Origin of the sequence: Alteromonas aestuariivivens (assembly GCF_003367475.1) — a bacterium.
Lineage (GTDB): Bacteria > Pseudomonadota > Gammaproteobacteria > Enterobacterales > Alteromonadaceae > Alteromonas > Alteromonas aestuariivivens.
On record NZ_QRHA01000006.1, the window covers coordinates 230686 to 287012 of the forward strand.

General features: G+C 51.1%; 58 protein-coding genes (2 of these 58 only partly in view). 38 read left to right on the forward strand and 20 right to left on the reverse strand.

Annotated features, from left to right (window positions below):
* Positions 1-3542, forward strand: partial view of a PDC sensor domain-containing protein gene (locus DXV75_RS09915; protein WP_115593248.1) — the 3' portion only. Its footprint begins 379 nt before the window's first position; only the last 3542 of its 3921 coding nucleotides appear in the window; its start codon lies beyond the left edge, outside the window; its stop codon occupies positions 3540-3542.
* 32 nt (positions 3543-3574) lie between these two features.
* Here DXV75_RS09915 and DXV75_RS09920 read toward each other — a convergent pair whose 3' ends face one another.
* The 3 genes from DXV75_RS09920 to DXV75_RS09930 form a co-directional block, all read right to left on the reverse strand.
* The gene (locus DXV75_RS09920; RefSeq protein ID WP_245953169.1) at positions 3575-3979 is read right to left on the reverse strand and encodes a DUF3392 domain-containing protein; all 405 of its coding nucleotides are present in this window, start codon (positions 3977-3979) and stop codon (positions 3575-3577) included.
* A gap of 89 nt (positions 3980-4068) precedes the next feature.
* Positions 4069-4962: a sugar phosphate isomerase/epimerase family protein gene (locus tag DXV75_RS09925; RefSeq protein WP_115593250.1), complete on the reverse strand. Its 894-nt coding sequence runs from the start codon at positions 4960-4962 to the stop codon at positions 4069-4071.
* A gap of 59 nt (positions 4963-5021) precedes the next feature.
* The gene (locus DXV75_RS09930) at positions 5022-6035 is read right to left on the reverse strand and encodes a LacI family DNA-binding transcriptional regulator (protein ID WP_115593251.1); all 1014 of its coding nucleotides are present in this window, start codon (positions 6033-6035) and stop codon (positions 5022-5024) included.
* A 287-nt stretch (positions 6036-6322) separates the two neighbouring features.
* On the opposite strand from DXV75_RS09930, the gene DXV75_RS09935 reads away from it, so the two are divergent.
* Genes DXV75_RS09935 through DXV75_RS09965 form a run of 7 tightly spaced genes read left to right on the forward strand, consistent with a single transcriptional unit; the run spans position 6323 to position 13841 of the window.
* Positions 6323-7495 carry a Gfo/Idh/MocA family protein gene (locus DXV75_RS09935; RefSeq protein ID WP_115593252.1) on the forward strand — a complete coding sequence of 391 codons (1173 nt, stop codon included), beginning with the start codon at positions 6323-6325 and terminating at the stop codon, positions 7493-7495.
* A gap of 18 nt (positions 7496-7513) precedes the next feature.
* On the forward strand, positions 7514-8569 hold the full coding sequence (locus DXV75_RS09940) for a sugar phosphate isomerase/epimerase family protein (protein ID WP_115593253.1): 1056 nt from the start codon (positions 7514-7516) through the stop codon (positions 8567-8569).
* A 52-nt stretch (positions 8570-8621) separates the two neighbouring features.
* Entirely contained in the window at positions 8622-9842 is a 1221-nt protein-coding gene (locus tag DXV75_RS09945; RefSeq protein WP_115593254.1) for a nucleoside permease, read from the forward strand.
* Positions 9835-10716: a hydroxypyruvate isomerase family protein gene (locus DXV75_RS09950; RefSeq protein ID WP_115593255.1), complete on the forward strand. Its 882-nt coding sequence runs from the start codon at positions 9835-9837 to the stop codon at positions 10714-10716. The genes DXV75_RS09945 and DXV75_RS09950 overlap by 8 nt, the downstream gene beginning before the upstream one ends.
* Before the next feature lie 44 nt (positions 10717-10760).
* A complete protein-coding gene (locus DXV75_RS09955; RefSeq protein WP_115593256.1) occupies positions 10761-12446 on the forward strand; it encodes a GMC oxidoreductase in 1686 nt (561 codons plus the stop codon).
* Positions 12447-12448: 2 nt separating this feature from the next.
* Complete coding sequence (locus tag DXV75_RS09960; RefSeq protein ID WP_115593257.1) at positions 12449-13063, forward strand: gluconate 2-dehydrogenase subunit 3 family protein; 615 nt, start codon at positions 12449-12451, stop codon at positions 13061-13063.
* Between the two features lie 28 nt (positions 13064-13091).
* A complete protein-coding gene (locus DXV75_RS09965) occupies positions 13092-13841 on the forward strand; it encodes a 3-keto-disaccharide hydrolase (protein ID WP_115593258.1) in 750 nt (249 codons plus the stop codon).
* A gap of 41 nt (positions 13842-13882) precedes the next feature.
* On the opposite strand, the gene DXV75_RS09970 is transcribed toward DXV75_RS09965, so the two are convergent.
* A complete protein-coding gene (locus DXV75_RS09970) occupies positions 13883-14107 on the reverse strand; it encodes a helix-turn-helix transcriptional regulator (protein WP_115593259.1) in 225 nt (74 codons plus the stop codon).
* A gap of 1 nt (position 14108) precedes the next feature.
* The gene (locus DXV75_RS09975) at positions 14109-14579 is read right to left on the reverse strand and encodes a hypothetical protein (RefSeq protein ID WP_147291822.1); all 471 of its coding nucleotides are present in this window, start codon (positions 14577-14579) and stop codon (positions 14109-14111) included.
* A 236-nt stretch (positions 14580-14815) separates the two neighbouring features.
* Here DXV75_RS09975 and DXV75_RS09980 point away from each other — a divergent pair, with 236 nt between their 5' ends.
* From DXV75_RS09980 to rplI, 4 genes are all read left to right on the forward strand, one after another.
* Positions 14816-15706: a DMT family transporter gene (locus DXV75_RS09980; protein WP_115593342.1), complete on the forward strand. Its 891-nt coding sequence runs from the start codon at positions 14816-14818 to the stop codon at positions 15704-15706.
* A 201-nt stretch (positions 15707-15907) separates the two neighbouring features.
* Positions 15908-16306 carry a 30S ribosomal protein S6 gene (gene rpsF / locus DXV75_RS09985; RefSeq protein ID WP_115593261.1) on the forward strand — a complete coding sequence of 133 codons (399 nt, stop codon included), beginning with the start codon at positions 15908-15910 and terminating at the stop codon, positions 16304-16306.
* An 11-nt stretch (positions 16307-16317) separates the two neighbouring features.
* Positions 16318-16545 carry a 30S ribosomal protein S18 gene (gene rpsR / locus DXV75_RS09990; RefSeq protein ID WP_115593262.1) on the forward strand — a complete coding sequence of 76 codons (228 nt, stop codon included), beginning with the start codon at positions 16318-16320 and terminating at the stop codon, positions 16543-16545.
* 27 nt (positions 16546-16572) lie between these two features.
* On the forward strand, positions 16573-17025 hold the full coding sequence (rplI, locus tag DXV75_RS09995) for a 50S ribosomal protein L9 (RefSeq protein WP_115593263.1): 453 nt from the start codon (positions 16573-16575) through the stop codon (positions 17023-17025).
* Between the two features lie 10 nt (positions 17026-17035).
* On the opposite strand, the gene DXV75_RS10000 is transcribed toward rplI, so the two are convergent.
* Entirely contained in the window at positions 17036-17488 is a 453-nt protein-coding gene (locus DXV75_RS10000; protein WP_181898399.1) for a gamma-glutamylcyclotransferase family protein, read from the reverse strand.
* Complete coding sequence (locus tag DXV75_RS10005; RefSeq protein WP_115593265.1) at positions 17481-18128, reverse strand: MOSC domain-containing protein; 648 nt, start codon at positions 18126-18128, stop codon at positions 17481-17483. Before DXV75_RS10005 ends, DXV75_RS10000 begins: the two co-directional genes overlap by 8 nt.
* 175 nt (positions 18129-18303) lie before the next feature.
* Here DXV75_RS10005 and DXV75_RS10010 point away from each other — a divergent pair, with 175 nt between their 5' ends.
* From DXV75_RS10010 to DXV75_RS10020, 3 genes are read left to right on the forward strand one after another with little or no spacing between them, the layout of a single operon-like run.
* Positions 18304-18876, forward strand: a complete 573-nt coding sequence (locus tag DXV75_RS10010) for an RNA polymerase sigma factor (RefSeq protein WP_115593266.1) — start codon at positions 18304-18306, stop codon at positions 18874-18876.
* Entirely contained in the window at positions 18863-19375 is a 513-nt protein-coding gene (locus DXV75_RS10015; RefSeq protein ID WP_115593267.1) for a hypothetical protein, read from the forward strand. The genes DXV75_RS10010 and DXV75_RS10015 overlap by 14 nt, the downstream gene beginning before the upstream one ends.
* A gap of 16 nt (positions 19376-19391) precedes the next feature.
* Positions 19392-20381 (forward strand): DUF4097 family beta strand repeat-containing protein, encoded by a 990-nt coding sequence (locus tag DXV75_RS10020; protein WP_245953170.1) that lies wholly within the window; start codon positions 19392-19394, stop codon positions 20379-20381.
* A 107-nt stretch (positions 20382-20488) separates the two neighbouring features.
* Here DXV75_RS10020 and DXV75_RS10025 read toward each other — a convergent pair whose 3' ends face one another.
* Positions 20489-22333 carry a tetratricopeptide repeat-containing diguanylate cyclase gene (locus tag DXV75_RS10025; RefSeq protein WP_115593268.1) on the reverse strand — a complete coding sequence of 615 codons (1845 nt, stop codon included), beginning with the start codon at positions 22331-22333 and terminating at the stop codon, positions 20489-20491.
* Between the two features lie 250 nt (positions 22334-22583).
* Between DXV75_RS10025 and dnaB the strand changes: the two genes are divergently transcribed.
* Entirely contained in the window at positions 22584-23975 is a 1392-nt protein-coding gene (dnaB, locus tag DXV75_RS10030) for a replicative DNA helicase (protein WP_115593269.1), read from the forward strand.
* A 90-nt stretch (positions 23976-24065) separates the two neighbouring features.
* On the opposite strand, the gene DXV75_RS10035 is transcribed toward dnaB, so the two are convergent.
* The 5 genes from DXV75_RS10035 to rsd form a co-directional block, all read right to left on the reverse strand.
* A complete protein-coding gene (locus tag DXV75_RS10035) occupies positions 24066-25256 on the reverse strand; it encodes an OmpA family protein (RefSeq protein WP_115593270.1) in 1191 nt (396 codons plus the stop codon).
* A gap of 97 nt (positions 25257-25353) precedes the next feature.
* A complete protein-coding gene (locus tag DXV75_RS10040; protein WP_115593271.1) occupies positions 25354-25791 on the reverse strand; it encodes a secondary thiamine-phosphate synthase enzyme YjbQ in 438 nt (145 codons plus the stop codon).
* Positions 25781-26245 carry a chemotaxis protein CheX gene (locus DXV75_RS10045; RefSeq protein ID WP_115593272.1) on the reverse strand — a complete coding sequence of 155 codons (465 nt, stop codon included), beginning with the start codon at positions 26243-26245 and terminating at the stop codon, positions 25781-25783. Before DXV75_RS10045 ends, DXV75_RS10040 begins: the two co-directional genes overlap by 11 nt.
* Positions 26235-26708, reverse strand: a complete 474-nt coding sequence (locus DXV75_RS10050) for a transcriptional repressor (RefSeq protein WP_115593273.1) — start codon at positions 26706-26708, stop codon at positions 26235-26237. The genes DXV75_RS10045 and DXV75_RS10050 overlap by 11 nt, the downstream gene beginning before the upstream one ends.
* 88 nt (positions 26709-26796) lie before the next feature.
* Complete coding sequence (gene rsd, locus DXV75_RS10055; RefSeq protein WP_115593344.1) at positions 26797-27276, reverse strand: sigma D regulator; 480 nt, start codon at positions 27274-27276, stop codon at positions 26797-26799.
* 352 nt (positions 27277-27628) lie between these two features.
* Between rsd and nudC the strand changes: the two genes are divergently transcribed.
* The 3 genes from nudC to DXV75_RS10070 all read left to right on the forward strand — a co-directional run bounded on the left by nudC (position 27629) and on the right by DXV75_RS10070 (position 30468).
* Positions 27629-28447, forward strand: a complete 819-nt coding sequence (gene nudC, locus DXV75_RS10060; RefSeq protein ID WP_115593274.1) for an NAD(+) diphosphatase — start codon at positions 27629-27631, stop codon at positions 28445-28447.
* A 266-nt stretch (positions 28448-28713) separates the two neighbouring features.
* Positions 28714-29805, forward strand: coding sequence for a uroporphyrinogen decarboxylase (gene hemE, locus DXV75_RS10065; protein WP_115593275.1), 1092 nt, complete (start codon positions 28714-28716; stop codon positions 29803-29805).
* A gap of 21 nt (positions 29806-29826) precedes the next feature.
* Complete coding sequence (locus DXV75_RS10070; RefSeq protein ID WP_115593276.1) at positions 29827-30468, forward strand: hypothetical protein; 642 nt, start codon at positions 29827-29829, stop codon at positions 30466-30468.
* 11 nt (positions 30469-30479) lie between these two features.
* Here DXV75_RS10070 and queG read toward each other — a convergent pair whose 3' ends face one another.
* Positions 30480-31625 (reverse strand): tRNA epoxyqueuosine(34) reductase QueG, encoded by a 1146-nt coding sequence (queG, locus tag DXV75_RS10075; RefSeq protein WP_115593277.1) that lies wholly within the window; start codon positions 31623-31625, stop codon positions 30480-30482.
* Between the two features lie 6 nt (positions 31626-31631).
* Between queG and DXV75_RS10080 the strand changes: the two genes are divergently transcribed.
* From DXV75_RS10080 to DXV75_RS10145, 14 genes are all read left to right on the forward strand, one after another.
* Entirely contained in the window at positions 31632-33131 is a 1500-nt protein-coding gene (locus tag DXV75_RS10080) for an NAD(P)H-hydrate dehydratase (RefSeq protein ID WP_115593278.1), read from the forward strand.
* A 40-nt stretch (positions 33132-33171) separates the two neighbouring features.
* Positions 33172-33654 (forward strand): tRNA (adenosine(37)-N6)-threonylcarbamoyltransferase complex ATPase subunit type 1 TsaE, encoded by a 483-nt coding sequence (gene tsaE, locus DXV75_RS10085; protein ID WP_115593279.1) that lies wholly within the window; start codon positions 33172-33174, stop codon positions 33652-33654.
* A 45-nt stretch (positions 33655-33699) separates the two neighbouring features.
* Positions 33700-35019, forward strand: a complete 1320-nt coding sequence (locus DXV75_RS10090) for an N-acetylmuramoyl-L-alanine amidase (RefSeq protein ID WP_115593280.1) — start codon at positions 33700-33702, stop codon at positions 35017-35019.
* Between the two features lie 30 nt (positions 35020-35049).
* Positions 35050-36822 (forward strand): DNA mismatch repair endonuclease MutL, encoded by a 1773-nt coding sequence (gene mutL, locus DXV75_RS10095; RefSeq protein WP_115593281.1) that lies wholly within the window; start codon positions 35050-35052, stop codon positions 36820-36822.
* Between the two features lie 41 nt (positions 36823-36863).
* Entirely contained in the window at positions 36864-37757 is an 894-nt protein-coding gene (gene miaA, locus DXV75_RS10100; RefSeq protein WP_115593345.1) for a tRNA (adenosine(37)-N6)-dimethylallyltransferase MiaA, read from the forward strand.
* 107 nt (positions 37758-37864) lie between these two features.
* Complete coding sequence (hfq, locus tag DXV75_RS10105; protein ID WP_115593282.1) at positions 37865-38119, forward strand: RNA chaperone Hfq; 255 nt, start codon at positions 37865-37867, stop codon at positions 38117-38119.
* Between the two features lie 17 nt (positions 38120-38136).
* Complete coding sequence (gene hflX, locus DXV75_RS10110; protein ID WP_115593283.1) at positions 38137-39426, forward strand: ribosome rescue GTPase HflX; 1290 nt, start codon at positions 38137-38139, stop codon at positions 39424-39426.
* Positions 39427-39509: 83 nt separating this feature from the next.
* A complete protein-coding gene (hflK, locus tag DXV75_RS10115; protein ID WP_115593284.1) occupies positions 39510-40649 on the forward strand; it encodes an FtsH protease activity modulator HflK in 1140 nt (379 codons plus the stop codon).
* A gap of 3 nt (positions 40650-40652) precedes the next feature.
* Positions 40653-41543, forward strand: coding sequence for a protease modulator HflC (gene hflC, locus DXV75_RS10120; RefSeq protein WP_115593285.1), 891 nt, complete (start codon positions 40653-40655; stop codon positions 41541-41543).
* Positions 41544-42014: 471 nt separating this feature from the next.
* Complete coding sequence (locus DXV75_RS10125; protein ID WP_115593286.1) at positions 42015-43616, forward strand: AbgT family transporter; 1602 nt, start codon at positions 42015-42017, stop codon at positions 43614-43616.
* Between the two features lie 181 nt (positions 43617-43797).
* Complete coding sequence (gene hemH, locus DXV75_RS10130) at positions 43798-44877, forward strand: ferrochelatase (RefSeq protein ID WP_115593287.1); 1080 nt, start codon at positions 43798-43800, stop codon at positions 44875-44877.
* Positions 44874-45305, forward strand: coding sequence for a DUF4112 domain-containing protein (locus tag DXV75_RS10135; RefSeq protein WP_115593288.1), 432 nt, complete (start codon positions 44874-44876; stop codon positions 45303-45305). The genes hemH and DXV75_RS10135 overlap by 4 nt, the downstream gene beginning before the upstream one ends.
* A gap of 123 nt (positions 45306-45428) precedes the next feature.
* The gene (locus DXV75_RS10140) at positions 45429-47072 is read left to right on the forward strand and encodes an acetolactate synthase large subunit (RefSeq protein ID WP_115593289.1); all 1644 of its coding nucleotides are present in this window, start codon (positions 45429-45431) and stop codon (positions 47070-47072) included.
* 9 nt (positions 47073-47081) lie between these two features.
* Entirely contained in the window at positions 47082-48518 is a 1437-nt protein-coding gene (locus DXV75_RS10145; protein WP_115593290.1) for an aldehyde dehydrogenase family protein, read from the forward strand.
* On the opposite strand, the gene DXV75_RS10150 is transcribed toward DXV75_RS10145, so the two are convergent.
* The 3 genes from DXV75_RS10150 to DXV75_RS10160 form a co-directional block, all read right to left on the reverse strand.
* On the reverse strand, positions 48515-48877 hold the full coding sequence (locus DXV75_RS10150) for a DUF2237 family protein (protein ID WP_115593291.1): 363 nt from the start codon (positions 48875-48877) through the stop codon (positions 48515-48517). The genes DXV75_RS10145 and DXV75_RS10150 overlap by 4 nt on opposite strands.
* A gap of 135 nt (positions 48878-49012) precedes the next feature.
* Complete coding sequence (locus DXV75_RS10155) at positions 49013-49906, reverse strand: carbon-nitrogen hydrolase (protein ID WP_115593292.1); 894 nt, start codon at positions 49904-49906, stop codon at positions 49013-49015.
* Positions 49896-50966, reverse strand: coding sequence for an agmatine deiminase family protein (locus DXV75_RS10160; RefSeq protein ID WP_115593293.1), 1071 nt, complete (start codon positions 50964-50966; stop codon positions 49896-49898). Before DXV75_RS10160 ends, DXV75_RS10155 begins: the two co-directional genes overlap by 11 nt.
* 244 nt (positions 50967-51210) lie before the next feature.
* On the opposite strand from DXV75_RS10160, the gene folE reads away from it, so the two are divergent.
* A complete protein-coding gene (folE, locus tag DXV75_RS10165) occupies positions 51211-51897 on the forward strand; it encodes a GTP cyclohydrolase I FolE (protein ID WP_115593294.1) in 687 nt (228 codons plus the stop codon).
* A 27-nt stretch (positions 51898-51924) separates the two neighbouring features.
* Here the strand turns inward: folE and DXV75_RS10170 are convergent, their stop codons facing one another.
* The 3 genes from DXV75_RS10170 to DXV75_RS10180 all read right to left on the reverse strand — a co-directional run bounded on the left by DXV75_RS10170 (position 51925) and on the right by DXV75_RS10180 (position 53798).
* The gene (locus DXV75_RS10170) at positions 51925-52134 is read right to left on the reverse strand and encodes a hypothetical protein (RefSeq protein ID WP_115593346.1); all 210 of its coding nucleotides are present in this window, start codon (positions 52132-52134) and stop codon (positions 51925-51927) included.
* 297 nt (positions 52135-52431) lie between these two features.
* Positions 52432-52824: an SMU1112c/YaeR family gloxylase I-like metalloprotein gene (gene gloA2 / locus DXV75_RS10175; protein WP_115593295.1), complete on the reverse strand. Its 393-nt coding sequence runs from the start codon at positions 52822-52824 to the stop codon at positions 52432-52434.
* Between the two features lie 20 nt (positions 52825-52844).
* The gene (locus DXV75_RS10180) at positions 52845-53798 is read right to left on the reverse strand and encodes an aldo/keto reductase (protein WP_115593296.1); all 954 of its coding nucleotides are present in this window, start codon (positions 53796-53798) and stop codon (positions 52845-52847) included.
* A gap of 73 nt (positions 53799-53871) precedes the next feature.
* Between DXV75_RS10180 and DXV75_RS10185 the strand changes: the two genes are divergently transcribed.
* From DXV75_RS10185 to DXV75_RS10200, 4 genes are all read left to right on the forward strand, one after another.
* The gene (locus DXV75_RS10185; protein ID WP_115593297.1) at positions 53872-54399 is read left to right on the forward strand and encodes a lipocalin family protein; all 528 of its coding nucleotides are present in this window, start codon (positions 53872-53874) and stop codon (positions 54397-54399) included.
* Between the two features lie 46 nt (positions 54400-54445).
* Positions 54446-55009, forward strand: a complete 564-nt coding sequence (locus DXV75_RS10190; protein ID WP_220272520.1) for a PhnA domain-containing protein — start codon at positions 54446-54448, stop codon at positions 55007-55009.
* Positions 55010-55098: 89 nt separating this feature from the next.
* A complete protein-coding gene (pyrC, locus tag DXV75_RS10195; RefSeq protein ID WP_115593299.1) occupies positions 55099-56142 on the forward strand; it encodes a dihydroorotase in 1044 nt (347 codons plus the stop codon).
* Between the two features lie 26 nt (positions 56143-56168).
* Positions 56169-56327: the start of a substrate-binding periplasmic protein gene (locus DXV75_RS10200; RefSeq protein ID WP_115593300.1), read on the forward strand. 1395 nt of this gene lie beyond the right edge of the window; 159 of the gene's 1554 nt are visible here — the first part of the coding sequence; its start codon is at positions 56169-56171; the stop codon falls past the right edge of the window.

A 56327-nucleotide genomic window follows, 5' to 3' on the forward strand; every position in this document is an offset into this window, starting at 1 on the left:
CAAATACCGGCTGGGAGACAAAAGTCTCTGCTGCTTCCGGCACAGGTTGTCAGGCAGAGGGAGGAACCGGTGCGAGTGAAGTTGTGGCTTTGCCATTTGTTGATCTGCTTGGCGGTACAGTTAAGCAGCACCCAATGGTACTGGTGGTTAACCGGCAAAATGACGTTCTGGCCCGCATAACCAGTACACACGCCGACGCCAATCTTACCGCTATATCCTTTGAAAGCCTGGAGCGGCTGTTTCTCTCGCCAGACACCAGTAGGGGGGCTGAGAAACCGCAAGGTGGCGCAACCGGGTTGGAAAATTATGCGCCCGGTATCAGTGGCTTCCAGGACGTGGTTATTGCGGGTGAACGCTATCGCGTGTATTTCAGGCCCTATTCCAATCCCAAACTTGTCGATGTGAAGAGCACAAGCGACGACTGGCTGTATCTGGTTGGGGTCAGAAGCCAAAAAGATATTGTGGCTGAGAAACTCAAGGTGCCACAGAGTTATCTGGCTTACCTGATCATCCTGTTTATGATGTGTCTGGTGGTATTTCCATTGCTGAAAGTACGGTTTATTGCTCCAGGGCAGGCGCTGACGAAAACCGACATCAATTGCTCAGTGTTTGGTTTGTTACTGTTCTTCAACATGCTGGTTATGCTGGTAACCAATCTGTATTTTTATCTCAATCAACAGGGCGCAATTCGTCAGCAGGCCCAAAATATCAGCAACCAGATAAACGCCGAGTTCGAAACGGAAATCGGCCAGCTGTTTGCAGGCATGTCTGAATTGATGAAGGAGTATCATGGGCAATTGTCCGATACCGACTGCGGCGAGGATTTCAGCACCTGCGTGTTTGACCAGCCCCCTTCGCTTGAAGGCGGGCCTTACTGGCTGGAAAACCTGTTCTTCGTCAAGCGGACGCAGGTGGATACTGATCCAAAAGGCCAGTTGGACAAAGTGTTGTGGGCCAGCAGATTCTTCTTGCGGGTTGAAAAGAAAAATCAGATGACGCAGATGATGCCAGTGAATGTCGCAAAGCGTAATTATTTCAGGCAGGCGTATTACTGCAATCTGTGGGAGTTGCCGGAGCGAATCTACCGGAATGCCTCTGAGGAGTTTGAATTTGATAATCCGGGCTGCCCTGGCGTGTTTTTTGAGCGTATTTACAATTACCGTGATAATCGGCTTACCACCCAGATATCGTTTAATAGCCAGTCCTTCATAGGGCCAGAGGAAAATACTGGTCCACCGTACTCTGGGGTGTTCAGCTTCGGTACCAAATTTCATTCCCTGTTCGAACCTGTATTGCCGCCAGGTTTTCGCTTTCTGATCTTCGACAATGCCTCCGGCAGTGTGCTTTATCACAGCGACAGTAGCCGGGTGTTGAGCGAGAACCTGTTCCATGAAACCGACAACAATCCTGAAATTCTGCTACGGATAGGCAGAAAGAATGAAAATATTCCGATTTTTCCTACCTACTATCAGGGCAAAAAGCATCTGTTTGCAATGCAACCAGTACTGGATGGAAGTATTCCGTGGTCACTGGTGGTTGCCTACGATCTGTCTTTTCATCAGTCATATACGCTGGTGTTTAATGCGGAAGTGATGACTTACTTTTGGCTTGCGGTGCTGATCTTGTGGTTGTGTTTGTCGCTGATTCAGATGTCAAAGGGAAAAATCAAAGACGTATTTATAATGTCGTTCTGGGCGCGCCAGGAGTGCTCAGAGAAAATGACCTATTTTTATGCTGTGGGGTTTATCGTGATCGGTCTGGCAAGCAGCGTGTTTACCCTAACGCTGGTGGAGTGGGTCAGTGCCCGGCAAGGAGACATGCTGGCAGCCATCAATCTGGAAAAATATAACGATGACTTGCTGAGTGGCTACCAGAAAATAGCGACCTACCGTGAGCGTGTGCTGGCCAATGAGAAGTACAATGACTTCAACAGGCCGGCAGATTCTGAGCTGGTCAGTGAGTATTTCCCGATGGTGTATTTTGGTAACCCAGATCATCAGGAAAAGCGGTGTGCCGGGAAAAGCGCGGCCTTTCTGTGTGAGTTTGAAAGGCAACAGCGGCAAAGCGGTCTGGATTTCCTGGGGCTTCTACGCGCCAGCTTTTTTGATGAATTCGGGGATTACGGTTTTTATTCCTCTCGAAAAATGCCGGGTATGGAAAGCGGGGAGCTGTTCAAATCGCAAAATTCGTTTATTACCCAATGGGAGCAGCAGAGGCACCTGCAGGCGTATGCAGCAAGCTTTCTGTTTTCCGCTCTGGTGATATTGTGTTTATTTCCAATGGTACGCAGCTGGCTGATTAAACGCGCATTGGGCATGCATATCACAGATTATTTTCGCACGGATACGCAGCAGGACCATTCTCTTATCAACGCCAACCATATATTGCTGATTCGCCCGACGGAGGAGTTCATTCACACTCAGGTGATCAAGCAGGCAACACAGCAGGGCTACGAGGTAATTGGAGACGGAGTGCTGGATTTGAGTAAGGAGTTTCTTGACGAGTCCACCGATGCAGTTACCCGCGTACGCGAGCGTCTGGAAGAGCATGTGCTGACGGCTTCCGGGCCAGGGCATGCCTTTATAACGCCCCATCGGCTTATACTCAGCGGTGTTGAATTGTTTGTGTTCAACCGCAGTGTCAGGCTGGTTATTCTCAGGGCGATGCAGGATTTGATGAATATCGGGAAGCTTCAGATTGTGCTGGTGTGCCAGGTTTCGCCCCTGTACCGCCTGACCCGGCAGCACGCCTATCCCAGTACCCACGATGAAACGGAATTTGCAGACACCGACGAGCAGTTTGCCTGGTGTGAGTTGCTTAATCGGTTTGAAAAGCAGTATGTCTGGAACCCACGGCATAAACCCGCATTGCTGCGTCCCCATGATCCTTTCTACGCATTTCTGCATGAATCAAAAGGCTGGCCGGAAATGCCGGAGATGGCTGCACAGTTCTGGCATTTTCACTTTAGCTTCAAACAACCGCTAAACGACCAGATTCGTATAGAGGCAGAGGTGAGTAAAGCATTGCGCATTTACCCAAAAGTGTGTGAAAAGCATGTTGAAGGGCTGCGCCGGCATTGGAATGCGCAACAGGTTGTGGAGTATTTCGCGGGTGCTGCGGCCCCGCTATACCGCATGCGATGGGAACTCTGTACCAAACAGGAACGGCTTCTGCTGTTTCAGATGGCCAACGGGCTTTGCCCCAACCCAGCTAACACAGTGCCTTTGGTTCATTTGGTGCGTCGGGGCTACATATACCGTTGTGGCGGGTGGTTTATCGTCAACGAAAGTTTCCGGCAGTTCGTACAGTCAGCCGAAGAGCCGGAGGTGTTTAACCGCTGGATAGCCGAATCCCGGGAAAGCGTGTGGCGTTATTTCCGTTTGCCCCTGATGGCATTTGTACTCGCGGCTTTGGCACTGGTGCTCTATTCCATGACCGAGGCCATCGAAACCGTGATTGCGGTTTTGACCGGAATACTCGGATTAATACCGCTGGCTGTTTCCAGCATGAACCTGATAAAGGGGCACGGGAACAGTTCCTGAGCCCGGTTTGATCGTGGTTAAACCGGGCCGGGTTAAATATAGCGGCGCCGTTCCGCCAGGATCCCGATTAGTACAAAGGCACCAATAAATCCCACACCCTGCAAATACCACGGCAGGTATTTAATGATGTGCAATAAAAACGGAGCGCCGTATAAGGTCAGGGCACCATAGCCGAATGCACACAACAGAATGAACAGGCTGGTGCGAATGATAAAATGGTACGACGAGAGCAACTGCTTCACGTGCTTGTTAATGATGTCTCCGTATACCACCAGAATGGTGGCCATCAACATCAGACTCATTTCGGTGTAATACCCTGATAACCATTGGCTTATCTGGCCAAGTACTTCAACCATCGGGAATGTCCTTGTGTCCTGTTGCCGTGCTGCATGTGGCTGGCGACTGAAAAAAGCGTCATTGTAGCGATAACCCGTCATGTCGCCAGCTTTTGTCGGTAATTTAGGTGTTGAAGATTATACCCGGGGAAGGTGCCGGGTGTGCCCCGGCGGGTAACTTTCCAGCAGGGTTATCCAAGCAGTTGAGACACTCCAAGGAAGCCTTGCTGAATGGTTTGCAGTTTATTGTCTGTGCGGTCGCGTTCAACGTAAAAGTGCTCAACCCCGGCCTTTTCGGCCTGGGCGAAGATGGCTTCGAAATTGATGTTACCGGTTCCTACGTCGGCAAATTCCCCGTTGGCGTCCATGTCTTTTACATGCCAGAGCTTGAATCGGCCCGGGTGCAGGTTGAAATAGGTCATCGGGTCCTGGCCTGCCTTTACTGTCCAGTAAAGGTCGAGTTCCATACAAACCAGGCCGGGCTCGGTTTCGTCCAGAAGGACATCAAAGGGGAGTTGGTCCTGGCGACGTTCAAATTCAAAGTCGTGGTTGTGGTAGGCAAGCTGTATACCCGCTTTCTTGCAGGCCTCACCAATTTCATTCAGTTGTTGCGCAAGTTTTTTGTAGTCATCGATATGGGTTCCCCGTTGCTCCTTGGACAGGTAGGGGATCACAATATACTGATGGCCCACTTCCTGCGCGGCGTCAAGAATCGCGCTGGTGTCGCTGATCATTTTGTCGAGCGCGAAATGAGCAGAAGGAGAACGCAGGCCTTCCCCATTCAGGATGGCGCGTATTTCGCTGGCGGAGTGGTCAAAATAACCGGCAAATTCCACTTCAGAATATCCAACAGCAGACACCATTTTAAGGGTTGCCGGAACGCTCGCCGCCATCCAGTCTCTTAGGGTGTAGAGTTGCAGGCCCACCTGGGGAGAGGAGGTTGCACTGGCAAAGGAGGCAAAGTTGGGCAGCATGCCTGCGCTCAGCACAGTTGCGCCGAGCTTAAGAAACTGACGCCTTTCAAAGGGGCTTGCTACCGGCGTGAGATTGCATTCGGCAACATAGGGTTGTTGGGTACCAGGCATGGTTATTCTCCGTGTTGTCGGTTGTAGTTTTGAAGGGCCAAATGACTATTCGCACCCCGTCAGCCCTGGAAACCGGGGGCAGGCCCGGTACTCTCTCTGACAATCAGTTCATACGGCATGATCACCGTGGGCGCTTTGGTTAGCTTTTGTTCAATTAAATCGATAAGTAAAGTCACCGCAGTGCGCCCAAACTCCTCGGCTGGCTGCGCAATTGTGGTCAGCGGAGGATCGCAAAACCGGGCAAAGGCAATGTCGTCGAAGCCTGCAACAGACATATCGTGCGGAATTTTCATACCGGCTTGTTTGAAGGCCTGTATCGCACCGATGGCGGTTTCATCGTTCTCGCAAAACACCGCAGTGGGGCGATGCTGTTGATTCAAAATTTGTTGTGCCGCCGTATGCCCGGATTGCAGGGTGAAGTCTCCGGCAAACAACAGGCGCTCGTCGAAGTCTATGCCCGCCTGGGCAAGCGCATCCTGATACCCGGCAAGGCGCTGGCGGGTCAGCGGACTGTCTTTCGGGCCTTTGATCAGGGCTATCCGCCGGTGACCCAGTGACAACAGGTGCTCGGTCATGGCTTTGGCCGCCCGACGGTTGTCCAGGGTCACGACTGGGCATGCAATCTGCTCAAGGGTTTCGCAGGCATTCACCATTGGGTAAAGGCCGTGGCCGTTAACCACAGACGAATCGAAAGGGTTGAACGCTCTAAGCTGGATCAATCCGTCTGCCTGTGAGGTTTGCACCATTTTTGCGTAGTCAGTTTCGATAGTGGCGTTGCCAAGCGTATTGGCCAGTAATATTGCGTAACCGTGTTCAGCAGCGGTTTGCTGCATTCCGCTGATCACCCTGGCGAAAAATACGTTCGCCACAGTCGGAACCAAAACCACCAAATTGTGAGTTTTACCTGAGCGAAACTTGACCGCCATCAGATTCGGCTTGTACCCCACCTCCGCTACCGCAGACATAACTTTCTGGCGGGTTTTGGGAGATACCCGCTCAGGTTGCTGCAATGTTCTGGACACGGTTGCCACCGAAACTCCAGCCAGTAGGGCAACTTCGCGAATAGTAGGCATGCTGTTGTTTTTTCTCCAGATAATCGTGTTTTTTAAGAAATGTAACCGGTATCAAAATATAAGCAATAATTATCGATAAAATAAGAAAGATCCAGTTTTTATAACAAAAAACATACAGCATATGGGAAGGCTCCTGGCATAACACAGCCTCTTGATGCGTATTGAGCGATATTTGAGCAATTTGAAAGTTGACAGCTTGAAATGTAATCCGTTACATTTTAACTTTAATTACATCTCAGTAACAACCCGTGAGATTGACGGGCCAAAGAGAGTACAAGGAAGCGGCCATGAGTAAGCAAGCAAAAATCCGGATTGGTATGATTGGCGGGGGCGCGGGGGCGTTTATTGGTGCGGTGCATCGTCATGCATATGGCCTGGACGGTGACTTTGAGCTGGTATGCGGTGCCTTTAGCCGGGATGCCGCTAACAATCTTCAGACCGGCGAGTCACTGGGGCTGGATAATGAAAGAATTTATGCTTCCTGGCAGCAAATGCTGGAGCAGGAAGCGAAACTTCCTAAAAGCGTGCAAATGCAGGCTGTGGTTATCGTGACGCCGAACCATCTGCACGTACCTGTGTCGGTTGCCGCAATCGAGGCGGGCTTTCATGTGTTTTGCGAGAAACCGGCAGCGGTTTCGCTGGCAGAAGCACAGGCTCTGGCGGATGTTCTGGAAAAATCGGACCGACTTTACGGCCTTGCACACACCTATCTTGGCTACCCTCTGGTCTGGCAGGCTCGTCACATGGTGCAGGAAGGCCTGTTGGGCAGCATTCGAAAAGTTTACGTCGAATATCCTCAGGGCTGGCTGTCTCAGGAAGAAGAACTTCACAATAAGCAGGCGTCTTGGCGTACCGATCCGAATCTTGCGGGGGGCAGTGGTTGCATGGGCGATATTGGTACCCATGCATTCGGGCTCGCTGAGTTTGTATTGACTGATCGGATAACCGAATTGTGTGCCGAGCTGAAAACGCATGTAGACGGCCGACGCCTTGATGATGACGGAGCTGCGCTGATACGCACCGGTAAAGGCGCGAGCGGTGTGTTGCTTGCCAGCCAGGTGTGCGCCGGTGAGGAAAACGCTCTCAAAATTCGGGTCTATGGTGAAAAAGGCGGGCTGGAATGGCGACAGATGGAGCCCAACTCGCTCATTCACAGTCCAGCCGGTGAGCCTTTTAGAGTACTCAGGGCCGGGCTCGGCCAGCCCGGTTTGTGCCAAGACGCATTGGCTCGTTGCCGCACACCGGGTGGGCACCCTGAGGGATATCTTGAAGCCATGGCGAATCTTTACACCGACTTTGCCCGGGCTGTTCGAAGCAAACAGAGTGGCAAAGCCGAAGGTGTCCCGGGCATCGGCTCAGGCTTAAGGGGAATGGCCTTTATCGATGCCATGCTTGCAAGCAGCAACAGCAATGAGAAGTGGCACAAGGTTGCCGACACCCGCTGTGTTTCTAAAGCGTAAACGGAAGGAGAATACGCGATGAATTCAATGAAAGGTCCGGCAATTTTTCTCGCCCAGTTTGCGGGTCATCAGACCCCATTTGACAGCCTGGCAGGGATGGCAAAATGGGCCGGGGATCTTGGCTACAAAGGGATCCAGGTGCCCACCAACGATGCCGGCATCTTTGATTTGGAACTGGCTGCCAGTAGCCAGGACTACTGTGACGAAGTGGCGGGCCTATGCAGGCAGGGCGGGGTAGAAATTACTGAACTTTCCACTCACCTCCAGGGGCAGCTTGTGGCTGTGCACCCTGCCTACGACGAACTTTTCGACAACTTTGCCCCCGCCGCCTTGCACGGCAATCCAAAAGCCCGCACAGAGTGGGCAGTGAATCAAATGACGCTGGCGGCTAAGGCAAGCCAGCGCCTCGGCCTCAAGGCCCATGCCACATTTTCTGGCGCACTGCTCTGGCATCTGGTTTACCCCTGGCCACAGCGACCTGCTGGTCTGGTGGAGCAGGGCTTCAAGGAACTGGCAAATCGCTGGTTGCCAATTCTCGATGCGTTTGATGAGGCCGGCGTAGATGTTTGCTATGAAATCCATCCGGGCGAAGATCTTCATGATGGTGCAACCTTTGAGCGCTTTCTCGCTGCAGTTAACCAGCACCCCAGAGCTAACATTTTGTTCGACCCTAGCCACTTTGTACTCCAGCAACTGGACTACCTGGACTTTATCGATCGTTATCATGACCGCATCAAAATGTTCCACGTTAAAGATGCCGAATTCAATCCAACTGGCCGTGCCGGAGTCTACGGCGGGTATGAAGACTGGGTGGACCGCCCGGGCCGTTTCCGCTCGCTGGGAGACGGGCAGGTCGATTTCAAAAGCATTTTCAGCAAATTAACTCAGTACGGTTTTGACGGGTGGGCGGTGCTGGAATGGGAATGCTGTCTGAAAGACTCAGCACAGGGCGCAGCGGAAGGGGCTCCTTTCATTGCTTCGCATATGATAAATCGGGCACAGCATGCCTTCGATGACTTTGCCGGAGCCGTAAGCAGTGAAGCGCGCAACCGCAGAATATTGGGTTTGGAATAAGAATAAATCGTCGTGCAATGGCCTGCAAAACGGTGGATAAAGGAGAAAGTCAATGAGTAGCGTCACCCTGCGCTTGAGCGTAATGATGTTTTTGCAGTTTTTTATCTGGGGGGGCTGGTTTGTTACCTTGGGTACTTTTCTGGGCAACAGCCTGGGTGCCACCGGCAGTGAAATTGGCATGGCCTTTTCCACTCAGTCCTGGGGGGCCATAATTGCGCCATTTGTTGTTGGCCTTATAGCTGACCGCTATTTCAACGCAGAGCGGGTTCTGGGTGTGTTGCATCTGATAGGTGCATTACTTATGTATCAGATGTATCAGGCGCAAAATTTTGGCAACTTCTACCCTTATGTTCTGGGTTACATGACAGCCTACATGCCAACGCTTGCACTGGTAAATTCAGTGTCTTTCGGGCAAATGCAGGATCCTTCCAAAGAGTTTGGCAAAGTGCGTGTATGGGGTACCGTTGGCTGGATAGTTGCTGGCCTGGTTATTAGCTATGGATTCTCATGGGATTCCACTGAGGCTATCGCAGGAGGCATGTTGCGCAATACCTTCCTGCTTTGTTCTTTAGTTTCGTTGCTTATGGGGCTGTTCAGCTTTACCTTGCCAGCCACACCTCCAAAGGTGGCTGGTGAAAGCACAGGGCTGCGTGAAATCCTCGGAATTGATGCGCTTTCCATGCTCCGGGAGCGTAACTTTTTGATATTTTTTCTGTCCTCAATACTGATTTGCATCCCACTGGCTTTCTATTATCAGAATGCCAATCCCTTCCTGACTGACATTGGCGTTGAAAACGCAACCGGAAAAATGACCATAGGTCAGATGTCGGAAGTTCTGTTTATGTTGGCGTTACCGGTGTTCCTCAACCGCTTCGGGATCAAAATCACCTTGTTGCTTGGTATGTTTGCCTGGGCGCTGCGCTATGTTCTGTTTGCCTATGGCAATGCAGACAGTGGTGTATTGCTGCTGCTCACAGGCATTGCTCTGCATGGTATTTGCTATGACTTTTTCTTTGTATCCGGGCAGATATACACCAACGCAAAAGCCACAGAGCATTCCCGTAGTGCGGCGCAGGGCTTAATTACGCTGGCAACTTATGGTGTGGGCATGCTCATCGGTTTTGCCGTTGCAGGACAAATTACTGACATGTACACCCAGCAGGATGAACGCATCTGGGCCAGCATCTGGTTATTCCCAGCGGGCTTTGCATTTGTGGTGCTGGTTCTTTTTGGGTTTATTTTTAAAACAGAGAAGGTATCAGCCAATGCATGAGTCTCGAAGAAGGTTACTGAAAGGGATGGCTTTGAGCGGAGTGGGGCTCGCCTCGGCGCTGCCAGTGCGGGCCCTGGCGAATCAATCTTCAGCGTTACCTTTGAAAGGCAACGTAAACCATTCGGTCAGCCGCTGGACCTATAAACACCTAAGCATTGAGGAATTGTGCATAGTGGTACGTCAGTTGGGGTTTTCTGCTATTGACCTTGTGGGCCCCGAAGACTGGCCGGTACTCAAGCAGCATGGAGTGGATTCTTCGATGTGTAACGGAGCTGAGCTCAACCTTAAGGATGGTTGGGCTGACAGCCGCTTCCATGAAGCCCTGATTCCCCGGTATCTGGAGCACATCGATAAAGTTGCTGAGGCTGGCTATAAAAACCTGATTTGTTTCAGCGGTAACACACGTGACTTAACGCCTGAACAGGGCCTCGAAAATGCGGTCATAGGCTTAAGCCAGATTCTGCCTAAAGCTGAACAAAAAGGTGTGGTAATTCAAATGGAATTGCTTAACAGCAAAATCAATCACCCGGATTACATGGCAGATAACACTCCTTGGGGAGTGGAATTGTGTAAACGGCTGGAGTCACCGAACTTCAAGCTTTTATACGATATATACCACATGCAAATTGATGAAGGTGACGTGATACGGACCATTCAGCAAAATCACGCCTACATCGGGCATTACCATACTGCTGGGGTACCGGGGCGGCATGAAATTGATGACAACCAGGAATTGAATTATCCCGCTATTGTACGAGCCATTCAGAAAACCGGGTTTGATGGCTACCTGGCGCAGGAATTTGTGCCCACCCCCAAAGACCGGGCGGGCAAGATTGAATCGCTGCGCAGTGCGATTCAGATTTGTGATGTGTAACCTCGTTGACAGCCCCGGGCACTTTTTGAGTATAAGGACAAGGCATGGCTAATAATGACTATGATGCAATCGTAATCGGTTCCGGGATCAGTGGCGGCTGGGCCGCCAAAGAACTTGCGGAAAAAGGGCTTAAAGTGCTGATGCTGGAGCGTGGGCGCAACATCGAACATGTCAAAGATTATGTCAACGCGCACAAGGAAGCCTGGGACTACCCACACCGAGATGTGCCCACCCAGCAGATGCATTTGGATTACCCGGTATTGTCAAGGGGGTACCAGCTTAATGAGTCTACGTTTGGAATGTGGGCAAACGAACAGGAATCTCCCTATGTCGAAAAGCAGCCATTCACCTGGATCCGCGGATATCATGTAGGCGGGCGCTCACTGTTGTGGGGGCGGCATAGCTATCGCTGGAACGAAGAGGATTTTCTCGCCAACGCCAAAGAAGGTGTAGCGGTAGACTGGCCCATTCGCTACGAAGATCTTGCACCCTGGTATGACTATGTTGAGCGTTTTGCCGGCATCAGCGGAAACCGGGATGGCCTGGATGTATTGCCCGACGGCCAGTTTCTGCCTGCCATGGAACTCAATTGTGTGGAAAAAGATGTGGCGGCCAGGGTCAAAAAGGCATTTAAGGGTACCCGTCATATTCTCAATGCCCGTATGGCCAACATTACCAAAGCGATGCCGGAACAAAACCGGGTGAACTGTCAGTACCGGCGAAAATGCTGGTTGGGTTGTCCGTTCGGGGCCTATTTCAGTACTCAGTCCTCTACGCTGCCAGCCGCCATGAAAACGGGCAACCTTACAGTCCGCCCATTTTCAATTGTGACTCGTCTGCTGTACGACAAGGACAAAAAGCGTGCGACAGGTGTGGAAATCATCGACGCGGAAAACAACCAGACTTACGAATACAAAAGTAAAATTGTGTTTGTGAATGCCTCGGCGTTTAACTCCAGCTGGATCCTGATGAATTCTGCCACCGATGTGTGGGAAGGTGGATTAGGCAGTGCCAGCGGTGAACTTGGGCACAATGTGATGGACCATCACTTCCAGGTTGGGGCTTCAGCCAGCGTTGAAGGCTTTGAGGATCGTTATTATTTTGGTCGTCGTCCTACCGGGTTTTACATCCCTCGCTTCAGAAACTGGGGTGATGATAAACGGAATTACCTGAGAGGGTTCGGGTATCAGGGCGGAGCCTCACGAAGCGGTTGGCGAAAGAACATCGCTGAATTTGGCATAGGCGCTGAACTCAAGCAAGCCATGAGTGAACCCGGCGGATGGCAAATCGGCATGACCGGATTCGGTGAAATTCTGCCGGTGCACAAAAACCGCATTTATCTCAATCATGACGTTAAGGACAAATGGGGATTACCAGTACTTGAAATGGATGTGGCATTGACCGAAAACGAACTGAAGATGCGCAAGGACATGCAACAGGACGCCATGGAAATGCTTGAAGCGGCGGGGTTGAAGGAAATACGTGGTTTTGATGCCGATTATAAGCCTGGTACGGGGATTCACGAGATGGGTACTGCCAGGATGGGACGGGACCCAAAAACATCGGTGCTTAACAGCCATAACCAGGTCTGGGATGCGCCCAATGTGTTTGTGACCGATGGAGCCTGCATGACCTCTGCGTCCTGTGTAAATCCTTCACTGACCTACATGGCGCTGACTGCCCGGGCTGCGTCCTATGCGGTTGAAGCGTTGAAACGGGGAGATATTTAATTATGGAGCGCCGTGAATTACTTAAATTAATTGCTGCCGCTACAGGAACGGCTTTCGTCGGGGGCGCTGCGTTTGCCTATGAGCAGAGAGCGGCGGTGAACCTGCATGATACCGGCTTTTCTGAGCTGGATGTGGCCTTTTTAAATGAGGTGGGCGATGTCATTTTGCCAAAAACCGACACGCCAGGAGCTAAAGAGGCGAATGTGGGCGCAATGATGGTGGTGTTTGCCGCAGACTGTTACACCGCATCAGAGCGACAGGCGTTCAGGGATGGCCTGACACAGCTGAACAGCTACAGCAAGGAGAAGCTAAACAAAGATTTCCTGCTTTTAACGGCAGAGCAGAAGCTGCAACTGTTAACCGGACTGGACACGGAAGCGCGCCGTTATAATGCCGAGCATGGCGTTTATCGCAATGAAACTGCACGCCCTGACAGTCAGAATAGGGCCTCCCCTGTGCCGGTGCCACATTACTTTACCCTGTTTAAACAGCTTACTTTGTATAGCTTTTTTACTTCACAGATTGGAGCAACAAAAGTGCTTCGTTACTCAGCGATACCGGGGCGCTACGATGGCGACATGCCATACCAAAAAGGCGATAGAGCTTGGGCTACCTGAGAACCTGCTAACAAGGAGATAGAATTCTATGCGCGTATTACGACATTTGTCCGTGTGGGCGGCAACCCTGATGGTCAGTTCAGTTCTGGCTCAGGATGCCGAGCCAAAATGGAAGCAGGCTGAAAAAACCGAGGTGTGGGAGCCAGTTCCTTCTGTAGTAAACGCACCAGCCCAGCTACCGCCATCGGATGCCTTAGTATTACTTGGTAACGAGGGGTTGTCTGCGTGGCAAAAAACTGACGGCGACGCAGCGGAATGGCGTTTTGAAAATGGCGTGATGACAGTGGAGCCGGGTACCGGAGATATCCTTTCCAAAGCCAGTTTCTGTGACATTCAGTTGCATCTGGAGTGGCGCACGCCTGAGCCGGACGTGAAAATGAAAGGGCAGCAACGCAATAACAGCGGTGTGTTTCTGCAACAGCGTTATGAGGTGCAAATTCTCGACTCATACCAAAACCCGACTTATTCCAACGGACAGGCGGCCAGCGTTTATAAACAGCACATACCTTTGGTGAATGCGACCCGTCCACCTGGTGAGTGGCAAACTTACGATATTATCTATCAAGCGCCCCGCTTTAATGGCGAAGCATTGACTGAGGCGGGGTACATAAGCGTGCTGCACAACGGGGTGTTGGTGCAAAACCATGTGGAAATTCAGGGCACAACCGAGTGGATTGGCGCACCTTCCTATTCCACCCACGGATGCGCGCCGTTGAAGTTGCAGGATCACGGTAATGAAGTCAGTTTCCGCAATATCTGGGTGCGTCAACTCGACTAGCATGACCGGGCTCGTTGGGCCGGCGCCTGCGGCTTCGCGGGTTACCGATCTATCTCGCACTGGTACTGGAATAGGGCGTCGAGTGGCTGGTTGAACACCTGGGCTATTTTAAATGCCACTTCCAAAGATGGTGAGTACTTACCTTTTTCAATTGCCATGATGGTTTGGCGGGTGACGCCCACCCGCTCAGCCAGTTCCTGTTGGGTCATTTCATGGGCAAAAAAACGCATTTCCCGCACCCGGTTGGTGATCCGGTATTCTGACATCTTATTCACCCCACCGATGCATCAGGATTTGGGCACCAAAACGGGTCAGTTCTGAAAGCACAAAGCTGAACATCAGCATGTGCATGGTCAGCATGGGAATGGCCAGTGAGCTGCGAGCCTCATCAAAACCGGGAAATACCTCCAGCACGACCATCCGGCCAATCACAATGATCACGCCGGTAGACAGCACATAGTAGCCATACTGGTTGGCCTTTTGCTCGATATGCCGATCCCGTTCATCACCGTTCATTTGTGCTCCGCTGGGATTGGCCACTGCCAGCATGCCGTGAAACACGGACTCAACCACCACCGACATAATCAGGATCTTTCCCAACAACCACAGTGCAGCAGTGCGTGTCTGGCCAGTATCCGATCCGGACAGGGCCATAAGCTCGACAAAATAATAACCGAATATCCCTATGGTGCAGATAAAGGATATCCAGGCACTTTTTTCTTTAAACGTCAGTTCCATGTTGGTTTCTCCAAAACCGATTGTGGAATTAATGTACAATTATAATTACTTTATGTCAAAAATTATTAACTTTTAGTTATGTTTTTATTACTTTGCGTGGCTGTGATTGGGCTTTCTGTTGACCGGCTCTTAAGGTTTTTTCGGCGTACTTGCCTGAAGGCCATTATCTGCTACCCTGTGCGCCGTTTTGCCTGTAACGATACGCAGGCCGGGTAAATAAACAGGAAAGCTTGATGATCGGAGAAATTGCTGCGCTTTCAACAGCGCTGTGTTGGGCGGTTGCGGCCCGCATGTTTCGTGTACTGGGGCAATCATTTTCACCTTTGGCCCTGAATTTCTGGAAAGGGCTGGTGGCCATCGTGTTGCTGCTTGTCATTACCCAGTTTTTCGTACCTGCGGTGAACCTTCCTGCCAGTGCCTATGCTTGGTTACTCTTCAGTGGCGTAATCGGAATTGGCCTGGGTGATACCTTCTTTTTTCAGGCTCTCAACAAAATTGGCGACAGCCAGGCGATCCTGATCGCCGAAACCCTTGCACCTATCTTCACCGCACTACTGGCGATGGCTTGGATTGGCGAATGGCTTACCTGGCAGCAATGGGTGGGGATAGCTGTGGTTATTTTCTCGGTAGATGTGATTATCAAGGTGCAAAAGCGCACCGACATGCATTTGTTTGCGTTGTCGGGTTACGTATTTGCCGGCCTTGCTGCGCTGTGCCAGGCGGTGGGCGCGGTGGTCAGCCGGGATATGCTGACCAGCTATGAACTGGATGCCTTCAACGCCAGCCAGATCCGACTCATTGGCGGTATGGTTATGGTAACCCTCTTAATGGTGGTGTTGCGTCAGCGCTGGATCCCCAAAACCGAAAACAAGGCCAGAACCTGGCAGCTGTTTGCGGGTGCAACCGTTTTGGGCACGGCGGCGGCACTTTATCTGCAGATGGTGGCCTTTACCTATACCAAGGCCGCTATTGTACAAACCCTGTTTGCCACCAGTGTGGTGTTGTCACTTGGCGTAGCCTGGGTGCTGGGTGAACGGGTGAGTCGTAAAACCGCGGTTTGGTCAGTCACCGCACTATTGGGGGTGGCCATTCTGGTGGGGGCCGATCATCTGGGGATGGCACATTAGTCCATGGTATCTGCTTTCGCCAAGGTTGGGCTTGACCACCAATCCGTGCTACTGCAACCCGATTGAATCCGCTGGCGATTAATCATTGCGCAGATTTGCGAAGATCTATATAATGCGCGCCCTTACAGCCAATCAAACCTAGTTCCTTGTCTCCATACAGTCTGGCTGTACTGTCGAGGCTACAACCGTAAGGAGCGTTTAATGCGTCATTACGAAATCGTATTTATGGTTCACCCTGACCAGAGTGAACAAGTACCTGGTATGATCGAGCGTTATACCACTATCCTGAAGCAAGACGGTGGCCAAATTCACCGTTTGGAAGACTGGGGCCGTCGTCAACTGGCTTACCCAATCGAAAAGCTTCACAAAGCACACTACGTTCTGATCAACGCAGAAGCCACTGCTGAAGCCGTTGACGAGCTGGAAAATGCTTTCCGCTTTAACGATGTTATCCTGCGTAACCTGGTAATGCGTACCAAAGGTGCGGTCACTGAAGCTTCTCCTATGATGAAAGAAGAGCGTCGTGAGCGTCGTGAAGATTCTGCCCCTCGTGGTGAGCGTGCAGAGCGTAAAACCGAAACCACCGAAGATAACGCGTAAGGAGAACACCCATGGCTCGTTTTTTCAGACGTCGTAAGTTCTGCCGTTTTTCTGCAGAAGGTGTGACCGAGATTGATTACAAAGACATCGCTACTTTGAAAAACTACATCACTGAGAGCGGTAAAATTGTTCCTAGTCGTATCACTGGTACCAGTGCTAAATATCAGCGTCAGCTGTCTACTGCGATCAAGCGTGCCCGTTTCCTGGCACTGCTGCCGTACACTGATTCACACAAGTAATTTGGCGATATACAAGGGGTAGCTTAGATGGAAATCATTCTACTAGACAAAATCGCCAATCTTGGCGGATTGGGTGACCAGGTTAATGTAAAAGCTGGTTTTGCTCGTAACTTCCTGTTCCCACAAGGTAAAGCAGTTCCTGCAACCAAAGAGAACGTGGAAAAATTTGAACAGCGTCGCGCTGAACTGGAAGCAAAAATTGCTGACCAGCTGGCGGCTGCTCAGGCCAGTGCTGAGAAAATCAGTGCACTGGGCGAAGTGACCATTGCTGCTCCAGCGGGTGACGAAGGCAAGCTGTTCGGTTCTGTAGGTACTCGTGACATCGCTGATGCAATCACTGCAGCAGGCGTTGAAGTATCTAAAGCAGAAGTTAAACTGCCTACCGGCACTCTGCGTGAAACTGGCGAGTACGATGTTGACTTGCAGTTGCACTCTGACGTGATGGCTGTAGCTAAAGTGGTTATTATCGCTGAAGCTTAATTGAGTTAACTCAATTCTGAAAAAGCCGCCTGGGGTTACCCCTCGCGGCTTTTTTTGTATCTTTAACCGGGCGACAGAAAGCCTTTATGGCAGCGTGCAGAGCCTTTGGGTTACGATGGCTCATTTCGTCACCCAGTGGTTTCCTGCCTTTGCCATCGCGACGGGTGTACACCCAGGCGGTCTGAAATCGCCGCTTGCCAGTTTGAACCCGAACTCTTTCACGCCGATACTTTGGTACTTCTTCCCACAAATCCGCGCGCCTGAGTTGCGCCTGGTTCAGTCGCAACAGGCCCCCCTCTACCCACATTTTATTCGCTGGGCAAATGAAGCGATAACCGTCCTGGCCTAAACGAATCTGCCAGCCGTGAAGTGTGGCCCCAATGTGGGGCAGACAACCCAAGAACATCTGACGCTGCAGCTTAGCGTTCAGCAAGGTGCCATAGGCGAATAACCATTCACGCATCTTTGCTGCGGCGTTGCTTTTCAAGCTTATGCAGGCATTTATGACGCCATTCATCATCCAGGGTGGGCAACTGCGAGTAATAGTCGAGCTGACCGCAGGGGCTGTCATCATAGACAGCGCGCATAAGGTCCCCGATGCAGATGGATTCTTCAGGCCTGGACAGAATTGCTACCGGGTCGTCAACCCGAATCACACCAGGCTCAAGCACGCGGTAATACCAGCCAGTGATTCCCCGTGCCCCGACGAAGCGATCAAGATTCTTAATGTCAAAGCGAAGGGAAATTTTGTTGCACGGTGCTCGTGGAGCACTTACCTGAAGGATCACATCGCCGAACTGGTATACATCGCCTACCTGCACGTTACTGTCGTCCATGGTATCAACGGTGAGATTCTCTCCGATTGTTCCCGGACCAAAAAGGCCTTCGGGAAAATGGCTCTGAAGTAAACCGTATGCGGCCAAACTGAACTGGTGCAACACTTTTTCAGGGCCACCATGCAGTTTCCTGTTTGCCTGTTCATCTTCAAGGGTGCGCTCTTGCAGAACGGTGATTGATTCAACGGGTTGCTTGATAATGCTGCTTTTGGCCCCTCTGGGTCCAAAGGCCGTTGGCCTGCCGGCAAATAACGCGGTTACGTGCATCCCTGGTTCCTGTTTACTGTTGATGATCCATCATGCCACCGCTGCTCTTTGGTTGCCATGCCTACTCAAAGCCGCCACTAAAAAATGCAGAAAAAGATTTCGTTTCTGTTTAAACCTTTCTCAAGTAGGCTACGACTAACCTTCCAGACAATCAGAAACAAGTTGCAGAATCTCCATGGAAAAATCGCAAGGCACAGTGGTGAATGCGCAGGATGCCTTTTGCCATGCTCGCGAAATGGCCGTGATCCAGGCTGCCAGCCAGGGTGATAAGTACGCTTATCATCAGCTTTATGAACAGCACGTTGGGCGGGTATATGCGCTTTGCTACCGGCTTACCGGTGAACGTGCAATGGCAGAAGACGCCACCCAGGAAGTGTTTATACAGTTATGGCGCAAGCTGTCCAATTACAACGGGCAAAGCAAGTTTTCTACCTGGCTGCACAGTGTCACCGCGAATGTGACCGTTAGCTATATTCGTAAGCAACGGGGTTGGCTGAAGCGTATGTTTCAGGTTGATGAAAGCCTGGCTGAACAGCCAGCGGAGTTATCAGCAGATACGGTAGACCTGGAAAGTTACATTGTCCGACTGCCGGAAAGGGCGCGTATGGTATTCGTGTTACACGCCATAGAAGGTTACCGGCATGAGGATATTGCCGTAATGCTGGGCATGGCAACGGGTTCCAGTAAGGCGCAGTTTCACCGGGCCAAGCAGTTATTGAAAGAGTGGATGGGTTATGAAGACAACTAAGCAAAACGTGTCATTTGAACAGCATTTGCAACAACAAATACACAAGCTGCCAAATGAGCGAATGCCAGAGCGGGACCTCTGGAGAGGTGTTGAGCTTGGTCTGGAGGCCAGTGAGTCAGGCTCGAAGCCGGTTGGCACAGTTCGCTCAAGCTGGTTTGCGATAGCTGCCAGTATAGCCTTTCTGGTCAGTGTTAGCTGGCTTGGCGTAAATCAACTGGCAACGGAAAAGGGGCTGGATGGCAATGCGCTGGTTCAGTCGCTCAGCAGCCAGCATGAAGCCCAAAAGCAGGCCCTGTTGGTGCAATACGATGGGCAGGCAGCGCTGACAGAAAACTGGCAACAGCAACTGAGTGAACTTGATGCCGCCGCCGAAGCGATCAAATCCGCCTTGGCACAGGACCCGAATAACACCGCACTATTGCGTATGTTACAGAATGTCTACCAACAACAAATTACGCTGATTGAGCGCGTTCATGCGCCTAAATGGCAACAAATCTAAGCAGGAAGGTTACATTATGAATTATTCAATGCAAATCAGGAAACGGGCTTCATATACACCTGCGTGGCTGCTGGGGTTGGGGCTCCTGGCAGTAACCTCGACTGTGCTTGCGCAGCAGGCGGTCAACGAGACCCGGGAAACCGGTGAAGCGCCGCATGTGGATATTGAGCATATGAATGGCAAGGCTGTCATCAAGGGGTGGGAGCAGCAGCAGGTTCGTGTGGTCGGTGAATTGGGCAAGCGTACCGAGGAGTTCATTTTTACCAGTGAGGGCAACCGGGTGTCTATCAGGGTCGAAGTGGCCCGCAAGCGCAATGACTGGGGCTTCGGTGGAGACAGTGATGGTGATGACCTTACGATTTACGTCCCGCAAAAAAGCCGCCTGAGTTATAACTCAATTAACGCCAGTGTTGCGATCAGTGATGTGTTGAATGACACCCAGATTGAAGTGGTCAATGGTGATGTGGATGCCAGGGGGCTCGCAGGAAGGATAAGTCTCGAATCGGTAAATGGTGATATAGATATCGACGGCATTTCAGGTGATTTAAGCATTGAAACCGTCAATGGTCACATCCGCGGTAGCCATCGAGCAGAGGGAGAAGGGCGCTTTGAGAGTGTTAATGGTGATATTGAAATATCCAGCGACAGTCCTGAAATGCAGGTAGAGACAGTGAATGGCGATATTGAACTGGCATTGCAGAACGTCAATGAGTTGGACCTGAATACCGTAAACGGGCGGGTTGAGGCAGCAATGTCGCTGATGGACAGCGGTGATGTCCGCGCATCTTCGGTAGGAGGTAGTATTGAGCTGAGCTTCCAAGAGTCCGTTTCCGCACGGTTTGATATTGAAGCTCATGCAGGGGGCCGAATCATCAACAATATCAGTAATGAACAGATGATGAAGGCCAAATATGGCCCGCGCCGGTGGCTTGAATTCAGCCATAATGGTGGGAATGCCAGGGTGGAAATTTCCACTGTAAGTGGGCGTGTTACGGTGAATAACTAGCTTCGCCGGTTTGCTTCTAACCTGGATAAGAAAGGCCTCGAGGGGCCTTTCAGAGTGTTGATAAAGCCCCGCTTTTTACGCGAAACACTCTTGGTCATTGGCCCCTGTCAGGCAGGTTCGGCTGCACAGTGGTCATAACGACCGCCGACAGAACGGTTTCTGCCCCGGCTTTTGGCCCGGTACAGTAATGTGTCGCACTGTGCAATTAAATGGGTCAGGTCCGCTTGGGATTTAACTTCTATGATTCCGGCGGAAAATCGCAGTGGAACTTCACTGCTATTGATACTTAAGGGGCGCTTTTCCAGCAGAAACTGGAGCTTGGCCAGTTTCTTTTCTGCATCGGCCAAGGCCACATCGCTCAGGTATAAAATAAACTCTTCACCACCATAACGGCCAAAAACGTCCTCCTCACGAATTTGATACTTAAACAGTTTGGCCAGATGGATCAGCGCCGCGTCTCCGACATCATGGCCGTAGCTATCATTAATGCTTTTAAAATGATCAACGTCGATAAGGGCCAGACAGAACGGATCGTTGCGTCTGTGCATTGAGTTCAGTTTCTGTTCAATTAACTCGGTAGCGTGCCAGCGATTGGGAACTCCTGTTAGCTGGTCCATACGGGAGAAACTTTCCATCCTGCGCTTTTGTTGCCACAGGCGGCCAACCAGCAACAACCCAACCAGGCTGAAAGTGGAAGTGACGATTGCAAGAAGGGTCATATTGTTGGATTGGGTGCGGTCAAGCTGGGATTTTACCCGCAGTAGTGACAATTGCTTTTCATCCAGTCTGTCCGTAATAGTAGAGAATTCCTTCCAGGCCAATTCCTGGTCTTGCATTCGTTCCCTGTTGTCCAGCAGGCGCTTGTAGAGGGCGATAATTTCATCCTTGTTGTTCCTCAATTCGGCCAGCTGCAGCTCCACGGTCATGACCATCTTATCGCTGGGTAAATCGTGTTCCAGGGGGCCGCGGGCTTCCAACATTTTGTGGTAATAGTCCTGCGCCTTTTGCGGATCTCCTTTAAGCGCATACACGGAAGCCAATACATAGTAGAAGTAAAAATATTCGCCATGGATTTTGTGGTTTACCTGCTGGGCATAATCCAGGCCTTCGAGCGCATAGGACTTGGCCAAATCCAGCTGACCTTGATCCAGATGGATGCGTGCGGCAAAGGTATAGCTGTTGGTCAGAACGTAAGTGTAATTGTGTTCACGAGCTTCATTCATTACCTGGGCCACCAACACCAGTGCGTTATCGGAGTTTTTGAGTCTGAATTCTGCTCGCGCTTTACACAGTTTCGATTCCAGACGGGTAAAGCGATCGTTCGGCAGGTAGTCTCCGTATTTCTGGCAGTACAGATAGGACTTTACGTAGTCCCCTGCGTGATACAGCGCATTTGCCATATCCCGGTAAATAACCACCAGAGGGTAGTCGTAAGTGGTTTCGGTTTTTTCAAAATGTGGTGCGTGTGAGACAACACTTTGCATATTGATAATGGCCGAATAGTAGCGCCCGGCACCAATTTGTACGTCTACCAATGCAGAAGTGGCCCAGCGCTCGATTCTTTGCCAGTGCTTTTGCTGCGCGAACAGCTTGATTTCCTCCAGCTCGGAGATGATCTGCTGCGCTTCCATATCACTGAATCTGAGAGTAAATACCTGATGCTCGTAATAAATCTGAGGGTACGTCTGTTTGAGTTGGCTCAGTTCATCAGCACTGAATGTATAGAGGGGGTCATACTGGCTGGTGTTAATGTATACCGTGTTATAGAAGTATCTCCCCAGCAGGGTTTTTACGTCAAAGGCACTGGATTGCTGCAGAGCAGCATAGCGTTCGGCATAGGGCTGGCTGAGAATTCGTGAGCGTTCTGCCATATAGGTGTCCACCATACTGGCATGGGAACAGGTGGTGAACAGCAGGGCTAGCATCGCAACGACAATAATACGGCTTGGCATATAACAACTTTAACATCTGTTGCATCCCTGCAAATGTGCAACATGATTTGGGCTCACAACCTCGGGCCCGTATGGGCACAATATACCTCGAAACTTTTGGATGGCAAAACGAATTGTCTGTCGCTCATGAACCTCATGGAGATGAAATGTAACTTCGTTACCGGCAGCCAGCCGGGTTGCCTGTGGGATTGGTATTAATCTTCAAATAGCGCATAATAAGCATTCTATAGGTACGGCGGTCTAACCCATTGTGAAAGTTGTTTCTCAAGCCTCTGGCGACAAAAATGTAGAAAAGCTCAAAATTCCACCGCACAGCATCGAAGCTGAGCAGTCAGTATTGGGCAGTATGCTGATCGATCCGGAAAGCTGGGACAAGGTTGCTGAACTGGTGACCGACGACGACTTTTATAACCGTTCCCATCAAATCATATTCCGTGCCGTGCTCAGACTGCTGAGTCAAAATCTTCCGGTAGACATCATTACTGTTTCCGAAGAACTGGAAAAGCATAATGAGCTAGATGACGCTGGTGGATTTGCCTATTTGGGTGAACTTGCAAAGAACACTCCCAGTTCAGCAAACGTTACTGCGTATGCAAAAATCATCGCAGAGCGGGCAATTACCCGTGAACTGATTGGTGTTGCCCATGAGATTGCAGAGGCCGGATACAACCCGGAGGGCCGGGAAAGTGCCGATATCCTCGATCTGGCTGAGAGTAAAGTTTTTGAAATTGCCGAAAAACGCACTGGCGAAAACGAGGGGCCAAGGAATGTTGAAGCGGTGCTGGGTAAAACCATTGATCGCCTTGAAGCACTGATCAAAACCAACAAGGAAGTCACCGGTGTTACCACAGGCTTTACTGATCTTGATAAGAAAACCAGTGGATTACAACCGTCAGACCTGATTATTGTTGCGGCCCGGCCGTCAATGGGTAAAACCACTTTTGCCATGAACCTGTGCGAAAACGCCATGATGGCGGAAGAAAAGCCAGTGCTGGTGTTCAGCCTGGAGATGCCTTCTGAACAGATTATGATGCGTATGCTGGCTTCATTAAGTCGGGTCGATCAAACTAAAATCCGTACCGCCCAACTGGACGATGAAGACTGGGCCAGGATATCCAATACAATGGCAATGCTGAAAGACAAAGATAACCTCTTTGTTGATGATTCATCCGGGCTGACGCCAATGGATGTTCGAAGCCGCGCACGTAAACTGGCTCGTGAGCGTGGAGGCATCAGCCTGATCATGGTCGATTACCTTCAGCTGATGCGAGTACCGTCTCTTAGTGATAACCGGACATTGGAGATAGCGGAAATTTCCCGTTCACTTAAAGCGCTGGCTAAGGAGCTCGAAGTGCCGGTGGTCGCTCTGTCACAGCTTAACCGTAGTCTGGAACAGCGTGCAGACAAACGCCCGGTTAACTCCGACCTTCGGGAGTCGGGCTCCATTGAGCAGGACGCCGACCTCATCATGTTTATTTATCGTGATGAGGTTTATCACGAGAACAGTGAAGACAAAGGTATTGCCGAGATCATTATAGGTAAACAGCGGAACGGTCCAATTGGAACCTGCCGTTTGACTTTCCAGGGGCAATTCTCCCGCTTTGATAATTACGCAGGCCCTGCAATCGCCGACGAATACTAGGGTGTGTTGTGACCTGTTTGGTGTAGGTTCTACAAATAAAAAAGCGCCTGACTTTTCAGCAAGGCGCTTTTTTGTTTTGCATCAAAATGCTTATTTCTCTTCTGGTACTTTAAGCTTCTCGGTTACTGTTACTTCGATGCGACGGTTAACCCGGTGAGCTTCCGAAGTACTGGACGTATCCAGTAATTGCGTTTCACCGTAGCCAACGGTTTCAATCCGCGATGCTTCAAGACCATACATATTCACCAGCACATCCTTAAAGGCCGCAGCCCGTTTCTTCGACAGCCACATGTTGTACTCTTCCGTGCCCGGAGAGGAAGTATGGCCTTCGATTACGGCTGTGGTGTCCGGGTAGGACTTCATGAAGCCGGCAAATTCAGCAATTTCAGGGTCGTCAGGGTGTTTGACTACAGAGCTTTCGTTGTCGAACAGCACCCGAACGGTAATCGACACTTCTTCTTCGTCAAAGACCGTACAGCCACGTTCATCGACAACATGACCCATTGGTGTGTCAGGGCACATATCCTGCACGTCTACCACGCCGTCACCGTCAGCGTCGGGCAACGCACAGCCGCGTGAATCAACAGGAGTACCGTACGGGGTATTCGGGCACTGATCCACGCCATTCATGACGCCATCGCCATCAAGGTCGTTGTTACAGCCGACGGCATCTACACTCACACCGGCCGGTGTCATTGGGCATTGATCCTTATAGTCGCCTACGCCATCGCCATCACTGTCGCTAGACCGATCAACATTACCAAACGTGTAGGCAATACCGACTTTGAAACTGTAGTCGTTGTAACTGTCGTCGAAGTCCTGATAGGCGGCGACTTCAGTAATGAATTTAAGACGGTCACCGGCGGGCCAGTGTTTACCAATACCGAGACTGGCCTGGGTATAACTGTCGTCCATATCCAGTTGGCGTATACCGGCAAACAGATACAGTACATCGTTAGGGAGAAAATACACCAGGTCCGCGCCGTACATTACGCCGGCATCATCGTCGCTGGTTGAGTTGGCAGGATTATAATCAATGTCTAATCCGGCCACTTCTGCTCTGATTGCCCAGGATGGTGAAAACCGGTATCCGTACTCGACGCCGAAACCTGTTCCGTTATCGTAGTCACCCTCGTCGGAGACCTTTTCGCCGTCGGTGTTGTAAAGCATGCCAAAACCACCAAACCAGCTTGTATACGCGGGTCCTTCAGTGGTTTGCGCAAATGATTGGGCTGACATTATCGCTAAGCTGAGTGCCGCGAGTTTAAATTTTTTATTCATAGTCACATCCTGTATTACGTTGAGTGAACAACCAACTACTTGAAAGTTAAGGTTAAGCACACACCGTGCCAGTCCTCTGGCGTGCTGGACTACTACTCTAACCTGTTTTTCCTTGGATTGTAGCAATAATTGAGCGATTTCCCGCATGATTGCGATGTTCGCCCAGTACGATACCCTGCCAGGTGCCCAGCTGTAGCCGCCCTTGTGCAATGGGCAAACACAACTGACAACCCAGTATGCTGGCTTTTATATGCGCCGGCATATCATCGCTGCCTTCGTAAGTATGGGTGAAGTATGGCGAATTTTCCTTAACAACATGATTAAAATACGCTTCTAAGTCAACCCGAACCGAAGGATCCGCGTTTTCGTTCATCGTCAGGCTGGCACTTGTGTGCTGTAAATGCAGATGCAACAGCCCAACTTCCATCTCACGAATTATAGGCAAAGCTGAGAGAATTTTGTCAGTAATTAGATGAAAGCCGCGTGAAAAGGGCGGCAAGGTTATTCTCTCTGACTGCCAGTAATTATTGGTCAAAGCAAATTTCCAGGTGCGCTTGCCCCGCATCGCAGATAAAAGGGAGTATGATTTTCGGACCATCGACCTGGTGGCTGATGGTATGTTGCTTCCCGGAGACAACAACTGGTGTTGCCATTCCAAATTCATAGCCTTTTTCAGCGAGATCCCGTTTTGCATTGCCGCAGATCATGTTGGTAATTTCTCCAACCATATCCGCGACTTCTGCGTCCAGGGAGGTGGGACGCTCACCAACCATGCGCTCCATAATGGTAAGTGCAAGAGATTCGTCGAAGGTAATAGAGAGCGAACCCCGTACTTCTGGCCCAACCATTCCAATCAACCCGGATACATCGCCCTTGGCTACATCCGACTGCTTCTTCTTTGGTTTTCCCGGAGTCAGTGTTGTTTGCGCCATGGTTTCCAGTACATTGAGTAAGCCGGAAATAAACGGATTCACAAAATCAGCCTTCATGTGACCCTTCCTTTATTGGTTCTGCTTCTGCGAGCTGACAATCGGCACACAGACCATGAGCTTCGATGGTTTGCTTGGATACCCGAAACCCTTTCTCTTTGGCTTGTCTGTCCAAGGTTTCTTTCAGACCTTCAGACTGTATTTCAGCCACATCACCACAACTGTCGCAAATCAGAAACTGAACCGGATGATGGCATCCAAAGTGATAACAGGCTACAAACGCGTTGGTTGATTCAAGACGATGAATCAATCCAAAATCGAGCAAAAAATCCAGTGCCCGATAAACCGTCGCAGGTTTCGCACTGGTTTCTGTCTCCTTGAGCTGATCAAGCAGTTCATAAGCCCCCATTGGGCCGTGTTTACTCAATAACAGCTGATAAACTTTTTCTCTCAGCGGGGTAAAACGTACTCCCCGTTGTTCGCAGTAGGCTCTTGCTTTACTGATTAATGTCGTATTATTCATATTTGTACTACCAATACGTTTTTTTGGTTTTTTGGACGTATTGTTCAATACTTCTCGGGTAATTGATGCTGCCGCCTGACAACACCGCCTAGTCCACCGAAATTACCGGTGACGACGTCTCTTGTTGTGAATGATACATATGATTAATCAGTTCGTCTTCCAGTTCGAACCTTTCTTCGAGCGTTTCTCCCAATGCCGCCAGATCCTTGTCGAACGAACTGGCCTGTTCTGCACTGTTCGCCTCAGCGTATTTGTCATTAAACGCCAGAGCTTTGTCGGTTGTGTTAGCCAGCAGAGGGTAAACAGACTTTTTCAGTCTTTCACCTTCTTCGTCGTTACTTACCAGAATTTCGTATACTTCAAAATGCCCAGCGGACAAATAATCCATTAACAGTGAACAAAATTCGTCGATGGTACCGGCATCCGGCAGCGCATTGGAAGCTTGGGAGCCCAGGCCAGCTAACTGACAAAACTGAATCAGCAGATCCTGTCTTTCCTGCAACCAGTTGTCTATGGTTGAAGATTTGCCGCCCCATCTGCCTTTGACTTTTTCCAGCTGGTTTAACATGCTATTTGCCTCCTGCCCTGTAAGCAGAGTATTGCGGTTGTAATTGTCGTCACAGTGCATCTTTCATGAAAAAAATGTACCTTGCAATTTGCGTATTCAGTGAACGCGCGACGGTTGACCCGATAACTGGCTTTTATATCATGCAGTTCGAAGTGGTGAATGCCGGGCACCAAGCAACGAGTATTACAAAACCGTTTACCTTGAACCGTCAGTATAACACTGCGTGAAAGCTGAACAAATCAACTCTTTGGGTGAGATGGCTAGGAATTCAGGCTTCAGGCACCGGGCATGCTTTTGGTTTTTAGAGTTGCCTTCTTTTTAACATATGAAGACGGGCACAGGTAGATTATTAATGAACATAGTGCATGAAAGTGAATTGGCAGCCGGTGCAGGCGTCTGGTTAATATTTTCGCAGGGACAACTGCTGCTCGAATCCGGTACCACCAACCTGCCGAAAAAGCACTGGCATGAATTGCCATTTCTGCATCACTATCGCTCGGATGTGCGGTTACTGAAACCGTTGGTTCAGCAGTCTTCACTGCCGCCCTGTTACGTTGTTGATATGGGGCTGGAGACACCCCGGGCTCAAGGCTGGGAGGAAGTTTCACTTCGCACTGCCATTTCAACAGCCGATTCGGAGCAATTCGAAACCATTGCCAGAGCCTGGCAATACGTTCATTTCCTGCGAACTCATCGGTTTTGCGGCAAGTGCGGCGCTGCTACAACACAGGTGGACTGGGAAATGGCAGTCCAGTGCCACCAGTGTCAGCATCGTTGTTACCCCAGAATTTCGCCCTGCATTATTGTAGCGATTGTTCGCGGTAACACCATTTTGCTGGCCAAAGGGGTTCGGCATCAAAGTACAAATATGTATTCCACCCTGGCGGGTTTTGTCGAAAGTGGTGAAAGTCTGGAGCAGGCGGTGCATCGTGAGGTATTTGAAGAGGTGGGCATTCGCGTCGAAAATCTGCGTTATTTTTCCAGTCAGCCGTGGCCGTTTCCCCATTCATTGATGATGGGGTTCATCGCCGACTATAAGAGTGGTGAATTGCGTCTGGAAGAAAATGAAATTCTTGATGCCGATTGGTTTGAGTTCGGGGACTTGCCCAATACCCCTCCTAAAGTGTCCATAGCGGGGCAACTCATAGATGCGGTGATCAACAGGCAATAAAAAACCCTGCAAAAGCAGGGTTCGGAATGGTTAGCGTACGGTCCCATTTGGCGGGCTTCTTATTCGTTTCGTATCTATTATTAACAAAGCCCGGTAAATTGTGCAAGTATAAATATCATACCATAGTATTAAATTTAAGACGGAATATCGCTCAGGGTCAGCACCAATGTATTGTCGCTGTAGGGAGAGTATTGTTCATCAACACGTCAGCGCTTTCCTGCTATACTCGCGGCCAATTTCTGGAATTGTGATTTTAAGAGGAATTTATGTCCGAAAAGCCTGACAGCGCTCAACGACCGGCGCTGAAGAATGACCGCTATCTGAGAGCCTTGTTAAAGCAGCCAGTGGATGTTACCCCTGTGTGGATGATGCGTCAGGCCGGGCGTTATTTGCCGGAGTACAAAGCAACCCGCGCCGAGGCGGGTGACTTTATGTCGCTGTGTAAGAATGCAGAACTGGCATGTGAGGTGACATTACAACCGTTGCGTCGTTTTCCGCTAGACGCCGCCATTCTGTTTTCTGACATTTTGACCATACCAGACGCCATGGGGCTCGGGCTCTATTTTGAGACCGGAGAAGGCCCCCGCTTTGAGCGTCCGATTCAGTCTGCTGCAGACGTTGCCAAAATTGGGCTTCCCGATCCGGAAGGGGAGTTGCAGTATGTGATGAATGCAGTTCGCACCATTCGCCGCGAATTAAAAGGTGAAGTTCCGCTAATCGGATTTTCTGGTAGCCCCTGGACCCTGGCAACCTACATGGTGGAAGGTGGTTCGAGCAAGGCATTCACCAAAATCAAGAAAATGGCATTTTCTGAACCGCAGATATTGCACGCTCTGCTGGCTAAGCTGGCTGATTCGGTTACCGAGTATCTTAATGCGCAGATTGACGCCGGTGCCCAGTCGGTAATGGTGTTCGATACCTGGGGTGGTGTGTTGTCACCCAGAGACTATCGCGAGTTTTCGCTTCAATACATGGCGCGAATTGTTGATGGGCTAAAACGTGAAAGCGAAGGGCGTAAAGTGCCAGTCACGCTGTTTACCAAAAATGGTGGCATGTGGCTGGAATCTATCGCCGCCACCGGTTGCGATGCGGTTGGGCTGGACTGGACCATAGACATTGCTGACGCGAGAGCAAGAATAGGTGACAAAGTTGCATTACAGGGTAATATGGATCCGTCCATGCTGTATGCTCCTCCGGCCAGAATTGAAAAGGAAGTGGCCGATATTCTCGCCGGCTTCGGTTCCGGGAGCGGACATGTGTTTAATCTGGGGCATGGTATACATCTGGATGTTCCCCCGGAGCACGCTGGCGTCTTTGTAGACGCAGTTCATCGACTCAGCCAGCCTTATCATCAATAAAACAACAAGAGAGTACTTGTGATGAAAACGTGGACCCTGCTTCCGCTGGTGGTCTTCATTGCCATCGCGGGGTACCAGTATGGCTACTACCACGCCAAACTGGAACTCAGTGAAGCAGACAAGAAAAGGATTTCCATCGTCGTCGATGATTCCTCCCTTTCGGGCATGACTTCCCAAAGGAAGGAGTTTGGTGTTCAGGCAGCCGAATTACCCGCACAACTGAGTGCCTTGGAAGTTGATGGCAGGGTTGAGGCGTCTGCATCATCGGCAAGCCCCACTGAAGCTGGGATAGTATCAGAACGGGCTTTGCAAATTGCCGGCGAACGATCGGCGGAACCCGTATCCGACAGTGAGAACTCCGATGGCACGGAAACCGGCACGAATGACAATGAGCAGGATTTGGCGGCAGCCACTCAGCTTTTAGATTTCCTGCAGCTGCACCCCGAAGCGGAGCACTGGAATTTACACTCTGTGAAGTGTGAGGCCGGTGAATGTCAGCTTATCGGGGAGTTTCAGGGGCCTCCTGAGACGTTTATGTCAGTGCTCAGGGAAATGCAGTTACAATCGTGGTGGAGATATGCGGGAGCTTCTAGCAACACCACGGCTTCGGGTGCAACTACTCATTTCGTGCTGAGTCTGACTCAGTCGCGAGTTCACTCCTGAGTAGCTACCGTTTATGCATCGCGGGGCAGCCCTTTTTGAACTGCTCGCACCAGCCTTTGGGTCTGTCGGTTTGGCACAGGTGACCGATTTTCATATTTCTTCATTTGTTGCGCTATCGCCCAGTCGATGTGTGTTTGCACCAACTCAGGGGCCTCACTTCGGCGCTCTTTGAGCAGGAAAATAATTTCTTCGCTGTATTCGGCGTTGCCCATTGCCACAGTCAGGTTGCGCTGCCATTTTACAAAGCCAATTCGGCGGATGGGGGAGCCTTGCGTGTTGTGCAGAAAATCCTCTTCAGTCCAACGGAACAGGTCTGTAAGTGATTGACCATGAAGGGCCTTTCGAGGATGAAAATCCGGTTCTTCCGACAAATTGGCGTAGCGGTTCCAGGGGCATATCAACTGGCAATCGTCACACCCATAGATGCGGTTTCCCATCGCGGACCGCAATTCTTCTGGTATCACACCGTCGTATTCAATGGTCAGGTAGGAAATGCACCTCCTTGCATCGACTTTGTATGGCGCAACAATTGCCTGGGTCGGGCAGATAGTCAGGCAGGCAGTGCAACTTCCGCACCCTTCCTCAACCGGGTTGTCGACCGGTAAAGGCAAATTGACAAACAGTTCGCCGAGAAAAAACCAGGATCCGGCTTGCCGGTTTATCGTCAGGGTATGCTTGCCTGTCCAGCCGAGCCCGGCCTTTTGTGCAATAGCGTGTTCCAGGACCGGAGCAGAATCTACAAACGGGCGGTATTGGGTTTGCTGCAGGGATTGGGTGATTTTCTCTCCCAGTTGCTTGAGCCTGTTGCGAAGCACCTTGTGATAATCCCTTCCCAGGGCGTATCGGGAAATGTAAGCCGTTTGCGCGCTGCTCAGATGCTTCGCGAAAGAGGCATCCGGCGGTAGGTAGTCCATTCGCACGCTGATCACTCTGACGGTGCCAGGTACCAATTCTGCCGGGCGGGCCCGCTTGCTGCCATGCGAAGCCATGTAATGCATTTGGCCGTGATAGCCTTCAGCTAGCCAGTTATTGAGGTGGTGCTCATGTTGGCTCAGGTCAATGTCGCTGATACCAACCTGCTGAAAACCTAGCGCCTGCCCCCAAGCCTTGATATCTTTTACCAGCCGGTTTAAATCAATGGAATCAATCGTGGACATGCGCTTATGCTGAAAACTCAAATCACCACAAGCTTACCATACAAACTCTACCGCGCCGATCAGGTTCGAGAAAATGAAGCCCCTGCGGCCAGCCAGCACGATTGTGGCATGTTCACCCTGATGCAACGCGCAGGCCAGGCGGTGTTTCATCAGTGCCAGTTACTGTTGCCTAATTCCGATGTTTATCTGATCCTCGTGGGTCAGGGGAATAACGCCGGTGACGGTTACATTACGGCATTGCAGGCAAAATCTGCCGGCAAGCAGGTGTTTGTTTGCGCAGTGCAGCCGGAACGTGACTTGCTGGGCGATGCCGGGCGTGCCCAGCAACTTTGGATCAATGCAGGAGGCAAAGTTGAAGCTTTCAGCACAGAAATATTGAATCGGGCTGATTTGGTGGTCGATGCCCTGCTTGGAACCGGCATCAACAGTTATATACGCAACGAATTTGCGTCTGTAATAGACGCTGTGAACGCCAGTAACGTTCCTGTTGTCAGTGTGGATGTTCCCTCTGGCCTCGATGCCAATACCGGCCAGTCAATGGGGCGGTGTATTGAAGCGGATGTCACGGTGACGTTTGTCGGCATTAAACCCGGTCTCACCACCGGAGCGGGCAAGCAGTCCTGCGGCACACTGGTGTTTGATGACTTGGGAATTGGAAAAGCATTCATGAACCTGGCCCGACCCTGCGGCACATTGCTGGACATCAGTCAGTTTAAGGGGCTTGGGCCAAGAGAAGTACACAGTCATAAAGGCACCTATGGCCGGTTACTGTGTGTTGGCGGAAACCGTGGCACCGCAGGCGCAATCCGGCTGGCCGGTGAGGCCGCATTGCGCAGTGGCGCGGGTATGGTCAAAATATATGCGCACGAATTATCTTTAATCCAGGTGAGTGCAGGTCGGCCCGAACTGATGGTGACCAACTCCGGCCTTGAGGACGCGCTGAAATGGGCGACTTGTGTGGTGATAGGCCCTGGACTGGGACAGGACGAGTGGGCGGAAGAGGCATTCTCTACCACGCTTAAGCATTGCCAGGCTCATTCCAAACCGGTGGTTATCGATGCTGACGCGTTAAACCTGCTCAATAAACAGTCGGTAGCCTACACGATATCTGATTGCATATTGACCCCTCATGCCGGAGAAGCGTCCAGGCTGCTTGGCGTTACCGTTGATGATGTGGAGGCGGAACGATTTAATTATGCCAGGCAATGTGCACAAAGATACCATGCAACCTGTATTCTGAAAGGTGCCGGAACCATCATAGACAACGAAACCCATACATGGGTTTGTCGCCATGGTAACCCCGGCATGGCGACGGCCGGCAGCGGTGACGTGCTTAGTGGTATTTTAGGAGCATTGCTGGCACAGGGCCTGAGTATTGATATGGCTGCCAAATATGGAGTAACCCTGCACGGCAAGGCAGGTGACAATATTGCAGAGAAATTTGGTCAGCGTGGTATGATCGCCAGCGATTTATTCGATGCTGTAAGAGCGTTGATAAATCAGTGAGCAGGCGTTTAGCCATCGTGTTTTGAGAATCAGGTTGACTATGTCTTTGTTGCAAAAACAGTTTGAGGCAGCCAGCACCGAGGATACCCGGGCTCTGGCTGAAGCGCTTGGCGCCGCAGTACAGAAGATGCTGCCGACATCGCTGGTGTTTTTTCTGGAAGGGGACCTTGGGGCCGGAAAAACCACTTTCAGCCGCTACTTTATTCAGTCCCTAGGCCATGCGGGGAGTGTGAAAAGTCCTACCTACACACTGGTTGAACCGTATGAGTTGGGCCACATTTCGGTGTACCATTTTGACTTGTACCGATTGTCTGATCCTGAGGAGTTGGAATTCATGGGAGTGAGGGATTACTTTCGGGAAAACGCCCTGTGTCTGGTGGAATGGCCGCAAAAGGGCTTTGAAAACTTGGAATCTGCCGATTTAGTGATTAGTATAAGTTCAATAGGTGAAGGACGTCATTTTGAGCTGCAGGCCCGTAGCACGCAAGGTGAGCGTTTACTGGAGCTATGCAAGCAGGTGTAACTTTACCCTCTCAGCCTGCAACACCCAAACAATGAAAGGCGAAGTATGCTGCGCTTAATTCCATTCATAATGTCTCTGTGGTTACTGGCAGGCTATGCGCTGGCCAGTCAGAACACCATTGAAGGTCTGCGTATCTGGCCCTCTCCAAACAATACCCGGGTGGTACTGGACCTCGCACAGGCACCAGAATTCAGCTATTTCACACTGACCAATCCCTATCGCTTGGTGATCGACCTTGCTGCTACCGATGACAGCCGGGATTTGAGTTCGGTGGAAACTGCCGGGGATTTGATTCGTACCGTGCGTTATTCCACTCCAAAGAACTCAAATTCCGCGCGGGTTGTCATTGATTTGGCCCGCAATGCTAAACCCAATTTGTTTGCCATGACGCCTACGGCGCCCTATGGACACCGGCTGGTTATTGATTTGGCGGATTCACAATCCAGTGCATCGCCGGTGGTTATTGACAGTGCCAGTAACAACCGCGATCGCGATATTATTATCGCTATTGACGCCGGCCATGGTGGGGAGGACCCAGGTTCAATTGGACCGGCTGGTACCTACGAAAAACACATCACGCTGAGTATTGCCAAAAAACTGGAATCCATGATCAATGGGGAACGGGGAATGCGTGCGGTGATGACCCGTACCGGTGATTATTACATTTCACCGAACAAGCGTCCGGAACTGGCCCGGCAGAAGAAAGCGGACTTACTGGTTTCGCTGCATGCCGACGCGTTTACCCAGCCAGAACCCCGAGGTGCGTCTGTATGGGTACTGTCAATGCGACGGGCTGACAACGAATTGGGGCGCTGGATGGAACGTTCAGAACGTCATTCCGAATTGCTGGGCGGAGCCGCAGAAGTGATCACCGATAAAGCCAGTGAGCGTTACCTGACAGAGACCATTCTCGGATTGTCTATGGATCACTCAATGGCGACCAGCTACGATTTGAGTAACAAAGTGATTCAGGAAATGAAAAAGGTCACCCGTATGCACAAGCGTACACCGCAGGCTGCCAGTCTGGCGGTGCTGACTTCGCCGGATATCCCTTCTATTCTTGTTGAAGTGGGATTCATTTCCAACCCTCAGGAAGAGAAAAACCTTAATTGGGCCGAATACCGCGATCGCCTGGCGAAATCGGTATTTGTTGCGACCAAGCGATATTTCCAGGACGTTCCTCCGGATGGCACTTTATGGGCATCACTCAAAGAGCGAAACCGTACTCACCGGGTTCGCAGTGGTGAATCACTGTCATTGCTGGCACAGCGGTATAATGTGAAGGTCAGCAGCATCAAGGAAGCCAACAACCTGAACAGCGATGTGGTAAGGATTGGACAGGTCCTGACCATCCCCAGTACCTGACGTCATCCCCGAAAAGAGCGGAATAATTCATTGCCAATACATTTATTGCCACCACAACTGGCGAATCAGATTGCTGCCGGAGAAGTGGTGGAAAGGCCGGCTTCGGTTGTAAAGGAACTGGTCGAGAACAGTCTGGATGCTGGGGCAACCCGCATTGAGCTGGACATTGAGCGAGGCGGACATAAGAGGATTCGTCTGAAGGACGACGGCTGCGGCATTGCAAAAGATGAACTGGAACTTGCCCTGAGCAGGCATGCAACCAGTAAAATCAGCAGTTTAAGTGATTTGGAACAGATCCTTTCGCTGGGATTTCGCGGAGAAGCGCTGGCCAGTATCAGTTCGGTAAGCCGTCTGACCCTGACTTCACGGCCCGAAAACCAGCAGCAGGCCTGGCAGGCATACTGTGAGGGGAGCCAGATGGCGGTGCGGGTGCAACCGGCAGCGCACCCGAAAGGTACCACAATCGATGTGGCGGATTTGTTTTACAATACCCCGGCACGTCGAAAATTTCTTCGAACTGAAAAAACCGAATTTCAGCATATTGAAGAAACCGTCAAGCGAATTGCGCTCAGCCATCCGTCTGCTGCATTTGTATTGCGGCACAATGGCAAAACGGTCAAGCGTTACCCTGGTGGAGAAAGCGGAAACCATGAGCCGCGAATTGCCAGTGTGCTGGGCAAAAAATTTATCCAGAATGCCATATACCTCGATTCAGAGTACGACGGCTTGCAGATTACCGCGTGGCTTGGAAACCAGGCCATGATTCGCAGCAGTACCGATCATCAGTTCAGTTTTGTAAATGGCAGAGGCATGCGGGATAAACTGATACTGCATGCTATCCGTCAGGCTTACGAGAGCGTTTGGGGGGTAGTGGAGCAACCGGCATTCGTGGTTTATCTGAAGGTTGATCCAAGAGATGTGGATGTGAATGTACATCCGGCAAAGAACGAAGTGCGATTTCAGCGTTCCAGGCTGGTACACGACTTTATTTGTAAAGCGGTATGTGAAGCGCTGGATTCCGAGCCACAACAGGCTGAATTGGGCTCATCTTCTGCTGTTGAAGCAGGCTCACAAAAAACCGCCGTGCATCACGGCTATATTCGCCCGCTGCAAAGTGTGGCGGTAACTGAAAGCGGGCAGCAATACTCCTTCGGGTCTGCCATTAAAAGCTCTGGCTGGCAGGGGGCGAGAACAGCCGTGGGGGCTGGCAGTAAGGTGTCCAGTGTCGAGCTGAATGCCCAGCAGAATGCCCACTACACCCGATTGATGACGCCGGGACTGGTTGATCCTGGCCACGCAGAGGGCTTACCCTCCTTCATCCACCTTGGTGAAAATTTTCGTATTTATCAGAAAAATAGCACTTACTGGTTATTGTCCATTCATCCGGTGCTTGCTCAAATGCTATTGGAGCAGATACGTCAGGCCAGCACACGTCAGCCTTTGCTGATGCCGGTTGCCATACCGGCAAATGGTGTTGAAGAAACTAATCTGGACTTATTGCGATCATCAGGGTTTGAGATTGACAAGGCGGCAGGAAAATTGCGGCTGCTGCAGGTGCCGGCAGGTTGTCGCCATTTTCCCTGGATAACAATGTTTCCAGCAATGCTGGAAAAGCCGGTGGCGGATTTTGAGGCGTTGGTCAACATCGCCGTTGAAGGAATGGATGAGTGGCCCCAGGATATCCAGGTTTTATCCTGGCAGTGGCTGGAGTCCTTGCCGGTCACAAAGCAATGGGAATGGATCCGGGAGTTTGGTAAAGTTCGTCAGGCAACAGAACTGCTCGATTGGTGGCAACAACAGTGACAACTGATGGCATAAATGCTGCAAAGCCAGTAATAGCCATAATGGGCCCAACGGCTTCGGGAAAGACCGGTCTGGCTCTGGAACTGGCCGAGCAAATACCCATTGAAGTGATTAGTGTGGATTCTGCACTGGTTTACAGGGGAATGGATATTGGAACAGCGAAGCCCACAGAGCAGGAGATGGGTTCGGTTCCTCACTGGCTTATCGATATTCTGGATCCGTCGCAAGCGTATTCGGTCGCAGAATTTCGGTCAGATGCACTGCGTTTGATCGGGCAAATACACCAGCGAAACCGGTTGCCAGTGCTGGTGGGTGGTACGATGATGTATTTTAATGCCTTGATAAATGGCATTTCGCCACTACCTAAGTCTGACCAGGTAATCCGGGATGCCATTAGCCATGAAGCTGAGCAGAGCGGATGGGCGGCATTACACCAGGAACTGACCAGGGTTGACCCGGTGAGTGCAAAGCGCATTCACCCCAATGACCCGCAACGATTGACCCGGGCGCTGGAAGTGTTCCGAAGCACCGGGCGCACGCTTACACAGTGGCAGGAAGATAAAGGCGAAGTGTGCCCTTTTGAGATTTCTCAGTTTGCTATCGCGCCAAGAGATCGACCGGTTCTGCATCAGCGTATTGAGCAAAGGTTCGATATTATGTTGAACAACGGCTTTATCGACGAAGTGCAGGCTTTGTATGGCCGCGGCGATTTGCACGACACCATGCCGTCCATTCGCTCGGTGGGGTATCGTCAGGCGTGGCAGTATTTGTCCGGAGAACTGGACTATGACGAAATGCGGGAGCGCGGTATTATTGCAACAAGGCAACTCGCGAAACGGCAAATGACATGGCTGCGAGGGTGGCCGGCTGTGACCTGGCTGGATACCTTGGCAAAAGATAATTTGACTAAAATTATGGCAAAAGTCACACTTTAAGCACTCGAGTGTGGTATACATTAGCGCGGTGGCAATGGGGTTAATCCGGATACTTGGATTGGAGTAATCTTTATTGTCATGGAAATAATAAAAACTAAGGAATTCAAATGGCAAAAGGGCAATCATTACAAGACCCATTTTTAAATGCGCTGCGCAAGGAGCGTGTACCTGTTTCCATTTACCTTGTTAATGGCATTAAATTACAAGGGCAGGTTGAATCCTTCGATCAGTTTGTGATTCTGCTCAAGAACACTGTTAGTCAGATGGTATATAAGCACGCCATCTCCACCGTTGTTCCATCTCGGGCGATCACTATGCCTGCTGCGACCCAAGGGGATGTTGAAAATACTAAAAGTGAATAATGTAAAAGGTAACCCGCTTGTTTGACCGTTACGAAGCCGGTGAACAGGCTGTTCTTGTTCATGTTAATTTTGCCGACGAAAATAATCGTGAGGATCTTGCCGAGCTGGAATTGCTGGTGAGTTCAGCCGGTGTGAATACGGTGGATGTTCTTACTACCTCACGCGGCGCCCCTCATGCAAAATATTTCGTCGGTTCTGGAAAAGCGGAAGAAATCGCCGCTGCAGTAAAGGCTCATGAGGCGAACGTGGTGATATTCAATCATGCGTTGTCGCCGTCCCAGGAGCGAAATCTGGAATCCATTTGTAAGTGCCGGGTGCTGGACAGAACCGGTCTAATCCTGGACATTTTTGCCCAGCGAGCCAGAACACACGAGGGTAAGCTTCAGGTTGAGCTGGCTCAGTTGCGCCACATTTCCACTCGTCTGATTCGGGGCTGGACACACCTTGAGAGACAGAAAGGCGGAATTGGTTTGCGTGGGCCCGGTGAAACCCAGCTGGAAACCGATAGGCGTTTGTTGCGGGGGCGAATCAAAACCATTTTGCGTCGTCTGGAAAAAGTTCAGAAACAGCGGGAACAGGGGCGCCGTTCGAGAAAACGGGCCGAGATCCCTACGGTCTCGTTGGTCGGTTACACCAATGCTGGCAAATCAACCTTATTCAATACCATTACCGATGCGCATGTGTACGCTGCTGATCAACTGTTTGCAACGTTGGATCCGACGCTCAGGAAGGTTGAACTGAAGGATGCCGGGCCAGCGATTCTCGCTGATACAGTAGGTTTTATCCGTCATCTTCCTCATGATCTTGTTGCCGCATTCAAGGCCACACTTCAGGAAACCCAGGAAGCGGATTTGTTGTTGCATGTTGTGGACGTTGCCGATGCTCAGTACCGCGAAACCATGGATGAAGTGAATGCTGTGCTGGATGAAATCGATGCCGGTGAAATTCAGCAGCTCATCGTTTGTAACAAAATTGATAAACTCGATGAAGTTGGCCCACGTATAGACCGGGACGAGCAGGGTATTCCTCAACGAGTCTGGCTGTCTGCCCGCACGGGCGAAGGGGTTGAGCTGTTAAGCCAGGCTCTGACTGAGTGCCTGGGGCAAAGTATGGTCAGCTATACATTGAAGATTCCACCTGCACAAAGTCGTTTGCGCGGTGTGTTATACGAACTAAACTGTATCGCCAGTGAGGCATACAATGCCGAAGGTGACTGGCTGGTAGACGTAAGGATGCCCAGTGCTGACTGGAATCGTCTTGAAAAGCGATTGGATGAAGGTCTTTCCGGATACGTGGTTCATCACTGAGCACCTGGCCTTAGTAACGGTTGGGCTGGTGGACAGTGATTAAGTTGATTGATTTATACTTATTTTAATTATGGAGTATCAGCATGGCTTGGAATGAGCCGGGTGGCAAAAATAACGACCCGTGGAAGAATCGTGGTGGTCGCGATCAAGGGCCCCCGGATTTGGACGATGTGTTCAAAAACCTGTTTGGCAAATTTGGCAAAATGGGCGGTGGAAAAAACAGTTCTGGCATGGGCAAGATGGGTATCGGCCTGTTAGCGGGGTTGCTGATCGCCATCTGGTTTGTCAGTGGATTTTATACCATTCGCGAAGCTGAGCGTGGAGTGGTGTTGCGCTTTGGCGAATACTACAAACAGGTAGAGCCGGGCTTGCGCTGGAAGCCTACTTTCATTGACCGGGTGATTCCGGTTGATGTGCAGTCCATTCGTGATCAGGCCTCGTCAGGCTCCATGCTGACAGAAGATGAGAACGTGGTTCGCGTTCAGATGGAGATGCAATACCGGGTCGTCGACCCCTACCGCTGGGAGTTTGCGGTGGTAAGCGCAGAAAAAAGTCTGAGCCAGGCTTTGGACAGTGCCATTCGTTATGTTGTTGGTCACTCGAAAATGGATGATGTGCTGACCGACGGCCGTGAAGTAACCCGTCAGCGCGTGTGGGAAGAGCTGCAGGCTATTATTGAACCCTACAATATGGGCGTTGCCATTGTTGATATGAACTTCCGTGATGCCCGCCCACCCGAAGAAGTGAAAGATGCGTTTGATGACGCCATTTCCGCTCAGGAAGACGAGCAGCGTTTTATTCGTGAAGCTGAGGCCTATGCCCGTGAGATTGAACCTCGTGCACGTGGCCAGGTGAATCGCATGAATGAAGAAGCGCAGGCCTATAAAGAGCGGGTGATTCTTGAGGCCCAGGGTGAGGTTGCCCGTTTTGAGGAATTGTTACCCCAATACGAAAACGCGCCGGAAGTGACCCGTGAACGCATTTACTTAGAGACCATGGAAGAGGTCTTCAGCCGCACCAGCAAGATCATGGTCGACAGTAAAAACGGCAACAGCATGATGTATTTGCCGCTAGACAAAATTATGGAGCGCCAGAATGCTCCGGCCCCCCGAGGCAGAACCAGTGTCCAGGACCTGCAAAATGCGCCTGGCAATGACAGCGTGCGCGACAGCAATAACTCAACCGGGTTACGCAATGACCGGTTTCGCGATGGGAGGAACTAACGGATGAAAAACTTATTGATTGCCGTTGTTGTGGTATTGGGAATTCTGGCATCCGGCTCCCTGTTCATTGTAAATGAAGGCGAGAAGGCCATTGTCATTCAGTTTGGTAAGGTACAGCGTGATGCTGAGACCGGAGATACCAACGTCTTTGAACCTGGATTGCATTTTAAGCTTCCTTTTATAGACTCGGTTAAGCATTTGGATTCCCGGGTTCAGACACTGGATGATGTGCCGGATCGATTTGTAACGTCGGAGAAAAAGGATCTTATTGTTGACTCCTACGTGAAATGGCGAATTGCCGATTTTGCGCGTTACTATCTGTCTACCGGTGCCAACAAATTGCAGGCAGAAGCACTGTTAAAACAAAAGGTGAATAATGGTCTGCGCTCTGAATTCGGTGCCAGGACTATTTCACAAATTGTTTCCGGAGAGCGCTCGGCGCTGATGAGTCAGGCGATGGAACAGGCCGCAACCTCAACAGATGAGCTTGGCATTGAAATTGTGGACGTGCGGGTAAAGCAGATTAACCTGCCTACCGAAGTGAGCAACTCCATATTCCAGCGTATGCGCGCCGAGCGCGCTGCGGTGGCGCGTGAGCATCGCTCTGAAGGTCAGGAGCAAGCCGAGGTTATTCGTGCTGATATTGATGCCAAGGTTACTGTAATGCTGGCTGATGCAGAACGAAATGCCCGTCAGGTTCGTGGTGAAGGTGACGCAATGGCTGCGCAAATCTATGCTGAAACCTATTCCAAAAATGCGGAATTTTACAGTTTTCTGCGCAGTATGGATGCCTACCGTGCAAGCTTTAACAGTAAGCAGGACATTTTGGTGATTGAGCCAGAGAGTGAATTTTTCCGGTTTATGAATGCCAAAAGCGGGAATGAAAAGCGCTAATAGCGTTTTTTCGAAAACCCGGTTTCTGAGAAAAAGGCCCTGACTGCGTCAGGGCCTTTTTATTTGATTTTAGCGGGGTTGGTCAGACGACTGCAGACGAGGTTAAAAGTTTTTACCCAATGGGTTTAAAACTCCGTTCTTAATCAAAATGCCACTCGTTCGCGGTAAAAATGTAAGTCGGTTTATGTACAAATGGCTCTGTAAGCCACTATTTTAAAGCTTCTTGAAGAGAAAATGTCAGTTTGCTTACGGCTCATAAATATCTGTTAGATAGTGCATTATTGGCCCTGTTCAGTTGTTTATACATATCAAAACAGCGCAAAATTGCAGCAGTTGCCTGCAAACTGTACATGATTACTGTATAATTCGCGCCAGACAAATCGAAGAGCCTGAACAACCAGCCTTACTGGTCGAGAAAAATAACATTAATAACACGGGCCGCAAGACAACAACAGACGACAGAGGTATCCATTGAGTTCTGAACAATCTCGTACCCAAACCCTGCCCTCAGAGCAGCAGTCAGGAGGCCTGTTTTCAAGGTTTCTGGCTACCGTTGAATGGCTGGGGAATTTGCTGCCCCATCCGATTACCCTTTTTGCCATGCTGTCAGTATTTATTGTGCTGGTCAGTGGTGTGCTGGGCTATTTTGACGTTGCAGTAGCAGACCCCCGTCCGGAAGGTGCCAGTGGCCGGGAAGCGGACGGTATGATTGAAGTTATCTCGTTGATGTCGGCAGAAGGCCTGCAGCGCATCGTTACCGGGCTTGTAACCAATTTCACCGGTTTTGCACCGCTTGGTACTGTGCTGGTTGCCTTGCTGGGGGTGAGTGTGGCGGAACACTCTGGGTTGCTGTCTGCAGCTATGCGTGCATTGGTGATGAACGCTTCTAAACGTGCGGTGACCTTTGCGATCGTTTTTGCCGGTATCATTTCCAATACTGCATCGGAATTGGGCTATGTGGTGCTGATTCCGCTGGCAGCGATGATCTTTCATTCACTCGGTCGTCACCCACTCGCCGGGCTGGCTGCAGCGTTTGCCGGGGTTTCAGCGGGCTACAGCGCTAATTTGCTGCTGGGGACTGTTGATCCTTTGCTTTCCGGTATTACCGAGGCTGCCGCCCATATGATCGATCCGGACTATTCGGTGGGTCCGGAAGTCAACTGGTACTTCATGTTTATCAGTACTTTCGTCATTGCCATTATGGGGGCGTTGGTTACCGAGAAGATCGTTGAGCCCCGTTTAGGTAAATTTGACGAAAAGGACGCTTCCGTTGCATTGGAAAAGCAATCAATGGAACCACCTACTGCGGTTGAAAAGCGTGCGCTTAAGTGGGCTGGAGTTGCTTTTGTCACCGTGTGTGCGGTGCTGGCTCTGACCATTGTGCCCGAAAATGGCATTTTGCGTCACCCTGAAACTGGTGACGTGGCTGGCTCACCCTTTTTGAAAGGCATTGTGGCGTTTATCTTTATCAGCTTTGCGGTACCTGGTTTTGTATATGGCAGAGTTGCCGGAACCATGAAGAACGATCGCGATATTATAGATGCGATGTCAAAGAGTATGGGAGCGATGGGGCTGTATATCACCCTGGTGTTCTTTGCTGCCCAGTTTGTTGCGTTTTTCAAATGGACCAATCTTGGAACTGTGCTGGCGGTTAAGGGCGCGGCTTTGCTACAGTCCGTAGGGCTGGATGGGCCTTCCGTGTTTGTTCTGTTTATCCTCATGTGTGGCATTGTTAACCTGTCACTTGGCAGTGCTTCTGCCCAGTGGGCTGTGACGGCTCCGATTTTTGTGCCTATGCTAATGTTGCTGGGCTATGCTCCGGAAGTCATCCAGGCAGCCTACCGTATCGGTGATTCAGTGACTAATGTTATATCTCCCATGATGAGTTATTTCGGCCTGATACTCGCCATGGCGGCGCGCTATCGCAAGGATGTAGGTATGGGAACGCTGATTGCGATGATGTTGCCTTATTCCATGGTGTTTATGCTCGGCTGGTCATTGCTGTTCTTTATCTGGGTGTTTGCTTTGGGGATGCCGGTAGGACCAGGTGCTGCGACTTTTTATCAGCCCTGAAAAACTAATATCTGAACTGAGCTAAAAGGCGGTTGATGAACCGCCTTTTTCATTTCCAAGCATATCTTAAAAGGTAAATATCTGCTCATTTAGCTATTTTTACGTTTCTGAGATCATTTGCTGTTTGGGATCAGTATAATAAGTTCAATCCTGATCCAGACACCGGCAGAGGCAAGTCATCCTGATGTATCGTAACAGTGAGCAATTTTCCCACCATCAAAGTGACAAAATTGGTGTACTGATCACCAATCTGGGTACGCCTGAAAGTCCCACAAAGCCGGCACTGCGGCGCTATCTTAAAGAATTCCTGTCTGATCCCAGAGTAGTGGAAGTGCCTCGGTTTATCTGGTGGTTCATTTTGAATCTTGTGATCCTGAATATTCGGCCAAAGCGCTCTGCACGCGCCTATTCAACAGTTTGGACCGAACAAGGCTCCCCGTTAATGACCATTACCCGACAACAAAGGGATGCCTTGCAGCAACGGCTCACAAAATTATACGGTGAGAATGTGCTGGTGGAGTTTGCAATGCGCTACGGTCAGCCCGCTATCAAGGACGTGGTCCATAGCATGCTAGGCAAAGGCGTTCGAAAGCTGCTGGTGTTGCCTTTGTATCCCCAGTACTGCGCCTCGACCACCGCGTCAACTTTCGATGCGCTGGCACAGGATTTCACTCAGCGCCGCTGGTTGCCAGAACTGCGTTTTGTCACCCAGTACCACGATAATCCCGACTACATCAGCGCATTGGCGAACAAAATTTCTGCTCACTGGCAGTCCCATGGTAAAGCACAGAAACTGATATTTTCATATCATGGTATTCCAAAGCGCTATCTGACCAACGGCGATCCATATCACTGTCAGTGCCTGAAAACCACCCGCCTGGTGGCAGAGCGGCTTGGATTGACACAAGATGAATACCTTACAACATTCCAGTCACGTTTTGGCCGTGAAGAGTGGCTGCAACCCTACACGGATGAAACTCTGAAAGGGCTGCCCGCAAAGGGTGCTAAATCGGTGCAGGTGATATGCCCGGGGTTCTCAGCAGATTGCCTGGAAACCATAGAAGAGATTGGTGAAGAAAACAGGGAAGTATTTTTGGCCGCGGGCGGTGAAAGCTATCAGTATATTGCGGCTCTCAACAGTGACGATGATCACATGGCCGCACTGACCCGCATCATTGAAACCAATCTTTATGGCTGGACCATAGGCGGAGACAATGAAGCCCGTTCGAAGCTGGCTCTTGCGGCGGGGGCAGAAAAATGAGTCTACAACAGCATCCGACAAAGGCCCCTGAAGCTTTGCTCAAAGCACAGAAAATGGCTAACCTGATGGATACCGCCGTAAAAATCCCGTTTGTTCCGGTGCGTATTGGTATAGACCCCATCGTTGGTCTGATCCCGGGAGGAGGCGATGTTCTGATGTTGCTGGTTGCACTCAGGATCATCTGGCTGGGTAAACAATTGGGTCTGCCAAAAAGACTTATTGCGAGAATGGTGCGTAATTCACTGATCGACTTCGGCCTGGGTTTTTTCCCCATCGTTGGCGATATTATTGATGTATTTTACAAAGCCAACCGAGCCAACGTACGCATTATGGAAAAGTGGTGGCTGGCTCAGAATAAACTGGCTCTGGATGGGCATACCCATGAACAACTCCGGCATTGGGAGCAGGTTACAGAGAACCGCGACTGATCAGGAATTGGAGGTTGGGCGGGTAACCTTTACGGGTGGTTGTTTGGGAGTCATGGCTAAAGCCTGAACCTGCATCCGGTGTGTAAACATTGTGGTGCACCAACTGTGAGGAGTGACCGCAGAATGAAAGCCTCCGACCTTTTCGTTAAAGCCCTGGAAGCCGAAGGCGTTAAATATATATTCGGAATTCCCGGGGAAGAAAACCTCGATCTTCTCGAGTCCATCCGAGAGTCCTCCATTCGCCTTATTATTACCCGCCATGAACAGGGTGCCGGATTTATGGCTGCAACCTACGGGCGCCTCACTGGTGCGGTAGGCGTTTGTTTATCCACTCTTGGGCCGGGAGCCACCAACCTGGTTACGCCAGCCGCCTATGCTCAACTCGGTGCAATGCCAATGCTGATGATCACAGGCCAGAAACCGATCAAGACCAGCAAGCAGGGGCGTTTCCAGGTTATTGATGTCATTGACATGATGCGCCCTATCACTAAGTCAACTGTACAGGTTGTAAGTGGTGACAGAATCCCCTCGGTGGTGCGGGAGGCTTTTCGTATTGCCCATGAAGAGCGTCCGGGCGCGGTGCATATCGAACTGCCAGAGGATATTGCCTCTGAGTCGACACAAATGCCGCTTTTGAAACCCAGCGTGACACGGCGGCCGATTGCCGAGTACAAGGCCATAAAGTGTGCCGTTGAGATGATTGAACAGGCTACGTCTCCTCTGTTGTTGATTGGTGCTGGGGCCAACCGGAAACTCACCGCAAAAATGCTGCGGGAGTTTGTCGACAAAACCGCCATACCCTTCGTGACCACCCAGATGGGCAAGGGAGTGCTGGACGAACGTGACCCGCTGTTTGCAGGCAATACTGCCCTGTCTGACGGGGATTTTGTTCACCGGGCAATACGGCGCGCCGATCTCATCATCAATGTCGGTCATGATGTGGTTGAGAAGCCCCCATTCTTTATGCATAACGACAACGGCCAGAAGGTGATCCACGTAAACTTTGGTTCCGCTGCAGTTGATCCGGTGTATTTCCCCCAACTGGAAGTGGTGGGGGATATTGCCAACAGCATTTGGCAAATCAATGAGCGTATCACTCCTCAGTCAGGCTGGAAGCTGGATTTTTACAAAGACGTTCACGACGCTTACGCGCAACACCGGGCATCGGCTGAATGTGATGAACGTTATCCGGTACTGCCGGAAAGAGTAGTTCGGGATATTCGTCAGGTTATGCCTGAGGATGGGATTGTGACACTCGACAATGGCGTATACAAAATCTGGTTCGCGCGAAATTATCTTGCCTACGGCCCCAACACGCTGCTGCTCGACAACGCACTGGCCACCATGGGGGCCGGTTTGCCTTCGGCGATTGCTGCGAAACTGGTGCACCCTGAAAAGGCGGTGCTCAGTGTGTGCGGAGATGGCGGTTTCATGATGAACAGCCAGGAATTGGAAACGGCGGTCAGGCTCAAGCTGGATTTGGTTGTGGTGGTGTTGCGTGATGATGCGTATGGCATGATCAAATGGAAGCAGGCCAACATGCATTTTACTGATTTTGGCCTCGACTATGGGAATCCGGATCTGGTCCTGTACGCACAAAGCTATGGCGCCCAGGGCTGGCGAATTGAAAATACCGGCCATTTAGCGCAGACACTGACAGACTGCCTGAGAGCAAAAGGGGTGCATGTGGTTGACTGCCCGGTAGACTACAGCCTGAATGATGAAACCCTGAACCATACCATTCGGCAATTAAGCGAAAAATTGTAAGGAGGTATCATGCTGAACTCCCATTATCCTTATTATCTGGCCAGCGAAGCGGTATACGCCAACCAGGATCTGGAGGTTACCAACAAGTTTACCCAAGAGGTCGCAACCCGTGTTGCACTGGCGGATGCAGAGGCCATTGACCGTGCCATTGCGGCTGCGCATCAGGCTCAACCGGCGATGGCTGCATTGGCTCCCTACGAGCGCCAGGCGGTACTTGACCATTGCGTGAAGCGTTTTTCAGAGCGGGCGGATGAACTTGCCAGGGCATTGTGTATCGAAGCGGGTAAGCCGATTAAGGACGCCAGAGGCGAAGTCAGCCGCTTGATTGATACATTCAGGATCGCATCGGAAGAATCAGTTCGCATTAACGGCGAAGTGATAAATTTGCAGATATCAGCCCGGGCCCGTGGCTATCAGGGCATGACCAAAAAGGTTCCGATTGGCCCTTGTTCGTTTATCTCACCGTTCAATTTTCCGCTCAATCTGGCGGCACATAAGGTGGCGCCGGCCATTGCTGCAGGATGTACTTTTGTGCTTAAGCCTGCTTCCCGCACGCCAGTCGGGGCGTTGATCATTGGTGAAGTGCTGGCTGAGACCGGCTTACCCAAGGGGGCATTTTCAATTTTGCCATGCAGTCGCGACGGGGCGGATCTTTTCACCACCGACGAGAGGTTAAAGCTGCTGAGTTTTACCGGTTCGCCGGATGTGGGTTGGGCTTTAAAAGCCAAAGCAGGCAAAAAGCCCGTGGTACTCGAACTGGGTGGAAACGCGGCTTGTATTGTTGATGCTGACGCGGATATTGATGATGCTACCGACAGAATAATAGTGGGTGCTTACTATCAGTCTGGGCAGAGTTGCATTAGCGTCCAAAGGTTGCTTGTGCATCAAAGCATCTATGCAGAATTCAAAGCCACCTATGTGAAAAAGGTTGCTGCGCTGGTGGCTGGCGACCCTGCCGATGAGAACACGTTTATCGGGCCGATGATTTCTGAGTCGGAGGCTAAGCGGTTACAGGGCTGGATAGAGGATGCGGTGGCTGCAGGGGCTAACCTGTTGTGCGGAGGCCAGCGTGAAGGTGCCATGCTGCAGGCAGCGGTACTGGAGAATGTGCCCGTCAGCTGTGATGTTAATGCCGAGGAAGCGTTCGGGCCTGTTTCTGTGCTGTCGGGGTTTGACAGCTTTGAGCAGGCGCTGGATGAAGTGAACAACAGTCGGTATGGATTGCAGGCCGGCATCTTTACCCGGGATATTTATAAAGCGCATATGGCCTGGGACAAGCTGGAAGTGGGGGGCGTGGTGATTGGTGATGTTCCCAGCTGGCGGGTGGACAACATGCCTTACGGAGGGGTGAAAGATTCGGGCCTTGGGCGTGAAGGGATCCGCTATGCCATTGAAGATATGACCGAAACCCGGTTAATGGTGCTGCGCACGCCTGAGCGCGGCTAGCTGGGAACAGCATATTGCTCAAGCAGGGCCAATGGGATCACATCCAGGGCCTTTTCGTGGGTGGCAGCCAGACGTACTCTGGGCGCCACTCCGGCCTCATAGGCCTGCAACCAGCGGCGGGCACACAAACACCAGCGGTCTCCGGGTTTTAAGCCGGGAAACTGAAACTGCGGATTTGGCGTGACCAAATCATTTCCGGAGGAGTATGAAAATTGCAGAAAAGCTGCATCGACAACGGCGCATACGCTGTGGTTACCGTAGTCGCTGTCCGGCACGTAGCAAAAGCCTTCCCGGGTGAACCCGGTATTGCCGCAGCACAGTTGTAACGGCTCGCCATACACATTTTTTGCATTCGCCATTTGGTGTCATCACATTTGAGAGTATGCACCAAGCATAGCGAATGGCGGTACAATCGAAAAGCTCAGAGGGTGTGCGCGAATGAAGCGCACTGAAGAGGTGAAGGGGCAAAGCCCCTTCTGAGCATTAGGGCGTGACTAATCCCGCCAGCGGCGGGTTAGATCCTCATAGGCGTCAATTCTGCGGTCGCGGAAATAGGGCCAGATACGTTTGACCTGTTCGGTGCGGGTCATGTCCAGTTCAACCGCCAGCACCTGTTCTTCGTCGGCACTGGCCTGAGCCAGAATTTCGCCCTGCGGGCCGGTAATGAAGCTTTGCCCCCAGAACTGAATGCCGGGGTCGCCATCAATCGGAGAGGCTTCAAATCCGGTACGGTTGGCCACGATCACCGGTACTGAGTTGGCAACGGCGTGGGCACGCTGGATGGTTTGCCAGGCATTGAACTGACGATCCCGTTCGTCGTCGGTGTCGGTCATGTCCCAGCCAATGGCTGTGGGGTAGAACAACAAATCGGCACCTGCCATGGCCATCAGTCTTGCTGCCTCTGGATACCACTGGTCCCAGCACACCAGTACCCCAAGTTTACCTACACTGGTCTGGATGGGAGTAAAGCCCATGTCGCCAGGAGTAAAGTAAAACTTCTCGTAAAAGCCCGGATCGTCAGGAATGTGCATTTTGCGGTACTTGCCGGCAATTTCCTTTGAGCGATCAAACACCACCGCGGTGTTGTGATAAAGGCCCGAACCACGCTTTTCAAACAGTGAGGTCACCAGCACAATATTATGTTTTTCTGCCAGTTCGCCAAAAAATTCGGTCGCTGGCCCCGGAATGGGTTCGGCCAGATCAAAGGCGTTTGTATCTTCCTGCTGGCAGAAGTACAGCGTACTGTGCAATTCCTGTAACAGGATGCATTCGCATCCATTTTCGGCCAGTTCAGCGATACGGTCGGCACTTTTTTGCCAGTTGATCATTTTATCGTTGTTCGCGACCGACTGTTGAACCAGCCCGACTTTGAGTGTTTTAGAAGTCATAAATACTTACTCCTTGATTCAGTTGCGCAAGGACTTCAGCCCGCAAAGTGTATTGCGGGACCTGCATTGAAACACAGTGCAGGCTACCAAATTGCTGTACCAGTGGCGCACAGTTGATCGGCACTATGCTGTGGTGTGGAAAGGCTCGCTGCATAACTGCGATGGCTTCGCCGTCCTCAGGCTGCTGGTACACTGGTAACAGTACCGCACGATTGCAAATTAAAAAGTTGGCGTAAGAGGCTGGCAAGCGTTCGCCTTCCTGGTTGTGGATGCATGGCAGAGGCAACCTGTATTGCTGATGTTCTGGGAATGCATTTTGGCATTCGATACACAATGCGTTCAAGCCAGCAAAATGGCTGTCATCCGGGCGGTTATCTGCAGCCTGGATCACAAGGCCATGGTCCGGGGTAAAACGCACCAGAGTGTCAATATGACCGTCCGTATCGTCGCCTTCAAGATGGCCCTGATGGAAAATGGTTACCGATTCGCAGCCCAGAAACGCGCAAAACTCTTGTTCATATTCATCCAGTGACAGGTTGCCGTTGCGCTTTGGGTTCAACAGACACTGGGCAGTAGAAAGCAGTTGTCCGTGCTGATCAATTTCCAGCGCGCCCCCCTCTGCTATCAGCGGGTTGCTGCGCAGTGGAGCATTACACATTCCGGCCAGATAACGTCGGTTCACTTGGTTATCGAGAGTGGCATCAAATTTTTTGCCCCAGCCGTTGAACTGAAATTCCACCGGTTCACCGGTTGGCTTGCCATGGTCGTCTCCCCGGCATGTCAGAAAGGCGTAGTCCCGCACCCAGGTATCGTTGTATTCGGCGGGAACAATCAGAACGTTGCTGCTTTTAGGCAAACGGGCCTGCAGGTCGGCTACATCCTGCTGTGCACAGAGCATGATAACACCGGCTTGGGCAGCATTGATCGCTGTTACCAGTTCAAGGTAGACCGAGCGCACTTCTTCGAGCCATGGAGCCCAGTCGGTCTCCGGGTGTGGCCAGGCTAAAATGACCGCATCAAGGCTTTCCCATTCCGGGATTAACGGGCGGTTGTAATTCATCAATGTATCCTTTTCTAAGTCTGCGGCCAATTATAGCTGGCTTGCGAGCGTGCACCAATGGTAAGTGCCCGAGAGAGAACGGCGCAGGCGCACGAAATCTAAACAAAAAATCGGGATTTGCAAGCGATTATGCTATTATTCAGGGTTCATGTCAGAGGCTCTGCCAGTTGTGCGCCAATCTTAACCCAAAGTGGGGTATGGCGCGTATAAGGGCCTAATTGGTTAGTAGTGACGGAAAGTATCCATGTTATCAAATGAAGCAGTCATAGTGCGTGATGCACTGGAACCTGCCTACAGCAGAGAAGCGCTGTTAGTAAGAAACGCTCTTGAAGCAAAGGGGCTGGAAACCCCTATGGTAGACAACCCTTTGTCTGATGATGAAAAGCGTGGCCGAATTGAAGCGGCCATGCACGATATTATGGGGGCTTTGGGGCTGGATCTGTCTGATGACAGCCTGGCCGATACGCCTAAACGTATTGCGAAGATGTATGTCGACGAAATTTTTTCAGGTTTGGATTATCGGAAATTCCCCAAAATCACCCAAATTGAAAACAAAATGGCGTTGAATCAGCCCGTACAGGTATCGGACATCAGTCTTACCAGTACCTGCGAGCATCATTTCGTTACTATCGATGGGACCGCCAGTGTCGCTTATATTCCCAAAGATACGGTTATTGGGTTATCGAAAATTAACCGCCTGGTGGGTTTCTTTGCCCAGAGACCCCAGGTTCAGGAGCGCCTGACGCAACAGGTTCTGGTGGCACTTCAGGCTCTGACAGGGACCGACGATGTCGCCGTGTCGATTAATGCCACGCACTATTGTGTGAAAGCCAGGGGGATCCGCGACACCAATTCTTACACCCGTACTTCTGCTGTCGGCGGGCAGTTTGAGGTAAACAGCGATCTCCGGCGGGAGTTTTTCGCACTCTGAGGCGAAATTCTCCGCAGCCCGCTGAGCCTATCGTTTAGGCAGGTCCGGCTGGGCGACAGATACCACCAGGTTCACCTGCTCTCCAATCCCAAGTGCGGGAACGATTTCCAATACCGCACCGCATTGCTCACAGGTGGCGGTTTGTTCCTTGTACATATTGCGAATTTCATTATGTTCAAGGGCATTAATGTGGCTGCATTGCGGGCAAAGATACTCATGCAGTTGTGAAGCACTCATGATTTGGGTCATCCATTCTGGTCCACGGGGCAGTAATCACCTTCCATATTGATTACCGGTAAACTTGCTGGTCTGCTGCCCCGCAGGTATGTCAACAATATCGGGGCCGGATGTGTTTAAGGTTGTGAGCCGGGGGTGAGGGGCGCGGGCACAGAACCCTGCCCCAAGCCTTAAACTTTCCTAAGCGGATTAGTTTATATATAGCCCATCAGCAGGGATTTTGCCGGGCAGCAGGTTTAACCTAACTGCACAGAGCCGAAGCCCCGTGCTGATTAGTACTTCCTTTTCGCCGGGAATTCAGTTGGCAGGGAGCTCGTAGAGCTCCAGTGGCAGGCCGTCCGGGTCGGCAAAAAACGTGAATCGCTTTTGCGTGTAGGGGTCGATACGAACCTCTTCACATTCTACCCCTTGGGCAGACAGGTGTTCGATTGCGTTGGCAATGTCCTGAACCCGGAACGCCAGGTGCCGCAAACCCTGGGCTTCAGGTCTTGAAGGCCGGGTTGGCGCATTTTCAAATGAGAACAACTCAATTTGCGAACCGTCTGGCAGGGCCAGATCACATTTGTACGACCGGCGTTCCTTGCGGTAGTTTTCATCAATGATTTTCAAACCCAGAATCTCGCTGTAAAACTGCCTGGATCTCGGGTAATCACTGCAGATGATCGCAACGTGGTGGATACCTTCAAGCATTGTGCGGTTTCCTTCTTTATTCAGGGAACTTCCCGTCCCCAAACAGTTTCCAGCAGATGGTACCAGTGCTCACGGCTCAAACGCAGCTCCGATACCCCAGTGCAGGCTCGTATGCGTTCCGGCTTGGTTGACCCAATGATGGGTTGAATATTGGCCGGATGACGTGTCAGCCAACCCAGAACTATGGCCTCCGGGGTCACCTGATAAAGTGCGGCCAGCTCTGCAACCGCCTGTCGGGTGGCTTCGTCGGTAGTGCCGGAAGTTGTTCCGCCGGTGAAACGCCCCTGGGCCAGGCTGCCCCAGGCCTGCAACTGCACATTATGAGTCATGCAGTATTCCAGAGTGCCAGGTGCAAAACCGGAATTGCGGTTGGCAGTGCTGCCAGTAGTAATGCCATCCTCCATCCAGTCGCGAAAGGCCAGGCTCATCTCCAGCTGGTTGGCTACAATGGGTTTATCCAGCGCAGACTGCAGGTACTGAATTTGGTGCCAGTGCATATTTGAAACACCAACATGGGCAATTTTACCCTCCTGAATCAATTGTGTAAGGCACTCGGCAACTTCAGCCAGTTCCATCAGCGGATCCGGGCGGTGTAACAGCAGTATTTCGAGATGGTCAAGCCCCAGTCTTGTCAGGCTTTGTTCGACAGACTGTCTGATCCAGTCCGCAGAGATTTCGTAACGCTTGGGGCCAAGCTCGTCCTCGAAGCGGATAGCGCATTTTGACTGTATAATCATGTCATTACGCAAAGAAGGAGTGTCCTTGAGTACCTGCCCGAATACGGTTTCCGCTTTGCCCATGGTATAAATGTCCGCGTGGTCAAAAACGGTTATCCCCTCTTCAAGCGCAGTTTCGACGGCAGTTCGGGCTTGAAGATAGTGTTCCCGGGTGATTGGGCTGTGATCCCAGTCTCCGCCCAGCCCCATACAACCATAAATAAGCTGACTGGCGTTGGGATAGAAATTTTGAAGCATTTTTTAACCTGAATCGATGTTATCTGATAGTTATAGGATAACACGAGTGGCAAGCAGATTGGATGGAGTGTATATGAGAATTGTCGGCTGGATGTTGGGTTTATTCGCATTGACTGCGTGTACTACAGTGCCCGAAAACGTTGACCCCATAAAGGAGTTTGAGTTGTCCAGATATCTTGGGACCTGGTATGAAATCGCCCGATTTGAGCACAGTTTTGAAGCCGGACTGACCGATGTGACTGCAAAGTACCAAATGCGGGAAGACGGAGGTGTGCGGGTCATAAATCGTGGCTATTCACCTGAAAAAAAACAATGGGAAGAGGCCATCGGAAAGGCCTACTTCGTTGGTGACCCGACAATTGGGCATCTGAAAGTCTCCTTTTTCGGCCCGTTTTACGCCAGTTATGTGATCATAGCACTGGATAAAACCAACTATCAGTATGCGCTGGTAACCGGGCCAAACCGGGACTATCTGTGGGTTTTGGCCAGAACGCCTCAGCTACCGGAATCAACCGTAATGAGCTTGTTGGATAAGGCAAGTGCTCTGGGGTACAACACCGATAGTCTGATCTTCGTATCGCATTCCCGCAACGATGGATAAGGGGCGTGCTATACTCTGCGCATTTCCCAGCAGTTGAGAATAGATTGTGTTAGAAGAGCGCGTAGCGGCGAGAGCCAATGGAGTATGTGAGTTGTGTGGCAGTAGCGAGGAGTTGGCCGTTTATCCGGTACCTGCTTCCCCCAGCGAGGATTCGGACACCGCAGTACTGGCCTGTGAGCGTTGCCGGGCCCAGTTGGATGACGAACAGACGCTGGATACCAATCACTGGCGCTGCCTGAACGATGCCATGTGGTCGCCGGTTGCGGCAGTGCAGGTTTTGGCCTGGCGAATGCTAAACCGCCTGAGCAGCGAAACCTGGGCGCAGGATCTGCTCGACATGATGTACATTGACGATGCTACACGACAGTGGGCAGAGGCCGGGCTGGTGGATCACAGTCGTGAGCCCACACTGGATGCAAACGGCACAGTACTGGCAGCCGGTGACACCGTTCATCTTACCAAAGACCTGGATGTGAAAGGCACCAGTTTTACTGCCAAACGCGGAACCGCGGTGCGCAATATCAGTCTGAGTGACAATCCCGCACATATAGAGGGCCGGGTTAACGGCACCCGAATCGTCATTATTGCGGAATACACCAAGAAGGCCTGAGCGGTTTAAGGCTGCCAAATTCGGCGGATTCAGGCATAATAGGTGGGATGTAATTCTTCCCACCTCCCATTTTTACAAGGCTGAAGTTCATGCAAAAAATCACATTGCGTACCCCGGATGACTGGCATTTGCATTTTCGCGATGAGGACATGCTTCGGGAAACCGTACCCGCCACCGCCCGCTGTTTTGCGCGTGCCATCGTGATGCCCAATCTGGTGCCTCCGGTGACCACAGCGTCAATGGCTGTGGAATACCGGCAGCGTATTCTGGCGGCTCGTCCTGACGGCAGTAACTTTGAACCTCTAATGACCTTGTACCTGACCAACCAGACCAGTGTTCAGGATATTGCCGATGCCAAGGCGGCAGGTGTTGTTGCGTGTAAGCTTTATCCGGCTGGCGCAACTACAAATTCCGATGCGGCAGTTACCGGTATCGAGGCGCTTTACCCGGTGTTTGAGGCGATGCAGCAGCATGGACTGTTGTTGTTAATACATGGAGAAGTGACTCAGTCCCACGTCGATATCTTTGACCGTGAAAAAGTGTTTATCGACACACATTTGCAACCAATTGTGGCGGCATTCCCTGAATTGAAGGTGGTGTTTGAACACATTACTACCGCAGATGCAGCCCAATTTGTGTTTGCAGCTTCCAGTTACGTTGCAGCGACTATTACGCCACAACATTTGCTGCTGAACCGCAATGATTTGCTGGTTGGTGGTGTACGCCCCCACAATTATTGTCTGCCGGTACTGAAGCGAAACACGCACCAGCAGGCACTGCGTGAAGCCGTTAAAAGTGGTTCGGAAAAATTCTTCCTGGGTACGGATTCCGCGCCCCACGCCCGCCACAGAAAAGAGAATGCCTGTGGATGTGCAGGTTGTTATAGTGCCTGGAGCGCCATAGAACTGTACGCTCAGGTGTTCGAAGACCTGGGTGTATTGGATAAACTGGAGGGCTTTGCCAGCAACTATGGGGCAGATTTTTACGGTTTGCCACGAAATACCGGCACTATTACTCTGGTGAAAGATGCCTGGCAGGTGCCGGAAATCGTCACCCTGGCGGACGGAAACGAAATGGTTCCATTTTATGCAGGGCAAACCTTGAACTGGAAACTGGAAGCGCCCCTGGCCTGAACATTCGGAATATCTGCGGAAGTAGCATGCAGTTGAAAGTGGTGGTGTTTACAAGCTGGTTGCTGGCCACATTCTGGTCTTTGGCAGGGTATGCAGCGCCGCTGCGGATGCTGGTTACCGACATGCCACTGTTTGTTGACCCACAGCCAAATGGTGAAGTGTCAGGTTATGCCGTTGAAATGGCG

Bases quoted from the DNA above. Each gene is read 5' to 3' on its own strand.
- DXV75_RS10050 (WP_115593273.1), bottom strand. From the start codon at position 26,708: ATGAATAATACGACATTAATCAGTAAAGCAAGAGCCTACTGCGAACAA.
- pyrC (WP_115593299.1), top strand. From the start codon at position 55,099: ATGCAAAAAATCACATTGCGTACCCCGGATGACTGGCATTTGCATTTT.
- DXV75_RS10185 (WP_115593297.1), top strand. From the start codon at position 53,872: ATGAGAATTGTCGGCTGGATGTTGGGTTTATTCGCATTGACTGCGTGT.
- DXV75_RS09975 (WP_147291822.1), bottom strand. From the start codon at position 14,579: ATGGAACTGACGTTTAAAGAAAAAAGTGCCTGGATATCCTTTATCTGC.
- queG (WP_115593277.1), bottom strand. From the start codon at position 31,625: ATGTCCACGATTGATTCCATTGATTTAAACCGGCTGGTAAAAGATATC.
- DXV75_RS10090 (WP_115593280.1), top strand. From the start codon at position 33,700: ATGCTGCGCTTAATTCCATTCATAATGTCTCTGTGGTTACTGGCAGGC.
- DXV75_RS09945 (WP_115593254.1), top strand. From the start codon at position 8,622: ATGAGTAGCGTCACCCTGCGCTTGAGCGTAATGATGTTTTTGCAGTTT.
- DXV75_RS10000 (WP_181898399.1), bottom strand. From the start codon at position 17,488: ATGCGTGAATGGTTATTCGCCTATGGCACCTTGCTGAACGCTAAGCTG.
- DXV75_RS09965 (WP_115593258.1), top strand. From the start codon at position 13,092: ATGCGCGTATTACGACATTTGTCCGTGTGGGCGGCAACCCTGATGGTC.
- DXV75_RS10005 (WP_115593265.1), bottom strand. From the start codon at position 18,128: ATGCACGTAACCGCGTTATTTGCCGGCAGGCCAACGGCCTTTGGACCC.
- DXV75_RS10025 (WP_115593268.1), bottom strand. From the start codon at position 22,333: ATGCCAAGCCGTATTATTGTCGTTGCGATGCTAGCCCTGCTGTTCACC.
- DXV75_RS09935 (WP_115593252.1), top strand. From the start codon at position 6,323: ATGAGTAAGCAAGCAAAAATCCGGATTGGTATGATTGGCGGGGGCGCG.
- hfq (WP_115593282.1), top strand. From the start codon at position 37,865: ATGGCAAAAGGGCAATCATTACAAGACCCATTTTTAAATGCGCTGCGC.
- DXV75_RS10155 (WP_115593292.1), bottom strand. From the start codon at position 49,906: ATGACTTCTAAAACACTCAAAGTCGGGCTGGTTCAACAGTCGGTCGCG.
- DXV75_RS10180 (WP_115593296.1), bottom strand. From the start codon at position 53,798: ATGCTTCAAAATTTCTATCCCAACGCCAGTCAGCTTATTTATGGTTGT.
- DXV75_RS10070 (WP_115593276.1), top strand. From the start codon at position 29,827: ATGAAAACGTGGACCCTGCTTCCGCTGGTGGTCTTCATTGCCATCGCG.
- DXV75_RS10020 (WP_245953170.1), top strand. From the start codon at position 19,392: ATGAATTATTCAATGCAAATCAGGAAACGGGCTTCATATACACCTGCG.
- folE (WP_115593294.1), top strand. From the start codon at position 51,211: ATGTTATCAAATGAAGCAGTCATAGTGCGTGATGCACTGGAACCTGCC.
- tsaE (WP_115593279.1), top strand. From the start codon at position 33,172: ATGTCTTTGTTGCAAAAACAGTTTGAGGCAGCCAGCACCGAGGATACC.
- DXV75_RS09955 (WP_115593256.1), top strand. From the start codon at position 10,761: ATGGCTAATAATGACTATGATGCAATCGTAATCGGTTCCGGGATCAGT.
- DXV75_RS10010 (WP_115593266.1), top strand. From the start codon at position 18,304: ATGGAAAAATCGCAAGGCACAGTGGTGAATGCGCAGGATGCCTTTTGC.
- DXV75_RS10015 (WP_115593267.1), top strand. From the start codon at position 18,863: ATGAAGACAACTAAGCAAAACGTGTCATTTGAACAGCATTTGCAACAA.
- rsd (WP_115593344.1), bottom strand. From the start codon at position 27,276: ATGTTAAACCAGCTGGAAAAAGTCAAAGGCAGATGGGGCGGCAAATCT.
- DXV75_RS09925 (WP_115593250.1), bottom strand. From the start codon at position 4,962: ATGCCTGGTACCCAACAACCCTATGTTGCCGAATGCAATCTCACGCCG.
- DXV75_RS10135 (WP_115593288.1), top strand. From the start codon at position 44,874: ATGAGTCTACAACAGCATCCGACAAAGGCCCCTGAAGCTTTGCTCAAA.
- DXV75_RS10080 (WP_115593278.1), top strand. From the start codon at position 31,632: ATGCTGAAAACTCAAATCACCACAAGCTTACCATACAAACTCTACCGC.
- rplI (WP_115593263.1), top strand. From the start codon at position 16,573: ATGGAAATCATTCTACTAGACAAAATCGCCAATCTTGGCGGATTGGGT.
- DXV75_RS10170 (WP_115593346.1), bottom strand. From the start codon at position 52,134: ATGAGTGCTTCACAACTGCATGAGTATCTTTGCCCGCAATGCAGCCAC.
- DXV75_RS10160 (WP_115593293.1), bottom strand. From the start codon at position 50,966: ATGAATTACAACCGCCCGTTAATCCCGGAATGGGAAAGCCTTGATGCG.
- DXV75_RS09940 (WP_115593253.1), top strand. From the start codon at position 7,514: ATGAATTCAATGAAAGGTCCGGCAATTTTTCTCGCCCAGTTTGCGGGT.
- DXV75_RS09920 (WP_245953169.1), bottom strand. From the start codon at position 3,979: ATGACGGGTTATCGCTACAATGACGCTTTTTTCAGTCGCCAGCCACAT.
- miaA (WP_115593345.1), top strand. From the start codon at position 36,864: ATGGGCCCAACGGCTTCGGGAAAGACCGGTCTGGCTCTGGAACTGGCC.
- hemE (WP_115593275.1), top strand. From the start codon at position 28,714: ATGTCCGAAAAGCCTGACAGCGCTCAACGACCGGCGCTGAAGAATGAC.
- hflC (WP_115593285.1), top strand. From the start codon at position 40,653: ATGAAAAACTTATTGATTGCCGTTGTTGTGGTATTGGGAATTCTGGCA.
- DXV75_RS10150 (WP_115593291.1), bottom strand. From the start codon at position 48,877: ATGGCGAATGCAAAAAATGTGTATGGCGAGCCGTTACAACTGTGCTGC.
- DXV75_RS09930 (WP_115593251.1), bottom strand. From the start codon at position 6,035: ATGCCTACTATTCGCGAAGTTGCCCTACTGGCTGGAGTTTCGGTGGCA.
- rpsR (WP_115593262.1), top strand. From the start codon at position 16,318: ATGGCTCGTTTTTTCAGACGTCGTAAGTTCTGCCGTTTTTCTGCAGAA.
- gloA2 (WP_115593295.1), bottom strand. From the start codon at position 52,824: ATGCTTGAAGGTATCCACCACGTTGCGATCATCTGCAGTGATTACCCG.
- DXV75_RS10045 (WP_115593272.1), bottom strand. From the start codon at position 26,245: ATGAAGGCTGATTTTGTGAATCCGTTTATTTCCGGCTTACTCAATGTA.
- DXV75_RS09970 (WP_115593259.1), bottom strand. From the start codon at position 14,107: ATGTCAGAATACCGGATCACCAACCGGGTGCGGGAAATGCGTTTTTTT.
- DXV75_RS10035 (WP_115593270.1), bottom strand. From the start codon at position 25,256: ATGAATAAAAAATTTAAACTCGCGGCACTCAGCTTAGCGATAATGTCA.
- DXV75_RS10145 (WP_115593290.1), top strand. From the start codon at position 47,082: ATGCTGAACTCCCATTATCCTTATTATCTGGCCAGCGAAGCGGTATAC.
- nudC (WP_115593274.1), top strand. From the start codon at position 27,629: ATGAACATAGTGCATGAAAGTGAATTGGCAGCCGGTGCAGGCGTCTGG.
- DXV75_RS09960 (WP_115593257.1), top strand. From the start codon at position 12,449: ATGGAGCGCCGTGAATTACTTAAATTAATTGCTGCCGCTACAGGAACG.
- DXV75_RS09950 (WP_115593255.1), top strand. From the start codon at position 9,835: ATGCATGAGTCTCGAAGAAGGTTACTGAAAGGGATGGCTTTGAGCGGA.
- hflK (WP_115593284.1), top strand. From the start codon at position 39,510: ATGGCTTGGAATGAGCCGGGTGGCAAAAATAACGACCCGTGGAAGAAT.
- rpsF (WP_115593261.1), top strand. From the start codon at position 15,908: ATGCGTCATTACGAAATCGTATTTATGGTTCACCCTGACCAGAGTGAA.
- DXV75_RS10140 (WP_115593289.1), top strand. From the start codon at position 45,429: ATGAAAGCCTCCGACCTTTTCGTTAAAGCCCTGGAAGCCGAAGGCGTT.